Annotated in this window: 61 protein-coding genes; 41 read left to right on the top strand and 20 right to left on the bottom strand. The window is 48.3% G+C overall.

The window, feature by feature from the left end; all coding sequences use genetic code 11:
• From BLD48_RS12140 to egtD, 3 genes are all read left to right on the top strand, one after another.
• On the top strand, positions 1-640 hold a 640-nt coding region (locus BLD48_RS12140; protein WP_071500439.1), incomplete at its 5' end, for an IS30 family transposase.
• 99 nt (positions 641-739) lie between these two features.
• Positions 740-2,014, top strand: coding sequence for an ergothioneine biosynthesis protein EgtB (gene egtB / locus BLD48_RS12145; protein ID WP_071500440.1), 1,275 nt, complete (start codon positions 740-742; stop codon positions 2,012-2,014).
• On the top strand, positions 2,011-2,970 hold the full coding sequence (gene egtD / locus BLD48_RS12150) for an L-histidine N(alpha)-methyltransferase (RefSeq protein WP_083412325.1): 960 nt from the start codon (positions 2,011-2,013) through the stop codon (positions 2,968-2,970). The genes egtB and egtD overlap by 4 nt, the downstream gene beginning before the upstream one ends.
• A gap of 44 nt (positions 2,971-3,014) precedes the next feature.
• Here egtD and BLD48_RS12155 read toward each other — a convergent pair whose 3' ends face one another.
• Together BLD48_RS12155 and BLD48_RS12160 are read right to left on the bottom strand one after the other, a co-directional pair.
• The gene (locus tag BLD48_RS12155) at positions 3,015-3,353 is read right to left on the bottom strand and encodes a hypothetical protein (protein ID WP_071500441.1); all 339 of its coding nucleotides are present in this window, start codon (positions 3,351-3,353) and stop codon (positions 3,015-3,017) included.
• Positions 3,354-3,454: 101 nt separating this feature from the next.
• Entirely contained in the window at positions 3,455-4,564 is a 1,110-nt protein-coding gene (locus BLD48_RS12160) for an NAD(P)/FAD-dependent oxidoreductase (RefSeq protein ID WP_083412326.1), read from the bottom strand.
• A 270-nt stretch (positions 4,565-4,834) separates the two neighbouring features.
• On the opposite strand from BLD48_RS12160, the gene BLD48_RS12165 reads away from it, so the two are divergent.
• From BLD48_RS12165 to BLD48_RS12175, 3 genes are all read left to right on the top strand, one after another.
• A complete protein-coding gene (locus tag BLD48_RS12165; protein ID WP_071500442.1) occupies positions 4,835-5,383 on the top strand; it encodes a hypothetical protein in 549 nt (182 codons plus the stop codon).
• 105 nt (positions 5,384-5,488) lie between these two features.
• A complete protein-coding gene (corA, locus tag BLD48_RS12170; protein ID WP_071500443.1) occupies positions 5,489-6,445 on the top strand; it encodes a magnesium/cobalt transporter CorA in 957 nt (318 codons plus the stop codon).
• A 12-nt stretch (positions 6,446-6,457) separates the two neighbouring features.
• Positions 6,458-7,381 (top strand): LysR family transcriptional regulator, encoded by a 924-nt coding sequence (locus BLD48_RS12175; protein ID WP_071500444.1) that lies wholly within the window; start codon positions 6,458-6,460, stop codon positions 7,379-7,381.
• 76 nt (positions 7,382-7,457) lie between these two features.
• On the opposite strand, the gene BLD48_RS12180 is transcribed toward BLD48_RS12175, so the two are convergent.
• Positions 7,458-11,051, bottom strand: coding sequence for a dynamin family protein (locus BLD48_RS12180; protein WP_071500445.1), 3,594 nt, complete (start codon positions 11,049-11,051; stop codon positions 7,458-7,460).
• A 269-nt stretch (positions 11,052-11,320) separates the two neighbouring features.
• Positions 11,321-12,772 carry an NAD(P)H-binding protein gene (locus tag BLD48_RS12185; RefSeq protein WP_071500446.1) on the bottom strand — a complete coding sequence of 484 codons (1,452 nt, stop codon included), beginning with the start codon at positions 12,770-12,772 and terminating at the stop codon, positions 11,321-11,323.
• 193 nt (positions 12,773-12,965) lie between these two features.
• On the opposite strand from BLD48_RS12185, the gene BLD48_RS12190 reads away from it, so the two are divergent.
• From BLD48_RS12190 to BLD48_RS12205, 4 genes are all read left to right on the top strand, one after another.
• Positions 12,966-13,349: a hypothetical protein gene (locus BLD48_RS12190; protein WP_014970504.1), complete on the top strand. Its 384-nt coding sequence runs from the start codon at positions 12,966-12,968 to the stop codon at positions 13,347-13,349.
• Positions 13,350-13,637: 288 nt separating this feature from the next.
• Entirely contained in the window at positions 13,638-14,996 is a 1,359-nt protein-coding gene (locus tag BLD48_RS12195) for a phenylacetate--CoA ligase family protein (protein WP_071500447.1), read from the top strand.
• Between the two features lie 404 nt (positions 14,997-15,400).
• Positions 15,401-16,132 carry a DUF5694 domain-containing protein gene (locus tag BLD48_RS12200; protein ID WP_071500448.1) on the top strand — a complete coding sequence of 244 codons (732 nt, stop codon included), beginning with the start codon at positions 15,401-15,403 and terminating at the stop codon, positions 16,130-16,132.
• Between the two features lie 12 nt (positions 16,133-16,144).
• On the top strand, positions 16,145-16,759 hold the full coding sequence (locus tag BLD48_RS12205; RefSeq protein ID WP_071500449.1) for a VOC family protein: 615 nt from the start codon (positions 16,145-16,147) through the stop codon (positions 16,757-16,759).
• Here the strand turns inward: BLD48_RS12205 and BLD48_RS12210 are convergent.
• Entirely contained in the window at positions 16,756-17,688 is a 933-nt protein-coding gene (locus BLD48_RS12210) for a zinc-dependent alcohol dehydrogenase (RefSeq protein ID WP_071500450.1), read from the bottom strand. The two genes, BLD48_RS12205 and BLD48_RS12210, sit on opposite strands and share 4 nt — an antisense overlap.
• 169 nt (positions 17,689-17,857) lie before the next feature.
• Between BLD48_RS12210 and BLD48_RS12215 the strand changes: the two genes are divergently transcribed.
• From BLD48_RS12215 to BLD48_RS12225, 3 genes are all read left to right on the top strand, one after another.
• Positions 17,858-18,493, top strand: coding sequence for a hypothetical protein (locus BLD48_RS12215; protein ID WP_236630015.1), 636 nt, complete (start codon positions 17,858-17,860; stop codon positions 18,491-18,493).
• Positions 18,494-18,814: 321 nt separating this feature from the next.
• A complete protein-coding gene (locus BLD48_RS12220; protein ID WP_071500451.1) occupies positions 18,815-19,012 on the top strand; it encodes a hypothetical protein in 198 nt (65 codons plus the stop codon).
• A gap of 115 nt (positions 19,013-19,127) precedes the next feature.
• Positions 19,128-19,526, top strand: a complete 399-nt coding sequence (locus BLD48_RS12225; protein WP_071500452.1) for an RDD family protein — start codon at positions 19,128-19,130, stop codon at positions 19,524-19,526.
• A gap of 91 nt (positions 19,527-19,617) precedes the next feature.
• On the opposite strand, the gene BLD48_RS12230 is transcribed toward BLD48_RS12225, so the two are convergent.
• The 3 genes from BLD48_RS12230 to BLD48_RS12240 all read right to left on the bottom strand — a co-directional run bounded on the left by BLD48_RS12230 (position 19,618) and on the right by BLD48_RS12240 (position 21,197).
• A complete protein-coding gene (locus BLD48_RS12230; RefSeq protein WP_071500453.1) occupies positions 19,618-20,106 on the bottom strand; it encodes an NUDIX hydrolase in 489 nt (162 codons plus the stop codon).
• 94 nt (positions 20,107-20,200) lie between these two features.
• Positions 20,201-20,473, bottom strand: coding sequence for a hypothetical protein (locus BLD48_RS12235; protein ID WP_071500454.1), 273 nt, complete (start codon positions 20,471-20,473; stop codon positions 20,201-20,203).
• Positions 20,448-21,197 carry an SDR family oxidoreductase gene (locus BLD48_RS12240; RefSeq protein WP_071500455.1) on the bottom strand — a complete coding sequence of 250 codons (750 nt, stop codon included), beginning with the start codon at positions 21,195-21,197 and terminating at the stop codon, positions 20,448-20,450. The genes BLD48_RS12235 and BLD48_RS12240 overlap by 26 nt, the downstream gene beginning before the upstream one ends.
• Before the next feature lie 144 nt (positions 21,198-21,341).
• Here BLD48_RS12240 and BLD48_RS12245 point away from each other — a divergent pair, with 144 nt between their 5' ends.
• Positions 21,342-21,878, top strand: a complete 537-nt coding sequence (locus BLD48_RS12245) for a ribonuclease FAU-1 family protein (RefSeq protein WP_236630016.1) — start codon at positions 21,342-21,344, stop codon at positions 21,876-21,878.
• Positions 21,879-22,178: 300 nt separating this feature from the next.
• Complete coding sequence (locus tag BLD48_RS12250; protein ID WP_071500456.1) at positions 22,179-22,841, top strand: HAD hydrolase-like protein; 663 nt, start codon at positions 22,179-22,181, stop codon at positions 22,839-22,841.
• Between the two features lie 75 nt (positions 22,842-22,916).
• Here BLD48_RS12250 and BLD48_RS12255 read toward each other — a convergent pair whose 3' ends face one another.
• Genes BLD48_RS12255 through BLD48_RS12265 form a run of 3 tightly spaced genes read right to left on the bottom strand, consistent with a single transcriptional unit; the run spans position 22,917 to position 24,756 of the window.
• Positions 22,917-23,621: a class I SAM-dependent methyltransferase gene (locus BLD48_RS12255; protein WP_071500457.1), complete on the bottom strand. Its 705-nt coding sequence runs from the start codon at positions 23,619-23,621 to the stop codon at positions 22,917-22,919.
• Positions 23,618-24,388 (bottom strand): creatininase family protein, encoded by a 771-nt coding sequence (locus BLD48_RS12260; protein WP_071500458.1) that lies wholly within the window; start codon positions 24,386-24,388, stop codon positions 23,618-23,620. The genes BLD48_RS12255 and BLD48_RS12260 overlap by 4 nt, the downstream gene beginning before the upstream one ends.
• Before the next feature lie 14 nt (positions 24,389-24,402).
• On the bottom strand, positions 24,403-24,756 hold the full coding sequence (locus BLD48_RS12265) for a YciI family protein (RefSeq protein WP_071500459.1): 354 nt from the start codon (positions 24,754-24,756) through the stop codon (positions 24,403-24,405).
• 185 nt (positions 24,757-24,941) lie between these two features.
• Here BLD48_RS12265 and BLD48_RS12270 point away from each other — a divergent pair, with 185 nt between their 5' ends.
• Both BLD48_RS12270 and BLD48_RS12275 read left to right on the top strand, forming a co-directional pair.
• On the top strand, positions 24,942-25,679 hold the full coding sequence (locus tag BLD48_RS12270) for a tubby C-terminal domain-like protein (RefSeq protein WP_143082941.1): 738 nt from the start codon (positions 24,942-24,944) through the stop codon (positions 25,677-25,679).
• Between the two features lie 81 nt (positions 25,680-25,760).
• Positions 25,761-26,129: a PH domain-containing protein gene (locus tag BLD48_RS12275; protein ID WP_071500461.1), complete on the top strand. Its 369-nt coding sequence runs from the start codon at positions 25,761-25,763 to the stop codon at positions 26,127-26,129.
• Between the two features lie 337 nt (positions 26,130-26,466).
• Here the strand turns inward: BLD48_RS12275 and BLD48_RS12280 are convergent, their stop codons facing one another.
• Positions 26,467-27,087: a serine/threonine protein kinase gene (locus BLD48_RS12280; protein ID WP_071500462.1), complete on the bottom strand. Its 621-nt coding sequence runs from the start codon at positions 27,085-27,087 to the stop codon at positions 26,467-26,469.
• 141 nt (positions 27,088-27,228) lie between these two features.
• Here BLD48_RS12280 and BLD48_RS12285 point away from each other — a divergent pair, with 141 nt between their 5' ends.
• The 5 genes from BLD48_RS12285 to BLD48_RS12305 are packed head-to-tail and all read left to right on the top strand — an operon-like array spanning position 27,229 to position 31,445.
• Positions 27,229-28,707: a carboxypeptidase M32 gene (locus BLD48_RS12285; RefSeq protein WP_071500463.1), complete on the top strand. Its 1,479-nt coding sequence runs from the start codon at positions 27,229-27,231 to the stop codon at positions 28,705-28,707.
• On the top strand, positions 28,704-29,435 hold the full coding sequence (locus BLD48_RS12290; protein ID WP_071500464.1) for a glycerophosphodiester phosphodiesterase: 732 nt from the start codon (positions 28,704-28,706) through the stop codon (positions 29,433-29,435). Before BLD48_RS12285 ends, BLD48_RS12290 begins: the two co-directional genes overlap by 4 nt.
• A 12-nt stretch (positions 29,436-29,447) precedes the next feature.
• Positions 29,448-29,924: a hypothetical protein gene (locus BLD48_RS12295; protein ID WP_071500465.1), complete on the top strand. Its 477-nt coding sequence runs from the start codon at positions 29,448-29,450 to the stop codon at positions 29,922-29,924.
• The gene (locus BLD48_RS12300) at positions 29,914-30,483 is read left to right on the top strand and encodes a guanylate kinase (RefSeq protein WP_071500466.1); all 570 of its coding nucleotides are present in this window, start codon (positions 29,914-29,916) and stop codon (positions 30,481-30,483) included. Before BLD48_RS12295 ends, BLD48_RS12300 begins: the two co-directional genes overlap by 11 nt.
• 56 nt (positions 30,484-30,539) lie before the next feature.
• The gene (locus tag BLD48_RS12305) at positions 30,540-31,445 is read left to right on the top strand and encodes an aminoglycoside phosphotransferase family protein (protein ID WP_071500467.1); all 906 of its coding nucleotides are present in this window, start codon (positions 30,540-30,542) and stop codon (positions 31,443-31,445) included.
• Positions 31,446-31,521: 76 nt separating this feature from the next.
• Here the strand turns inward: BLD48_RS12305 and BLD48_RS16090 are convergent, their stop codons facing one another.
• From BLD48_RS16090 to BLD48_RS12320, 3 genes are all read right to left on the bottom strand, one after another.
• Positions 31,522-32,535: a tetratricopeptide repeat protein gene (locus tag BLD48_RS16090; RefSeq protein WP_083412327.1), complete on the bottom strand. Its 1,014-nt coding sequence runs from the start codon at positions 32,533-32,535 to the stop codon at positions 31,522-31,524.
• A 69-nt stretch (positions 32,536-32,604) separates the two neighbouring features.
• Positions 32,605-33,048 carry a MarR family winged helix-turn-helix transcriptional regulator gene (locus BLD48_RS12315; RefSeq protein ID WP_014970479.1) on the bottom strand — a complete coding sequence of 148 codons (444 nt, stop codon included), beginning with the start codon at positions 33,046-33,048 and terminating at the stop codon, positions 32,605-32,607.
• Between the two features lie 63 nt (positions 33,049-33,111).
• Positions 33,112-34,191, bottom strand: a complete 1,080-nt coding sequence (locus BLD48_RS12320) for a GTP pyrophosphokinase (protein WP_236630017.1) — start codon at positions 34,189-34,191, stop codon at positions 33,112-33,114.
• A 136-nt stretch (positions 34,192-34,327) separates the two neighbouring features.
• On the opposite strand from BLD48_RS12320, the gene BLD48_RS12325 reads away from it, so the two are divergent.
• Positions 34,328-35,467, top strand: coding sequence for a Six-bladed beta-propeller, TolB-like protein (locus tag BLD48_RS12325; RefSeq protein ID WP_071500468.1), 1,140 nt, complete (start codon positions 34,328-34,330; stop codon positions 35,465-35,467).
• Between the two features lie 201 nt (positions 35,468-35,668).
• Here the strand turns inward: BLD48_RS12325 and BLD48_RS12330 are convergent, their stop codons facing one another.
• The gene (locus tag BLD48_RS12330) at positions 35,669-36,094 is read right to left on the bottom strand and encodes an organic hydroperoxide resistance protein (RefSeq protein WP_014970476.1); all 426 of its coding nucleotides are present in this window, start codon (positions 36,092-36,094) and stop codon (positions 35,669-35,671) included.
• A gap of 105 nt (positions 36,095-36,199) precedes the next feature.
• Here BLD48_RS12330 and BLD48_RS12335 point away from each other — a divergent pair, with 105 nt between their 5' ends.
• The gene (locus tag BLD48_RS12335; protein ID WP_071500469.1) at positions 36,200-36,634 is read left to right on the top strand and encodes a MarR family winged helix-turn-helix transcriptional regulator; all 435 of its coding nucleotides are present in this window, start codon (positions 36,200-36,202) and stop codon (positions 36,632-36,634) included.
• Between the two features lie 22 nt (positions 36,635-36,656).
• Here BLD48_RS12335 and BLD48_RS12340 read toward each other — a convergent pair whose 3' ends face one another.
• A complete protein-coding gene (locus BLD48_RS12340; RefSeq protein WP_014970474.1) occupies positions 36,657-37,112 on the bottom strand; it encodes a hypothetical protein in 456 nt (151 codons plus the stop codon).
• Positions 37,113-37,218: 106 nt separating this feature from the next.
• Here BLD48_RS12340 and BLD48_RS12345 point away from each other — a divergent pair, with 106 nt between their 5' ends.
• From BLD48_RS12345 to BLD48_RS12360, 4 genes are all read left to right on the top strand, one after another.
• Positions 37,219-37,749: a PH domain-containing protein gene (locus tag BLD48_RS12345; RefSeq protein WP_236630018.1), complete on the top strand. Its 531-nt coding sequence runs from the start codon at positions 37,219-37,221 to the stop codon at positions 37,747-37,749.
• On the top strand, positions 37,746-39,215 hold the full coding sequence (locus BLD48_RS12350; RefSeq protein ID WP_071500471.1) for a PH domain-containing protein: 1,470 nt from the start codon (positions 37,746-37,748) through the stop codon (positions 39,213-39,215). Before BLD48_RS12345 ends, BLD48_RS12350 begins: the two co-directional genes overlap by 4 nt.
• A gap of 21 nt (positions 39,216-39,236) precedes the next feature.
• Entirely contained in the window at positions 39,237-40,163 is a 927-nt protein-coding gene (locus BLD48_RS12355) for an alpha/beta hydrolase (protein ID WP_071500472.1), read from the top strand.
• Positions 40,164-40,311: 148 nt separating this feature from the next.
• Complete coding sequence (locus tag BLD48_RS12360; RefSeq protein WP_083412328.1) at positions 40,312-41,100, top strand: protein phosphatase 2C domain-containing protein; 789 nt, start codon at positions 40,312-40,314, stop codon at positions 41,098-41,100.
• 47 nt (positions 41,101-41,147) lie between these two features.
• On the opposite strand, the gene BLD48_RS16415 is transcribed toward BLD48_RS12360, so the two are convergent.
• Entirely contained in the window at positions 41,148-41,306 is a 159-nt protein-coding gene (locus BLD48_RS16415) for a hypothetical protein (protein ID WP_201723153.1), read from the bottom strand.
• Positions 41,307-41,453: 147 nt separating this feature from the next.
• Here BLD48_RS16415 and BLD48_RS12365 point away from each other — a divergent pair, with 147 nt between their 5' ends.
• The 11 genes from BLD48_RS12365 to BLD48_RS12415 all read left to right on the top strand — a co-directional run bounded on the left by BLD48_RS12365 (position 41,454) and on the right by BLD48_RS12415 (position 53,872).
• Complete coding sequence (locus BLD48_RS12365; RefSeq protein WP_071500473.1) at positions 41,454-42,047, top strand: hypothetical protein; 594 nt, start codon at positions 41,454-41,456, stop codon at positions 42,045-42,047.
• A gap of 21 nt (positions 42,048-42,068) precedes the next feature.
• Complete coding sequence (locus BLD48_RS12370; protein ID WP_071500474.1) at positions 42,069-43,268, top strand: hypothetical protein; 1,200 nt, start codon at positions 42,069-42,071, stop codon at positions 43,266-43,268.
• 389 nt (positions 43,269-43,657) lie between these two features.
• The gene (locus BLD48_RS12375) at positions 43,658-44,530 is read left to right on the top strand and encodes an SDR family NAD(P)-dependent oxidoreductase (protein WP_071500475.1); all 873 of its coding nucleotides are present in this window, start codon (positions 43,658-43,660) and stop codon (positions 44,528-44,530) included.
• A gap of 229 nt (positions 44,531-44,759) precedes the next feature.
• Positions 44,760-45,257, top strand: a complete 498-nt coding sequence (locus tag BLD48_RS12380) for a GNAT family N-acetyltransferase (protein WP_071500476.1) — start codon at positions 44,760-44,762, stop codon at positions 45,255-45,257.
• 61 nt (positions 45,258-45,318) lie between these two features.
• Positions 45,319-46,368, top strand: a complete 1,050-nt coding sequence (locus BLD48_RS12385; RefSeq protein ID WP_071500477.1) for an oxidoreductase — start codon at positions 45,319-45,321, stop codon at positions 46,366-46,368.
• A 175-nt stretch (positions 46,369-46,543) separates the two neighbouring features.
• On the top strand, positions 46,544-47,623 hold the full coding sequence (locus BLD48_RS12390; protein ID WP_071500478.1) for an SH3 domain-containing protein: 1,080 nt from the start codon (positions 46,544-46,546) through the stop codon (positions 47,621-47,623).
• Between the two features lie 154 nt (positions 47,624-47,777).
• Positions 47,778-49,436 carry a DUF2339 domain-containing protein gene (locus BLD48_RS12395; RefSeq protein WP_071500479.1) on the top strand — a complete coding sequence of 553 codons (1,659 nt, stop codon included), beginning with the start codon at positions 47,778-47,780 and terminating at the stop codon, positions 49,434-49,436.
• 136 nt (positions 49,437-49,572) lie between these two features.
• Entirely contained in the window at positions 49,573-50,409 is an 837-nt protein-coding gene (gene efeO / locus BLD48_RS12400; protein WP_071500480.1) for an iron uptake system protein EfeO, read from the top strand.
• Positions 50,410-50,411: 2 nt separating this feature from the next.
• Entirely contained in the window at positions 50,412-51,653 is a 1,242-nt protein-coding gene (gene efeB / locus BLD48_RS12405; RefSeq protein WP_071500481.1) for an iron uptake transporter deferrochelatase/peroxidase subunit, read from the top strand.
• Entirely contained in the window at positions 51,637-53,316 is a 1,680-nt protein-coding gene (locus BLD48_RS12410; RefSeq protein ID WP_071500482.1) for an FTR1 family iron permease, read from the top strand. Before efeB ends, BLD48_RS12410 begins: the two co-directional genes overlap by 17 nt.
• Positions 53,317-53,410: 94 nt before the next feature.
• Complete coding sequence (locus BLD48_RS12415; RefSeq protein WP_026831440.1) at positions 53,411-53,872, top strand: YflT domain-containing protein; 462 nt, start codon at positions 53,411-53,413, stop codon at positions 53,870-53,872.
• Between the two features lie 38 nt (positions 53,873-53,910).
• On the opposite strand, the gene BLD48_RS12420 is transcribed toward BLD48_RS12415, so the two are convergent.
• Positions 53,911-54,237, bottom strand: coding sequence for a YolD-like family protein (locus BLD48_RS12420; protein ID WP_071500483.1), 327 nt, complete (start codon positions 54,235-54,237; stop codon positions 53,911-53,913).
• Positions 54,238-54,431: 194 nt separating this feature from the next.
• Between BLD48_RS12420 and BLD48_RS12425 the strand changes: the two genes are divergently transcribed.
• Positions 54,432-55,100 (top strand): hypothetical protein, encoded by a 669-nt coding sequence (locus BLD48_RS12425; RefSeq protein ID WP_071500484.1) that lies wholly within the window; start codon positions 54,432-54,434, stop codon positions 55,098-55,100.
• Here BLD48_RS12425 and BLD48_RS12430 read toward each other — a convergent pair.
• On the bottom strand, positions 55,097-55,942 hold the full coding sequence (locus BLD48_RS12430; RefSeq protein ID WP_071500485.1) for an alpha/beta fold hydrolase: 846 nt from the start codon (positions 55,940-55,942) through the stop codon (positions 55,097-55,099). The two genes, BLD48_RS12425 and BLD48_RS12430, sit on opposite strands and share 4 nt — an antisense overlap.
• A gap of 112 nt (positions 55,943-56,054) precedes the next feature.
• Here BLD48_RS12430 and BLD48_RS12435 point away from each other — a divergent pair, with 112 nt between their 5' ends.
• Positions 56,055-57,062 (top strand): helix-turn-helix transcriptional regulator, encoded by a 1,008-nt coding sequence (locus BLD48_RS12435; protein ID WP_071500486.1) that lies wholly within the window; start codon positions 56,055-56,057, stop codon positions 57,060-57,062.
• The last annotated feature ends 142 nt before the right edge of the window (positions 57,063-57,204 follow it).

Genomic DNA, 57,204 nt, shown 5'->3' on the forward strand with positions numbered 1-57,204 from the left:
TTGCCTTTTAAAGACAATCTTCTCCTGGATCTTAACGGGCCGCGCCGAGGCGGATGCTGTACGCCTGCGACAAAACGGAAATCGTCAGAAACCACGTGGGACGCGTGTACGCTTTAACGTCGGACTGCCAATCAGTAAACGTCCGTCTGACGTCAAAGGGCGCCAAACGTTCGGACATTGGGAGCTTGATACTGTTGTCTCGGGTAGAGGGAAATCCAAAGCCTGTGTCGCAACGTTCGTCGAGCGAAAGAGCCGTTTTTATCTCGCTGTACCGATGGAAGATCGGTCCGCTCAATCGATGGAGTCTGCGATTCAAGTATTGCATCTTTACTTCCCGTCGGGAACATTCCAAACTGCGACGACAGATCGTGGAAAAGAGTTTAGCTGTCATGAACGAATTCGTGACACGTTAGGCGTACCGATGTATTTTGCGGATCCGTATTCTTCTTGGCAGCGTGGGAGTAACGAGAACGCCAATGGTCTTCTCCGTGAATTTTTCCCGAAGGGGACAGATTTCGGAAAGGTCAGTCGTTCTGAACTCGCTCAAGCGATCGCCTGGATCAATGGGAGACCGCGAAAATGTCTCAACTGGAAAACTGCATACGAGGTCTTCACGGAAGAAGTGTTGCACTTAATTTGACAAACCGTCCTTTAAAAATGATAACGCTTACTTTGTCTGGAAAGGGGTAAAGTGAATGGTGTATATTTTCAGAAAAATCCAATTAAAGGAGTGCCTCGCATGAGACTGGAAACGACGACGTACTTAGTAGACAAGTTTTCCGCTGTCCGGAAGCAAACACTGTCTTTGATCGAACCGTTAGAGCAAGAGGACTTTGTGATTCAAGCCAGTTCAGATGTCAGCCCACCCAAATGGCATATCGCGCATACGACATGGTTTTTTGAACGCATGATCCTTCAAGAATACGATGCCGAGTATACAGTGTTTCATCCGGCTTACAATTACTTGTTTAATTCTTATTACAATTCGATTGGTCCGTATCAACCCCGTCATCAGCGTGGGGTCTTGTCACGACCGACCGTCAGAGAAGTGCTTACGTACCGGGAACATGTCGATCAAGCCGTACTGTCATTGTTACAACAAAAACGAGACGAGTCCGAACAGCAAGTCATTGAGCAGTTGATTGAAATGGGGCTTCAACATGAACAGCAGCATCAAGAATTGATTCTGATGGACGTCAAATATAATTTTTTTGTCAATCCGCTATTACCTGCGTACCAAAAAATAGAAAAATCTCAACGGGACGATCGTCCTGTTGTTCCACTGGAGTTCAAACGATTTGAAGGCGGGCTTGTTGAAATCGGTCATGATGGGCAAGGGTTTGCCTTTGATAATGAAAATCCGGTTCATAAAACCTGGCTCGAACCGTTTGAACTGGCAACTCGCCCCGTTACCAATCGTGAGTTTCTAGCATTCGTCGAAGCTTTAGGTTATGACCAGTCTGAACACTGGTTGTCTGACGGTTTTCATGTCGTCCAGCAACAAAATTGGAAAGCACCTTTATATTGGATGAAAGAGGAAAAAGGAACGTGGTCGATGTTCACACTGAATGGAGTGAAGCCGTTGGATTTGGATGAACCCGTTTGCCATGTCAGTTTTTACGAGGCAGATGCATATAGCCGTTGGTGTGGGAAACGATTACCGACAGAGGCCGAGTGGGAACATGTTGGGCGTCAAGTCGACCAACAAGGTAACTTGATGGGACGAGGTTCCTATCATCCTAGTCCCATCATCTCAGGTGCACAGGAAATGCAGGGGATGTTTGGGGATGTCTGGGAATGGACGGCGAGTGCGTATGCGCCGTATCCTGGAAATCGTCCACTGGAAGGGGCGTTAGGGGAATACAACGCAAAATTCATGTGTAACCAGATGGTACTTCGGGGCGGAGCATGTGTGACTCCCGATGATCATATCCGGGAGACGTATCGTAATTTCTTTCCGCCAGATAAACGTTGGCAGTTCAGTGGCATTCGATTAGCGGGTGATGTTCAGTGAGCCAGCAGGTCGAGAGTTATGATATGTATACGAACCAACACAACATGCGTAAAGAAGTTTTAGACGGGCTCTCGCAAGTCCATAAAACACTCCAAGCAAAATATTTTTATGATCAAGCGGGGTCAGAGTTGTTCGAGCAAATAACCCACCAACCGGAATACTATTTGACTCGGACGGAACTCGACATCCTGTATCAGCATCAAACCGCGATTGCCGATTGTATCGGACCAGTCCATACATTGATTGAGTATGGGAGCGGGAGTAGTCGAAAGATTAAAAGTCTGCTCAGCTCACTTCACCAACTGGAGGCGTATATGCCCATTGATATTTCGAAAGAATTTTTGATTCAATCGGCACACCAGCTCTCGCAGGACTATCCCGATCTACAAATCAAAGCGGTTTGTGGTGATTATTCCGAACCTTTACGCTTACCGATTGAAGACAAGTTAAAAAAAGTAATTTTTTTTCCCGGCTCGACCATCGGAAACTTTGACCCAGCAGAAGCAGCTGACTTCTTCAGACGTTCGTCTCAATTGTTAGAAAAAGGTGATGGATTTTTGATTGGAATCGATACAAAAAAAGAAGCCGCTGTTTTACATCAAGCCTACAATGACGAGGCCGGTATCACGGCCCGGTTCAACTTGAATATTTTGAGACACATCAATGCGTCGCTTGGCGGGACATTCGATTTGGCTTTGTTTGACCATGTTGCGTTTTATAATGAAGAATTCGGCCGCATCGAGATGCATCTCAAAAGTCGGATCGATCAACTCGTGACGGTCGCCAACCAGACGTTTACGTTTAAACAAGGGGAAACGATCCATACAGAAAGTTCCTATAAATACAGTATCGAAGAATTTCAGTTGTTGGCAAACCAAAATGGATTTACACCGGTCAAGTATTTTACGGATGCGAGGGAGCACTTCAGCGTACATTATCTAGAAAAATCACGATGACAGACAAACGACCATGCCCTGACGGATGGTCGTTTGTCTGTCGCTTAACTTAATCTGCTTCCGTCCGGGATCGGATGCTCCGGACAGGCTAAGACAGGCATGAGTCGATCAAGCGTACCTAATTCCAGAATGCGACCGAAAGAACCGGCGACGATGCCAGGAACATTGAGCGCAACAAGTGCTTGCTTGCCGATGAGCTCTTCGTACTCAAAACGAGTTTCTTTCCAATCTAAGAACAGGGATTGTTGAAAGGCTTCAAAATCAATCGATAAGAAAAGCAAAGCGGGTTCATCATCCGAAACACGAAGCGAACGGATCGTACCGACTCGAATGTCTAGTGCTTGAAACTGTTCTAATGTCAGCAAGGGTTTAATCGGGTACACATCATAATCTCCTTCTAATTCTAATTTGAACAGAACGCTTGTTCTTGTTTTAAAACGGGTATAACTAACTACTTAGGTCTAACAGATGGGCAGTTGATCATTCAATGAGGAAGATAATCGTCGAGATTGATGTCGAGTTCTTCACCTAATGCCAACTTCGCCAGTTCGCGCCCGAGATAGGGACCAATCGTTAATCCAGAAGCACCAAGTCCGTTTGCGACAAGGACATTCGGATGGGACGGTAGTCTTCCGATAATCGGTAAGGACGTACTTGTATAGGGACGGAGCCCGACGCGCATCTCGTTAATGTTCGATTCTTCCAAAGCTGGCGCAACCGGCAAGGCGCGTGTCAACAAGGCATACATTCCCTTTACGGTAGGTTGTAGATTGTAGTCAAGTTGTTTTTCGTGTGTTGAACCTAACGCTAATTTTCCATCTTCAATCGAGACAAGATATAAACCTCGTTGTCCCATGATAACAGGCCAATGTTGAGTGTCGTCGGCTGCAATATCCAGGTGGAGAATTTGTCCTTTTTCAGCACGTATGTCAAGACGTGTCTGTAATGGTTCCAGTAATTCATTGACCCAGACCCCTGCCGTTAAGATGATGTGTTCGGCATAATGAATTTGTTCGTCTATGAGGACACCTTTGACTTGACCGTCAATGACGACTAACGACGCATCGGCTTCCAGCACCGTTGCTTGCTGTTTGATGGCACCACGTTCTAAGGCGGCGCGTAGCGCGCGTCCATCGACGCGGGCTCCTCCAGAGACGAACAAGGCATCCTCGACATATTCGATCAACGGAAACATGTTGCGAACCCGATCAGCGGTCAAACGCTCAATCTGTTCAATCGCAGGTGCCTCCGGAAAACGATTTTCCGCAATGACTTGCATCTTGTCGATTTTTGACGTTTCGTGTAAAGCGATGGCTCCAACTTTTTTGTAGCCGGTTGTAGTCTCACCAAGGGCCTCAAGTTCTGGAATCAAGGTGTCATAATAATGGGCACCGTTATTTGCTAATCGATACCACGCCTTATTTCGACGCTGTGTCATCCAGGGACAGATGATTCCTGCTGCGACGTGTGTGGCACGACCGGCTTCTTTTCGATCAATCAGTAAGACGGATGCGCCTTGCTTCGCTAGATGATACGCGGTTGATGTCCCGAGAATACCTGCACCAACAACAATATGGCTATACATGTTCTTCATCTCATTTCTCTTAATAATCTAGTTTCAGTTTAAAGAAAAAAACACCCGACGACAAATCAAAGTATAGTTCCCCTCGAAAACATTTTAAATATGGGGAATGATGGGAAAACAAAACTTTTTGTCAGAATATTTCGTATACTGAATATAAACCTACATTTCACGCGAAATTTACGATTAGAACTTGCTTAATTAGGAAAGATACCCTTATAGGCATCATGTCCCTACATCATCGACTCGAGCATGTAGTCATCAATGAAGGAGGGGAAGGCAATGAACATTAGTCGCGCCATTGTACGCAAACGCTACACGGATCACACTTTGTTTTATTCCGCCATCCTAACTTGGAAGTTGCTCTTCTTCCTACCCTTACTCATGTATGTCAACAGTGGGTCGGACAGTGTGTTTCGTCTTTATTTCGTGCCTTATTTGACGGTCATCCTGTTATTTCGTGTCATGACATACTTTGCCACGTATAAAGCGTCTTTTATGGAGATGACCGAGATGGGTTTATCCGTTTTCCTGATCATCGCAGATTTCTATTTGATTGCGTTATTTGATATTCCATTACCGTTCGGACTAGTCATCATGTTGTTATCGATTTTACACTTTACAGCCGCGTTTAGTCGTTTTCGTTGGTTCCGTCGTCGCTTGTGGTTGAATCGCCATCTTGAAATCTTAAATTTTCTCACCGATCATGGTGAGACACCGATTAAGATTGCTGTTGTGTCGGAAGATGAGATGCTTGTGACGACAAAAAGTGGCAAAGAGTTTACGTATCGGCACGTCTACTGGAATGGTTTTTATTTCGAACGAGGATAAATGTGAAAGGCTGTAGCGTCTCACGCTATAGTCTTTTTTTTGATGGAAATTAAATTGATTGTTTGCGATACTAAATGAACATTAACGAAAAGAAGGTGAACGTCCATGATTCGCTGTCTTCTTGTGACGACCGATCATCAAATACTAGTCGATGATCATTTGGATCGTCTTCATTCACCAGACATCAAGTGGTATTTCGTCGACTTTAATCAACCGACGGAACAAGAAAAACAACAGTTGGTCTCCGCTTTTGATTTTCATCCACTTGCTCTAGAAGATTGTTTCCAATATTTACAACGCCCGAAATTAGAATATTATGAGGGATACAGTTTTTTCGTTTTACACGCATTAGATAACGAATCGTTAAAAGGAAAAGAGATTAATCTGTTTGCGAATGAAAACTACGTCGTTTCCTATCATGAGGAACCGTCCAGTGAGATTGATTTGGTGTTCAATGCCTTTCAACGGATTCATGGTGACCACGAACACTGGACGATCGAGATTGTCCATAAAATCATGGATAAAATCGTGGATGGCTATTTTCCGATTGTCCATACGCTTGAAGATAAAATCTTTTCACTCGAAGGACGCTACGAACAACGTGGCAATGATAAACGGATCATGGAAGACATCTTTGATATTCGATCCGATTTGTTAGAAGTCGCACGGACCATCCTGCCGATGCGCGACTTGCTCTATCGCGTCGTTGAATCAAGACGTCTTGCCATTCATGTCAATAAAAAAGCATTTTTCCAAGATATTTACGATCATCTGCTTAAGCTCAATGAGATGATTGAATACAATCGGGAGATGACCTCAGAGTTCCGTGATAATTTTATTTCGCTCAACTCGTACCGGATGAACAATATCATGAAGACGTTGACGATCTTTACGACGATTTTCATGCCATTGACGTTTATCGCGGGGGTTTATGGGATGAACTTTGAACATATGCCGGAACTGACGACGAGATACGGCTATTTTTTTACATTAGGAGGAATGGCAATCATTTCGATCGGAATGGTGATCTATTTCAGAAAAAATCATTGGTTTGATGAGTGAGGGAGGAAACAGGTGGATATTCGACAATTACGATTTTTCACGACGATCGTCGATCATGCGTATAACTTAACACGCGCTTCGAAGCACTTGCAGATTTCGCAACCGGCTCTCAGTCAACTGGTCCGGGAATTTGAAGAACTAGAGCAAGTCGAACTGTTTCAGCGACATCACGGGCGACTAACGGGTCTGACGGATGCCGGTCAACAGTTTTATGATGACGCATTACACGTTTTACAAGTGCATAGACAAATGATGGAGCATCTCCACGAGCGTTCCCGTATGCTTCGCGGGAAGGTCCGTCTGGGGATTCCACCGGTCATCTTACCGGTTCTGTTTTCCCAACTCATTCCGAAATTGATGGCGGAACATCCGGGCATCGAGTTGGACGTGATTGAAGAAGGGGCGTTTGAACTAAAACGTCGTTTATTACTCGGAGAACTGGACTTGGCGATTTTAATCGAGCCGGGCGAGTCCTATGGGATGGAGCGATTTCGTTTGATTGAAGATGAGGTCGTCGTTGCGGTCCGTCCGAGTCATCCCTTGAGTCAGCGCCAAAACGTATCCTATCAAGATTTGGCAGCTGAACCGTTAGTTATCCTCAACGATAGTTTTATGTTGCATCATCAAATTTTGTCACAGTTCCGAAACGTTCAGGTCGAACCACAGATCTTTTTTACATCAGGAGCGTGGGATTTATTGATCGGGATGGTGCAAGAACTTGATGTCGTCTCGATCCTTCCTGAACCAATCTTACGATTCCACCACGCGGAAGACATTCGGATTCTACCCTTTGATCCGCCGATGTTATGGGATGTCTCGTTAAATCATGTAGCGGGTGTCGAACAACGGCCGCTCGTTCGTCATGTGCACGCATACGTCTTACATTATTTCAAATCATATTGGCCGCATCCGACAGATCGAGATACAGATCGCTAAATAACCCGAACGCATGTCATCCTGCTTGAGAGGCTGACTGGTTCGGGTTATTTGTATGAGGATGATCTCGTTTTTGTTAAGAACGGGTTGCTTGCACAAGTTGATTGATGCGAGAGCGGGCCTGTTGGAATTGTTCGAGCGGACTCGTCGTCGTCAAGCTGTGCCGTTCCATGTCGACTTGTTTTTGCAACGTGTCACGTAAGGCCTCATACATCACATCAAGTAGATCGAGAACATGATGATGGGCGAGTTCACGTAGGCGTTGTTCCTCGGACTCCAAGTACGCTGTCGCATCCGGTTTCGTCAACTGAATCAAGGCCTCTTTGAGTTGTTCCTTTTCATTCCGTTCAAAAAAGACTTTGGTATTGCGGAAGTATTGTTTGACAGACTGATACGGCGTCGCGTCTTGGAATGGGCCTGTGAAAGGAATCGTCGGCATCGAAAGCGGTTCGAAAGGCGCTAATTGGAACGAAGGATTCAACTTCGTCGCATACGTTTCCTCTTCCTGGAACCGCTGCTCGATGGCGGATTTGATCCAACCGTCAATTCGGAAATGCGTCACCCGTAACTCTTGTTCAAAATCATATTTTAAGAAACCGAGTAATTCGAGTAAGGCTTCTTGTAGGGCATGCTGTTTCGTTGCATTCGCAAAGCGGATCGGGTGATAGGCTTCCTTGAAGAAATCAGGGAAACGGTAATAGATTCGCTGGTTGACATGATGTAACAGTTCATGGATTTCAGCAAACAAGGCATGACGAAGCAAATCTGCGCGGCGGTCTAAGAAATGGGTCTCGATCGTATTTGCCAGGACATCAAGTTCGTCAAGTCGTGTTTCTTTTCGGGCGATGTTGAACTCCGTTTGCTCAATCAATTGCTGCAACCGATGAACGGTTTTTTCGGTCTCGTCGGACAATGCTTGTACGGCAAGTCCTTTGAGATCCTGTTCTAAAAATTGATGGAATGCGGATTCAAATGAAGTGAGCCCTGATTGATGATCGTGCCCCATCTGTTTTTCTGCCAACGCCTGTAGACTCGAGACACCAAACAATCGGGGAGCTCGAATACCAAACCGTTGTAATTCGGTCCCGACATAATGTAAGACATCCTGTTTTTCGGACTCGTTTTGTGCCAAATCAATGGCATTGACGATAAAGAACATCTTATCGAGCTCGAACGCATCCTTGACGCGTCCGAGTTGGATGAGAAATTCCCGATCGGCTCTTGCAAAGGCGTGATTAAAATACGTCACGAATAAAATCGCATCTGCATCCTTGATGTATTCAAAGGCAACATCCGTATGACGAGCATTGATCGAGTCGGCACCCGGTGTGTCGACTAATGTAATCCCGAGGCGCGTCAACGGACTATCAAAATACAAATCGATGACATCGACAAAACAACTGAGATGTTCTTTTGCGACATAATCGGTGAATGCCTTCTGATCGACGGTTTGTGTCGTACCGATGAACGGATGGACTGACGGATAACCGGTTAAGAAGGCGCGTAAAATGGAAACGTCACGTAGACGCTGTGCCGGTTGCGCCTGAATCCAAGTGACGGCCTCGGATAAGGACGTGATCGATGTATCGAAGACGCGGAGCGCGTCGTTTAATTCCTCGACTAAGTTCTGTTCGGACTTAAACGTGATGATCGCCGTTCCGTGTGGATGATGCGAACTGACAGGATTGATCCGGTTGATCGATGCGGTCGTCGGGTTAGGGGAGACCGGTAACACCGCTTGTCCGAGCAAGGCATTACAAAAAGACGATTTCCCGGCACTGAATGCGCCGAATAATGCAATCGTAAAGGTACTCGAGGAGACACGTGTGAGTTTGTCTTTCAGATAGGTGACAGTCTCCTCAAAACCTGTCACACCCGATAGAATCGTTTGAATCTGTTCGATCTCTTCCAGTGAATAGGTCCGTTCTTGTTTCACTTTGTCCGACGCCGGTGCTTCAGCTGTGACGGCCACTTCCTGTTCCATATCGATCGGTGTGAACGGTACTAACGTTTGTTCTGCCTCGATTAATGCGTGTCGCCACGTCACCAGTTGGTGGTGGGCGGCATCTAATTGTGTACTTGTCGGAGTGTCCGCTTGTTCCAGATACGTCTTGAGCATTTGACGGCTTTCGCGTGCAACAGTCAGCAGTTCACATTTCTGACGCAACGTGTCTTGTTTGTTCCGTAAATCCTGTAAGACGGTTCCGTCCATTTGTTCGAGTTCCATTCGAATGGCATCGCGCCACTGGTTGGTTTCTTTGACATACCACGCACTCGTATTGCTGACGACACGATTCGTAAACTGTAAAACGGACTCACCCGTAATGGTGATGCCTTCTTGCAGGGCGTCTTCGATGACCCGTAATGGTGGGTCGAGCAGATAATGATCGATTGACATGGCGTGCTGATCAGATAGACAGCCGGCTTCAGACAAGGATTGTTTCATCAGTTTCCGGAGGTGTAAGGAGATTTCCGATGTCGCGACGGACTGATAGGCCCGTAATAGTTCGTCAGCGAGCTGCTGTTGAGTCGCCTGCGTTTTCTTTGTACTTCTGAAAAATCCGACCTTGAACGACGTTTGCCGTGATTCTAAAAAACGTGTCATCTTCTCACGAAGCTCAAAAGGCATCAATGTGGCATTGCGCAACAGGCTTTCGCGATGTTGCGAAAAGCGGCTGACCCATTGTTCCGGAGACATCAGACGGATTTGCTGTTCGACTTGTAGCAGGTCAGAATATAAGGCCTCCTGATTTCGTTGATCTGCCGGTGTCAGGTGTTCCTGTACGGCTTGTTCCGCTTCTTCAATGCGCGTCTCGAGATAAGCGACATGTTCAACATGTAACGCTTCTAACGTCGTAGCGGCGGATTGTAACAGTTTTGGTTGAACGTCCCGGATACTCTGTTCGACCAATTGTTTGACGGTCGCAAATTCGTTCTCCGGATGTGCTATGTCTCGCAGACTAGTGAAGAAAATCCCTTTTGGTTCGACACCATGTGCCGCAAACGATTGAAAAACGGAACGTTTGAAGTCTTCGAAGGACAGTTCAGTTGATTGATGTTTATCAATTTGATTGACAATCAGATACAATTCGGGAACCGAAGCAAGTAACTCACGTGTGACCGTAAAGTTCAGCTCGGACTGGACATGATTATAATCCATGACATAAAAAATCAGATCTGCTAAGTGCAAGGCGGATTCTGTCGAGATGCGGTGAGCATCATCCACAGAGTCGACGCCGGGTGTGTCCATTAAAAGGAGCCCGTTTGGCAAGGTAGAGCCTGCATGCGTGATGTCAATCCGCTCGACGGTTCCATCACGACCTAATGTCTCGAGGTGTGGTAAATCAGCAGATGCCAGTTTAACAGAAGGGCGGTCATGAAAATGAACGATTGCCGCGTCTTGCTTACCCTGTTGTAGCGTCACGATGTTCGCACTTGTCGGAATCGGACTGGTCGGTAAAATCGATTCCCCCGTCAAGGCGTTGATCATACTCGATTTTCCAGCCGAAAAATGACCGGCAAAGGCAATCGTAAATTCACGTTTTAGCAATTTTGTTGAAAATTTATCTAATTTATCGAGTCGGAGTTGATCCGATGTAGGCTGAATAAGTGTTGTGAGAAGCGCGGTCGCTTCGATATGATTGGTTAACCGTTCTTCAAATGAGCGCATGCCAATGAAACCCCTTTCTAACAATCCTGTTTCAGTGTAGCACGCTTATTTTAGTCCCGTCATCTGTTCATCGGCAAGTTCTCATCTTGGATTAGCATAGACGCATCCAGACTGACGAAATTTCAAAAATGGTTTATGATGAAAAAAGGAAAACGATATGAAAAAGCCGTTGATGGAAGCGGTCTGTATTACATACGATTCAAAAAACGGCTTGACTTCTCAGAGACGAGAAATCAAACCGTTGCAGTCAAATGGAGATTTGTGGCCGGTCAGCCAGTTGTTTCCGGAACAATCATCTCGGACTCATCCGGACGCTTTTCCGTTGTTTGCATAAGGCGGAGCAAATGCAATTTAAACAGATACATGACAAGTAAATGGATATTGGCTTGGGTCGATTTATAAATCATCCACGGCAACGCAGGAACATATTCATGGATGGCAATCAGACATTCTTGTGAACCCGGTATTTGTCGAAACTCGATCCGTCCTTTACTGTCCTCTTGCACTTGCGCAAATAGTCCGCCGGTGATCCGGTACGTGGCTTGTTGCGCATCTTGGAACGGTTCTTTTGTTAATTCCAGTAACGGTGAATCAATAAAAGGAACATGAATCTGAACGAGCGTCTCATCGGCTACATGTGAAGTCAGGAAAGGTTTGGCGAATGCAGACAACCAGGCGACGTAATCATCGGCTGCCCAGTTTGCATCTCTACCTTCTGGAAGACGAACGCGTTGAACGGATCTTACATCGAGTGACGTCGGCTTCTTCGAAGCATGACCCGACCCTTTTTTCTGCTGTTTTTCTTCCTGTTCTTCTTTGATCGCCATTCGAACCGATTCCTCAAAGGTGATTTTTCCGTCACTGATACCATCAACCATCTTATCCGGATCAGCGACCATCTCATGAATCATACTCTCGACGAGCGGATATACGGTTTCCTTCGGTTCACCTGACACTAACGTGACCCAGAGACGGGACAGATTAACCGTCATCAACGGCAAATCAAATGTGGGTTGTTTTTTACCCATGACTTCCGCAGTTTTTAAAATCATTTCTTTATATGTCATCGATTCCGGTCCACCGACATCGATGGCCCGATTTTTCAGATCTTCCCGTCCGACGCTTGCTCCTAGAGCATGAATGACATCAGGTAAGGCGATTGGATGAGTCTGATTCCGAGTCCATTCCGGAAGCAGCATCACAGGAAGGCGTTTGACGAGTTTCGATAAAATCGGGAAAGAAGACCCTTTTGGACCGACAATCAAGGCAGCCCGGATCGTCGTCACGGGCGTCCCGTAAGCACCAAGGACCCGTTCTACTTCTAAACGGCTTTTCAAGTGACGGGATAAATCTTCTGTTTCATCGGGAATGATGCCGCTTAAGTAAACGATTTGTTGAATATCATTTTCTTTTGCCGCTCGGGCATAGTTATCGGCTAAAATTAAATCCATGTCTTCAAATGAGCCTTGTGTCAATTTAGCGGACGGCATCATCGAATGGACCAAATAAATCGCGATATCGGCGCCCTTTAAGCCGTCAATCGTATCGTTGAGCGAAAATAAGTCACACGAACGCCACTCGACATGTGTCTCATCTTCCTTGTCATCACCGTTTCGCGATAAAGCAATCACATCATATTTTTTCTTTAACTCGTTTAAGAGATTGTGTCCGATATATCCCGTTGCACCAGCGAGCGCAAGTCGTTTACGTGTTTGAGTCATCTGTTTTCCCCCTTGATTAGCACTACTTGATGAATTTACCCGAATCATTCCGTTCATAATCCCTTCCAATGTGTTTTAAAGAAATAACAGGCTTCATGAGTGCAAAACAGGGAAAAGGAAAAAGGGAGCGAATCAAGAAGGCAGCAGCAGGGAAATCTGCACATTTACTTTTAGTTTAGGGAGAGGGACGAAGATGAATGGAGTCTGTTTCTTAGATGAACAACATCATAAACGGTATCAAATGTTTTTAAGACGGTTGAGTACACGCAATCGGGTGAAACATCCGTTTCAAGCCATCTTGTTTTTAGCGACCGGCAATCTACAACTGTTGCAATTATTCAGTGACTATTTTTTTCCGGAGTCAGGTGAGTTTTTTTACCAAGAATTGTTGGCTGAACCGATTGATAATCAAGTAATTGAAGTGGAACGTCAACTACTCGTCCAGCTGTATAATGGACGGACGACTTTGACGATCATCGAAGTCATCGACCAATTGGATGCAAGAGAATTGAAATTGGCACTCGGAGCAATTCAGATCCGATCATTTGGGGCAGATGAAGTAACTATTCATCACTGAAAAATCAAGTGACCCATGCCAAAAGAGAGTGAATCCCCGATTCACTCTCTTTTTTGTGGGAAATCATCTGTTCGACGTATCGATCGACAAAGTTAAAAATAAAAAAAGAATCATAAAAAGATGTTTGTGACATAAGTTTATTATCATAAAACGGTATCCGAATAAAAGCTAAGCTTGTTTATTAAGATTTGATTGAATGGGACGGGCGCTGGAAATAAGATGTAAGTAACAGGAAATGTGTGACTAACGGGACCCGGATCGCCACTGAAACGTGAGAGGAGTGGACGTATGCAACTCAAGCAATCGATTTATTTTCATTCGCCGATTTTCATTCAAAACATCCTAACAACGATTTACGGTCGGGTATTGTTTCAAGAACGGTACGGACCGGTTTATCAAAAACGATTTCAAGAATTAAAAGAAAAAGAGCGGTTCCGTGTCCATGCTCAAAATGAACAATTGACGCGATTGAATCAATTTTTAGCATTTTGTCAGGCCTACAGTCCTTATTATCAAGAACTTTTTAAAAACCATCAGATTTCCTTACCTTTACAGCAACTCGAGGAATTAAAAATGATTCCGATTTTGAGTAAGGAACTTTTGCGGACACGCAATGCAGACATCCATGCCAAAATTCGGGCTCCGATTCTCGGGAAAACAGGCGGGACGACGGGGAAGTCGATTCAAGTCCACTACACAAAAGAAGACATGCAGATCCGGATGGCCCATCTCGACTATTTCAAATGGACGCATGGGGTTGAACGCGGTATGCGTCGTGCGAGTTTTACGGGACAGATGCTCGCGGCGGCGACTCAAAAATCACCGGTATATTGGCGGATGAACAAAACAATCAATCAGATGTTGTTTACGATAAAAAATATCAACCCGCAGACGGCCGCTCTGTACATCGAACAATTAAACCGGTTTAATCCGGAGTCGATTGATGGTCTACCCTCCGGCATGATTGAAGTCGCTCGTCATGCCAAAAAATACGGAATTCTCTGTACTTGCAGACCAAAAGCCATTTTTCCGACGGCTGAGATGATGACATCGGAAGAACGGCGCTTGATCGAAGAAGTGTTTCACGCACCGATTTTTGATCAGTATGCCTCTTCTGAAGGGGCTCCCATCGTCGCCGAATGCCGCTATGGGAAAAAGCATTTGCATTATGAAATGGGGATCATCGAGGTGGAAGAAGATGGTCAGATTCTCGTGACCAGTTTTGATACGCACGGGACCCCCCTTGTCCGGTATCGGGTCGGAGACCGAATGACGTTAAGTGAAGAGACGTGTCAATGTGGACATGCCGGGCCGATTATTGCGTCCATTGATGGACGGGGACGTAGCTTTATCCAGCTCAAAGATGGACATCGTATTTTTGAAGGCGAGCTCGCTGGTATCGTCCGTGCTTTTCCGAATTGTATTGAGCGTGTCCAGTATATTCAAGCGGATGAAGAAGAAATCGTCATGCTGTACGTACCGGACGAACGATTTTTTAGAGAAGAACATGAAAAAGAACTTTATTTTGTCTTGGAACGTTTGTTTGGCGGGCAAATGGAAGTTTTGTTACGAGCCGTTCCGGAAATTCCGAAAGAGATCAGCGGCAAGACATTGTTGATCAAACAATTGTTGCCGGAGACACCGTAATGAAAATAAACATGGGAAAAAGGTGGATTATCCCTTATTTCAAAGGGATTTTCTGTTTTTTTAGTAAGCTGTAAAAAAGAGCTGACACTCCCACCACTAAAGTAGTGGTAGTGTCAGGTTTTTGTACATTCCGGATTGGACACGGTTTTCGTCGGAACACGAGCAGCAACTTTATCGTTTTTTGAAAACCTTATTGGGTACGGAGATGCAGGTGTCGCTTCGGGCAGTTCAAGAAATTCCGCGTGAAGTCAGCGGCAAAACGTTACTCGTCAAACAAATGATGGCCTAAAAGGCGGATCTTTTCGAAGATCTGTCTTTTTTTGTCGGTTCCTTGATTCAGCTCAATGGAAATAGATGACAATCTCTTGTAAAATGGGAATCATTAGTGGAATAGGAGAGGAGACATGAAACTAGGCCCTAGCATTTTGATTCTCGGGACGATGCACTTAGATCGTCCGGACAACGGTGATCTGTTGCATCCGGCGCAGATTGCAGTGTCGGATGCAGACCGTCAACAGCAAATCCAGACACTGATCGACGTGCTGTTGACGTTTCGACCGACGAAAGTAGCGCTCGAGACGACGTCTGACCGACAAGCACAACTCGATCAAGACTATGCCGCCTATCAAGAAGGTGCTTTTGAACTGACGGCCGATGAGCGGCATCAAATCGGGTTCCAGTTGGCCTGTCAAGCGAAGTTGCCACAGGTAGACGGCGTCGATTGGAATCAATCGATTGAGGGAGTGCCAAACCTTAGTCAACTGGAACTGGAAGAACCGGTTGGATTTCATCAGATCATCTCGCGGGAAACCGTTCGGATGAAACAACTGGATCAAGACATCATGGGGCTCGATTTTTTGACCTTCTTTCAGAAAATCAATCAACCAGACACGACACGGGGTATGCATCAGACCTATTTGGAACTCGCGCGTCTCGGGGAGACGGGCATGCAGTGGGTTGCCCGGTATTGGTATGTCCGGAATCTGACGATCTTTAAGAACATCCTCGCACTCGTCGAATCATCGGACGAACGGATTATCGTGATTTACGGATTGGCCCATGTGCATCTACTGCAACAATTATTAACAGACAGCGGTCTGGTCGAAGTGACGACACTCGACGACCTGACACGATAAGGAGAGAAGTCAATGTTATTTCATTACCATCTGTGGACGCCGTTGGTCGAAGAGACGGAACGGTTTTATCAAAAGCTTGGTTTTCGCGTGACGCAACGAATTGGAAAACAGGACGGAACGTTCACGTCGTTTGACCCGCCACTTGACTGGGACGATTTCCGTCATGAAAAGATTCTGTTTCGGATCATTGAGATGAAACGGGGAGCAATCAACATTACGTTTGGGTACGGAAAAAAAGTCGCCTTCGACCACATCGGCTTTTGGATGACAAAAGCCGAGCGGCTGGCGACACTTCAACGGGCGGAAACGTTGGGGTGGACGGTCCAGGCGAACGAACGCCGGACGTTTATTCAGACGCCTTACGGCTTTCGGATTGAATTGCAGACGCATCTGGATGCGATCGAATCACGATCGGGGGATCAACTTCTGCAGCTCGAGATTGCGACACCAAAATCAGGTCTTGCAGCGATGTTACACCAGTTACTCGAGCGACCGGTTCCGGAAATCACGACGTCAGCAGCCGAGCAAACACGTTTGGTTGACGTGACGTTTTCCGGTGAGCATGCAAGACACGAGCAGGATCCAAACGGTCTGGAAGTGCGGACGGTGAGTCGGGTGCAGCGTTAATCAACGAGTGGATAGGTGACGAAGACTTTTAACGGATGCGCGTCTGTCAGCAAGCGCTCGAAACATGCGACTAGATCACGGGAAGCGACCGTTTGTTCATACAGTTGCTCGAGCTGTGGAACGTGCGGTGCCGTCTCAAAAAACCACGCAGCATGAGCGCGGTAATCCCACCCGTCACTCGAGCCGACAATCCGCAATTCTTTTTCATAAAAAGCCGGCGTCAACGATAACGTCTCGTGATTCCCGTCCGACAAGATACAGAGCTGACCGTGAGGAACCAATGCCTCCTGTAACAGAGCAAAAGCGTCCTGACGGGCCGAGCATTCGAATGCATGCGTAAACGTGTCGGAAGACGGATCGTCGGGCTGAAACAAAGCCGTCGCGCCAAGTCGCAAAGCGAGGGCTGCCCGGACGGGATCCGGTTCAGAAACAATAATGCGTTCGACCTGATAGTAGTAGCGGAGATAAAAAACAGTTAATAACCCCATGACCCCCATCCCGGTCACAAGTACAGAATCCGTCGGCAGAGGCGCGAGTTTCCGCACGCCCTTCGCGGCGTCACACGACAAGATGTTCAGTAAGGCGAGTTTAGCGGAAATCCCGTCCGGAACAGGAATGGCTTTTGACGCCTCGACAAGCGCGACGTCCTCATGACCATAAAAAGCAAGCAACCGGTCGCCGACCTGAAACTGGGTCACGTCTGTCCCGACGGCGAGGACTTGGGCGTAGCTTTCGTAACCGGTCTCTTTCGGATAGATCGGAAACGGGTCCGTTAGATCGTTGCCACGGATTTGCGGCAGTTCGGCGCCGATGCTGATAGCTCCGGCGATGGTTCGGACAAGCAATTCGTTTGCTTGCGGGGGAGGCAGTGTATGTGTAGTCCAGGCGACGGAACAAGCTGATGTCACCTGTAAGCGGTGCTGATTCATTAATAACCCTCTTTTCTAAAAAAGTGATTAATCTTCCTGTAGTATAAGGTGAAAAAATCCTTTTTAGAATAAAAATATGACAATTTTGTAAGGTGTGAACTTTTGGGAAGTAACCTGTTTACCAATCAGGATATGCTATTCTAGACAAAAGACTGAACAAGAAGAGGACGTGGCAGACATCGAACGCATCGAAATGTCGATTCATCGTGGATTAGTGGAATTAAAAAATTTAGATAAACGGATTCAAAAAGCACAGACCAAACCGTTCATCGGTGTTCATACCGGCAGTCAGGCTCCGGCAGGTTATCCGTCGGTCGTGACGTTTGCCGAAGAAGCCAAAGCCAATCTCCATTCGATTCGGGACTTGATGGAACGACGGAACCGGATCAAGTCGGCCATCACGGCGTCGAACGCTGTAACGGTCGTCCGGATTGCCGGGCGCGAGATGACCGTCGCCGAAGCCATCGACCGACGGGATGCCGGTCTGGTCTATGACCGTCAATTGTTGCAGACATTACAGACGCAGCTCCGGCAGGTCGAGCAGACGATCGAAGAAGAACGTCAAGATATCACGCGTCGGGCTGACAGCCATATCGAGGCGACGTATGGTTCACGCGAGAAGGGCAATGCCGAGGAAATCGAAAAGTCACGGCGTTTGTTCCTTGAACGCTTGGAACCAAACTTGATTGATCCGTCGCAGTTACGTCAAGTGATCGCCGAGCTCGACGAGACGATTGACACGTTTGAGGCGGAAGTCGATTTCACGCTCTCAGAAAGTAATACGGTCACGAAAATCTTCGCCTGATGAAAAAATTCCTTGTTTGTCCGATGATCCTGCGACCAAACACGCTTGTTTTGTGCGATAACAAAACGTCGGTGCGATGCACCTCACATCGGTTCTGAATGGAACCTCAAGTGAAAGTTCAACGCTGACAGCTCAACGGATAACGAACAATGGTCAACGATCAAATGATCAAAGCTTCAAGTTGAATGAGCAAAGACGGATAAAATCCACGGTACAACGGAATGAGAGAGGATTTGTTTGTTGCCTCTAGGAACACCGCGTGGCTGGGCAGACAAGGAATATACATAAGTAAGAGAAGTAAAACAGGAAAGGATGAGACGGATGTTGCCGATTTATTTGTCTATTTTGGAAATGTCGAATCTGATTCTTGCAGTTTTCATCGTGGGCGTCATCTTGACCTTCAAATACGGACGCCTGTTTGTGAGTAAAGAAATCCCGGCTGCAAGTAAACGAATCGCCGCTGTCTTGTATAGTGCGTGTCTATTCGGTTTGAGCGGCATCGTCCTATTTTTTTCTTGATGACGAGACCTTTTTTGACAGGAACCTACCATGTCAAAGAAGGTTTTTTTGATTCAAAGGCGAAAGGGTAAAGATTGAACAGTGAAGTGATTGTTAAACCAAGGAGGAACTGAGGATGGACGGATTATTAAAACGCCGGATCGGAGCAGGAATCGTTGATTTAATCGTACAAGGAATGGTTGCCGGTGTGCTCGAGGAAACCGTGTTGAAACGCGTCAAAAATAAGGCGGTTCATTCACTGATTACGGAACCGACCGTCAATTTCCTGATCGAAACGACACAACTCGCGACAGGAAGCCGGCAAACCATCGGACAACGACTGTTTCAGATTCAAGTCATCAGCGACAACGGACAACCGCTCGCTGTCAAACAGATTGCGAAACGGATTGCTTACCGGGAAACGATTGCCCCGATCAAAAAATGGAAAAACCGCAAAATTTATCTGCAGGACGGATCGGTGTTACCGGAGGATGAATTTACCGGTACACGTGTTGTGCGGAAAGTGAAATCTTGATCTTAATGAAACCGATAATGGTGAAAAATCAAAAAGACTTACATTTGGTCCATGACCGATTGTAAGTCTTTTTAAATTGATCTTTTTGTGGTCATTTCAGGGACAGAGGCGAAAAGGAACTATCCAAGTTCCATAACCGATCTCCCAGTTGCTTAAGCAACTCGTTGGCCCGGCGCTCAATCGTCTCGGGAAGTGTCGTCTGGCTGAAGTAGCTCAGATTCAGACTTTCCCCGTCGAGCATCGCAAGCGTCCCCGTGACGTCTTTTGCGTGGTAAAGATGAATGACGCTGTATGTTTCATCCCCGTTCGGATACTGGAAGTAAAAGCGGGGACCGGAAAAGACGCCGATCAGTTCCAGTTGAGTCGTTTGTAAACCTGTTTCTTCTTGTAGTTCACGGATGGCGACTTCTTCGAGTGTTTCGCCAAGTTCCATCGATCCGCCCGGTAGTCCCCAGTCGTGTGTATCGGACCGGTGTTGGAATAAGACTTCCCGTTGATCGTTCGTCACGAGGACCGTTGCACCGACGCTGATGATCGGACGACTACCGATGGTCTTGCGTAATTCTGAGATATACCCCATGTAGAGACCTCCTTCAAGTTCTGTAAGATCGGCTTTGATGTAACCAGTGTTTGTACAGGACGGAACAGCATCCTTGTTTGTGATCACGTCTCAATCATTCGGCTGGATTGAGGTGGATCGCATATGTTGACATTACATCGGTAAATTGCTGAACACTCATGTCAGGCTGCAATTGCAATGAAGGAAGAGAAACATCCTGAAGAAAGGCTTGATGGACACCTACGATTTTTGTCGGGTCGCTGTGAAGGACGGACAGATTCGTCGGAATCGCTTCACTCAACAGAATCTGTTCGAACGAAATTCCTTGCGCGGATAACCATTCGGAAACGTATGCTGCTCCATTACCGGATGAATCCACCCTCTGCATGAATGATCTGTCCTGTGATCCAGGCGGCGTCTTCACTGACGAGAAAGGCAATGGTCCGCGCAGCATCACTCGGTGTACCGATCCGTCCAAACGGAAACTGCGGTTTGAGCTGAGTCCGGACGTCATCCGTCATCCACGTCGAATCGGTTGGTCCGGGATTGAGCGCGTTGACGGTAATCCCAAGCGGCGCGACAGCGAGCGAAAACGAAGTCGTAAACGCTGAAATCGCCCCTTTCGTCGCTGCATAAGCGAGTTCATCCGGCATCGGACCGAGATCCTGTCCGGACGTCATGTTGACGATACGACCATTCTGTAAACCGTCTTGTTCGAACTGACGGGCAAACAGGACCGATAACAGCAGCGTGCTCCGGATGTTGACGGCGTAGTGGGCATCAAGTGCTGTAATGTCCAAGGAAGCCAGATCGGTCTGCGTCGAGTGAGCGGCATTGTTGATCAGGACGGACGGCGTACCGACCGTTGAGAGCGTATGGGTGAAAACACGTTCTGCCGCATCGGGTGCCGCCAGATCGATTTCAAGCGCCTCGCTTTGGGTACCGTTCGCCGCCAGCTCTGTTTGAAACGTCTTGATCCAGGAAGGATCGGCTTTCCAGTATGTAAAACAAATCATCATCCCTTGAGTCGCGAGCTTCCGGCAAATCGCCGTGCCGATATCATCGGGATGGCTCGCACCGGTGATGAGTGCAATCCGGGGTGAGTTTGACATAACAACGCCTCCAATATAAGTCCATGTGTGTTCATTGTACCGTGATGAAAAGAATGACGTCCAGAGAAAAGAGGGATTTTTTTACAAAATACAACAGAATCCATCCGTTTCCAAATGTTATGATGAAAAAAGAGGTGGTTCAACGTGTTGAAACGTAAATACGCGGCGCGCTCGTCATGGAAGCGGATGATCGAACGAAACTACCGGGAGTTGTATCTTGAGACGGAATCGTTCACTGGGTATGTAACACGGCCTCATATGATTCAGGTGACGCATCCGTTGCATGTTCGGTATTCAGAACAGACGATTCAGCTTGTTGGCGACGGCTATTCCTGGCTTCAACAGTTTCCGAGCGGGAAAAAGCATGTCGTCACGACGATGTTTGATGGACACGGAAAGATTATTCAAACGTATGTCGATATTTGTCTTCGTCACGGACGGGATGCGAACGGGATTTTTTGGGATGATTTGTTTTTGGATCTTGTTCTGTTGCCGTCGGGAGAGTGCCTGATCCTCGATGCGGATGAGCTGGAAACAGCTTTGGCAACAGGGGAAATCAACCAGGCTCAGTATGATGGAGCATGGCGGGAGATCGACCGGTTGCGCGAACAAATGCGGACATCGGTTTTTGTGCTCGGCACGCTTGCTTATGCACACCATGCCTTACTGAGTGATTCGTGATTAGAACAAGCAAATCCCGTTGAGTGTAAAAACAATCAACGGGATGATGGAAGGGTACCACTAGACGATTTTGTTGTGGTTATTATAGAGGACGAATAGAACGACACTGATGACAGCTAAGGCTACAACAATAAGCACCATCATGATGTTTCATCTCCTTGTTCCTTCTGAAACATGACACATCCCTTTAATGATCTTTACCCTGTATTCAGAAGAACGAGTGAGTGGTACGAAGATTTTTTTATCTTCTTATGACAGGTGACGAGAAGTCGTACGTTAACAATCAAGGAGGAAGCAAACATGAAGCAGACTTACATATTTGATATGGACGGAACGTTATTTCAGAAGAATCGTATTCTTGGTTATGCCTTGGACGACGCGTTCACTTTCTTACGCGAGCAGGGACGCTGGACCGGAGAGACCCCACTTGCGAAATATCAATCAATCATGGGAGTACCGTTGCCGGAAGTCTGGCGGACACTGTTGCCGAAGCACACGGACGACGAACGGACACTTGTTGATCAAATCTTTCAAGGCGCGTTGATCACCCATATCGAACAAGGGCATGGTGCGTTGTATCCGGGTGCCGAAGCGACACTCCGAGCCTTAAAAGCAGCGGACCATCCTTTGTACGTCGCAAGCAACGGCTGGAACATCTATTTGACTGCGATCGTTACATATTATGAACTGGATCGGTGGTTAGACGGTGTCTACAGCATCGAAGACGTGGAGTCGTTGAAGAAAAGTGATTTGGTTCGACACATCTTGTCAAACCACCAGCTGACGCAAGCGACGGTCGTCGGAGACCGGTTTTCTGACTTTATGGCGGCACGGGTCAATCAATTACCGGTCATCGGCTGCCGTTTTGATTTTTCGAATGAAACGGAACTGGCAGAAGCTGATTATATCGTCTCCGATTTACCGGACATCCTAAAGTTGAGTCTTGCTCCGCTCTCGAAATGAGATGTTCTACTTTCAACACGACACAACCGGTGCCTCCTTTGAACGTTAAGGGGACACCGGTTGTGTTGGATCGTGTCATCTCTTTTGGAAAAGTGCTGTCCACAGTCCGGAGAGCCCGAAGACCGGATCGGTCGGGGCAGCTTCCTGCATCAACCGGATTTCAAGGACGTCAAACGTATCGAAAATCGAGCGGAGTTTGTCTTCCGTGAACCCAAGACCACTCTGCAGACTGCGTTGACGGTAAACGTCCCAGTCCGTCATGTCGGACCCGCCGTACTGTCCGCCCTCGACGAAGCAGGTTAAGGCAAAGCAACCGCCCGGTCGTAACGCATCCGTGACGACGCGGATGTAATCGTTTCGTCGGTGCGGGGCGATATGATGGAAACAACCGGAATCGTAGACGAAGTCGTAAGCACCGTCTTCAATCGAGAGCTCAAACAAGTTTCCTTGCCGGAACCGGATATCAAGTTGTCGCTCGTTTGCCCGTTCATTTGCCCAATCAATCGATGTTTGGGCAAGATCAATCGCGTCGACCTGACTTCCACGTTCAGCCAGATACAAGGCATTGCGACCGGGGCCGCTTCCAAGTTCGAGGGCACGGTCGATCGGAATCTGTTGCTGTTCAACGTAGCGGACAAGATTCTCATCCGGTTTATCGACGAAAAAGGGAATCCGTTTCGTCCGATCTTCATAAAAGTTATCCCAAAACACAGTCGGTTCCCGCAGTAGCGCGTCGAGCATCTGTAAGATATCATCATGTGTGCGAATCGTTTCGTTCATGAGTGTTCCTCTTTTCTCATCGGCAGGTTTCTCAGACGGACGGCAGTTGTCAGTATCTCTTCCAGATGTTCCGCCCGCTTGTCGATGAAGGTCGTCCAAAACGTTTCACCCATCGTCGCCAGTTCATCCGGCGAATAGACACCGGGTTCAAAATGACCCCAACAGCCGTCTGTTGTCAGTTGATCCCAAAAGACATAATCAGCGACAGGGTAATGCGACAGTGGGACGTCCCCGCCCATTGGTTGCAGGTCAACGAGTTCCGGAAAAAGCCACATTGCCGTCGCGACGGACAACAGACCACCGTGGCGTTCGTTTAATCCGTCCAGTCCGGCAGCATGCAAGGCTTCCTCGAAGGCCTGGTAGCGGTGGGTCGTGATGACGACCAATTCCGGGTATTTAAAATTGATTTGCTTAACGAATGCCGATTCCCAGTAAGCACCACCGTGTCCGTTGCAGAGGACGAATTGATTAAACCCTTGACGGAACAGATTGACGATGATTTCTTCGAGCATCATCGATAATACCGTCGGACTGACGGTGACGGTTCCCGCTTGATTGGCGTGTTCTTCGGACGTGTTAAACGGCAGTGTCGGTAAGACGTAAGCATTTAACCGTTCGCCGAAGACGATCGCATATCGCTCGGCGATCAGCGTATCGAGGTGCATCGGCAAATACGGTCCGAACTGTTCCGTCGCCCCGACCGAGAGAATGGCAATGTTCGTCCGGCTGTCTTTGATGACTTGTGTACTGTTTTTGTAGCTGAGCATGAATCGATTCTCCTTTATTCAAATACTTGACGTAATTCGATTTGTCCTTCGCCATGACCTTGCGGATCCGGCATACGTCTGGCCCAGACGATCGCTTCCTCTTTTGACGCCACGTCAATCAACAGGAAACCGGCGATCTGCTCCGCCGGTGGTTCAAACGGTCCGGATGTGACGTCTGCTTCCCCATGGGATTGTTGATAAGTAAAACGCAGCGCTTCCCGCGTCGGGTGAAGTCCTTTTGCCATGACCCGGACACCTGCCGTAACCAACTCCTGATTAAAGGCGGCCATCGCTTCTTGGAGCGATAGATCCGGAAGTAAATCGGCTTCCGACCGGTGAGACGCTTTGACGAGCAATAGAAATAACATGAACAAACCTCCAAATGAAAGTAGAAAATGGTGATGACCGTATCACTCCTACATAGTATTCGACAAATAGTCAAAAATCCCTACTGTATCAACTAAAAAATGGATATAAAAAACTCCATTGATGGAATATATAAGGGGAATGGTTGCCAATTTAATCGTGTTTAATTAGCATGGAAATGGAAGTTATGAAATCAGAAATGGTCATGAAAGGGAACTGGGACATGATATATTGCATCGGGTTATTTCTGTTGGGGGTCGTCGGGTTAACGGCGCGCGGGTTATATTTTGGGATCTTCGACATCACAGAGTGGGCGAGTCTATCGTTGTTTCTGCCCGCCGCCTACGGAGTGGGGTGGATCGAACGGATCCAACAAAAGCGGGACGGAACCTTTTGCGGCTTGGACGCCGGATACGCTTCACGCCTCGGTGAACGATTATCGACAGGGGTGAAACAGATTTATCAAGCGGACGTTGCGTTCGGTACGTACCGGCGGACGTTCCATAAACCGTGGCACCGCTGGTTCATTGCTTTTCCGAAAGTGGAAGGTTTTTTTCTGAATTTGGTGTTCGACGTGTCAAACCAACAACTTCAGCTAGTCGAGAAACCGAATCAACGGTTGTGGAGCAATCAGACGGAATGGTGGATCGAGGAGGAGGGGGAGACTGTCGGTGAAATCAAAACGGATAATACGTTCCGTCATGCGGCCGCGTTCAGCGAAGTGTTGCAGATGACTTACCGAGCGGAACAGTATCAGATCCAGTCATCCAAATTATCGCGGCGCATAGAGGTGTTGCAGCAAGGCGCAACAATCGCAACGAGTAAAAGGAAACGGAATCTCCTGACGTTTGATGTGCCCAATCACGACGCGCACGTCGTGCTCCTCGCCGGAATGGTTTTGTTTCGCTTCCATTACCGGGAATGATGAGCCTCCCGGAAGATGACAGGATATGGTATCCTGAGACAAACAGCAAGCCAATCAAAAGCAGAAAGCAGGCGATTTTTGATGAGTAATCCACTGAGTCAACTCGCATGGACCTTCGTCTCCGAGTGTGACATCCCGCAGGACGTGCAAGGATTATTGATTCAAGGCGAACAGGCGTTGTCCGCCTACAAGACGATCCGTGACGTTGCTATCTTCACGACCCACCGGTTGATCATCCGTGACGCGCAAGGGTTGACGGGGAAAAAGGTCGAAGTCTACTCGATTCCCTATAAGTCGATCAACATGTATTCGACGGAAAACGCCGGCGGGATGTTCGACATCAACTCGGAAGTCCAACTGTTCACCCGTGCCGGGACAATCAAGATCAATCTCAACAAAAAAGTCGACGTCCGAAAAATTGACCTGCTGATTGCCAACGCGATTTTGTAAAAGGAGTTGAGAAAAAATGAGACGATTAATGAAACGTTTATCGAAGAAAAAAAGACTGTTTCTGCTCGTGACACTCATCGCCACGATCTGTCGACCAAAACGAGTCCGTTGATTTTATTTCAATTCCCGTAATTAATTTATTTAAAAAATATCCAACTAAACCTTGCCAATCATTCCAGAACGATTCATCCTCTACCACTCATAACAGGTACAAATCAACTATCTGCTTGTCCGAACAATCAAAAACGGATCCCTTAAGGATCCGTTTTTGATTGTAGTTAAACGATTGAAGGAATAAAGAAATGACCGACAGCCCACGACTGTCGGTCATTGTTGTTTACCCCGTCTTGCGCATCGATTCGAACAAACGTCCTTTATAAACGTCGGCGATTGTGTTCAAAAACGATTCAGAAAAACGTTTCGGGAAATACGCCTTCGCATAAAAATAGTGGTAAGCGCGCTTTAAATCATCCCATTGCGTACACGGATCGGTCTGACGGAATCGAGCGACATCGATGATCCGTGTCCCGGTTGGCGTCAACAGGATGTTCCGAAGATGGATGTCCGATGGATTCAAACCGACGGAACGTGCTTCAGCTAAAGCCCGATCGACCGTTTGGATGACATCGTCCGTGATGAGTGTCCCGCTGATCAGACACTCGAACAACGTTTGTCCTTCGATGTATTCGATGACGAGGTAGTCAGTCCCGTATTCATACTGTTTCGCATACGTCGCAAAGGGACTTAATTGTTCATAAATCGACCCCTCGATTGCCGCGAGATGGCGGTGCGATGGGAAAAACCTCTTGATTACACGATCCGTTCCGCGGATCCGGAACACAAACGCACTTCGACCTGTTCCGATCCAGTCCAGTTCATCTGGATGAGAGGTGACGGTATATCCCTCCTCGATCTCTTTCAGGTGAATGGCAAAAGCCAATTCGGAATCTGTTCTCACAAATGCCACTTCCTTTCTCTTCTTTAATTATACGCTGTTTTCCGGCAGAAGGTTTCAGAAAACTGTTCGTGTGTGAAAGTTTTGAACATTTTGTGATATGCTGAAAATGTACAGCCACTACCGAGCCAAGGGGGAATTTTAATGAATACATTACAACAATGGCGTGACCATTTTGAATCGCTTCGTGCCTACGAGGAAGCGGTTGCGTTACTCTACTGGGACATGCGGACCTACATGCCGGAACAGTCAGCCGAAAATCGTTCGAAATCGATCGGTTTTTTGTCGACGGAAAGTTTCCGTCGACGGACGGGAACGGTCTATCAATCGTTGTTAGAAGCGATGGGTAAAGAGACATTAACGGGTCTGGAAGCGGTTTCGTACGAAAAAGCGAAACAAGCGTATGACCGGGACTCAAAGATTCCGGAAGCGGAGTATCAGACGTTCATTACGCTGATTTCAGAAGCCGAAAGTGTCTGGGAAAAGGCGAAAGACGCCGACGATTGGGAATTGTTTGCACCGTACTTAGAAAAAATCGTAGCGATGGAACGGAAATTCGTCGAGTACTGGGGATATGCACAACATCCGTACGATGCTTTGTTACACGATTATGAGCCGGGCATGACGGTCGCGGAGCTCGATCCGTTATTCGCAGAATTACGCCAAGCGATCATCACACTGTTGAAACAGCTGGACGGGAAAACATTCCCGACACTCGACTGGTCAGCAAGCCGAGACACACAGATTCAGTTGAACCATGAATGGTTAAACGATATCGGGTACGATTTCACGGCCGGACGACTCGATGAGACGGTCCATCCGTTCCAGACGACGATCAACCGGAAGGATGCGCGGGTCACGACGAAGTATGATGAAGCCGACTACCGCAATTCTGTGTTCGGAACGATGCATGAAGCGGGACACGCGACGTATGAGCAAGGCATCGCACCGGAACTCGATACGCTTGGACTTGGAGAAGGGGCCTCGATGGGCATCCACGAGTCACAATCGTTGTTTTTTGAGAACTTCATCGGTCGTAATCAAGGGTTCCTCGCGGCCCGTTATGCCGGATTGCAACAGGCGATTACATCGTTGAAAGACGTACCGTTCGAGACATTTTATGCCGCTGTCAATGAAGTCAAACCATCACTCATCCGGATCGAAGCGGATGAGCTGACCTATGCGCTTCATATCATCATCCGGTATGAACTCGAAAAACGATTGATTACAGGTGAGCTGGAAGTCAAGAATTTACCGGCAGAATGGAACCGGCTTTATAAGGAATATCTGGGAGTCGACGTCCCGTCAAACGCGAAAGGGGTCTTACAGGACGTCCACTGGTCCGGCGGTTCGTTCGGATACTTCCCGAGTTATGCGCTTGGTCTCGTCTATAGTGCCCAGTTAAACGAAGCCTTACGTCGTGATGTCGCCAACGTCGATCAATTGATTGCCGAAGGAACGCTTGCACCAATCAAGGAATGGCTCAGTCTAAACATTCATCAATATGGAAAAGCGAAAACACCAGCAGAGCTGATACAAGCGGCAACCGGTCAAGCGATTTCGGTCCAACCGTTGATCCACTATTTGACGGCGAAATATACGCGGGTCGTCGAGGCATTATGATGCGTTGGTTCGCCCATCGCGGAGCGAGCGATCAGTTTCCGGAAAACACGTTAGAAGCAATCGAAGCGGCGATTCCCGATGTTGACGGAATCGAGTTTGATGTCCATTTTTCACGTGATGGCGTTGGTGTCATCATTCATGACGAGACCGTCAATCGGACGACGGACGGAACGGGACGGGTCGTTGATCTGACGGTAGCCGAACTGAAACAGTTAAACGCCGGTGCCCGTTTCAGAGGCAGCGACGGACCGATGAAAACAACGATTCCGACGCTCGATGAAGTGTTGGCGTTGCTCGCTCCGACGACAGTGAAACTGAATATTGAACTGAAGACGGATACGATCCGCTATCCGGGAATCGAAGCCTACACGTTAGCGCGTTGTCACGCACATGGGATTGAGAAAAATCGATTGATTTTCAGTTCCTTTAACCATTATTCCATCGATACGGTCCGAAAACTCGATCCGGGTGTCGAGACGGCCATCCTTTATCCGTATCCGCTTTATCATCCGGAACAACAAGCGAAACAACTGGGAGCAAAAGCGATTCATCCGGATTACCGACGGGTGACGAAGGACGATGTCAGACTGGCCCATGCGGCGGGAATCGAGGTCCGTGTCTACACACCAAAAACGGTCGAAGACGTGCGGCGGATGGTCATGCTGGGTGTTGACGCCGTCATCGTCAATGATCCAAAAGGTTTCAAAGCAAGCTTGTCCATCCACTAAGGAGGAAGCGTCATGCGCAAGGAGCAGTTGTTTATCATTTTAGCGTCAGTAGCAGCGCTCGTCATCGGTCTGCAGATTGGTTTTGCCAGTCTACCTGCCCCGAAACCAAAACGGGTCGAGGAATCGGTGACGAAACCGGATGATTTTCAGGGAGGACTTCGCGACGCGAAAACCGAATTAAAGATGGTACAACGTTTTGCTTTAACGAGTACGATCGAACACGATCGTTTGTGTCGGACGTGGATCTACACGAGCCAAACACCGAGCCGGATTGCCGTCGACTGGTATTATGTTGCAAGTTATCCGGAAAAACAGGTCCAGATGACACGGAACGACGTCTCACGGATTTTGACGTATGACCGGTATTTAGTAGTCATTCGTCCGATTTACGGTGTCATTGAAGACAGTGAGCTGGAACAGTTTTCTTTACGTTTTTCAAGCTATTTCATGACGATGCAACAACAAAAGGAGGATGGCGATGTCAGGTAAAATCATTCTATTGATTGGTGGATCAGGCAGCGGAAAGTCTTCCTTGATTAAACGGTTACGCCATGAATATGAACGTGTCCGCTTTATTCCATCTGTGACGACTCGACCGAAACGGCCGACGGAACACGATGGTGAGAGTTATCATTTTGTTGATGTCAAAACCTTTCAACAATTGATCCAAGAAAACGGCTTTATCGAATATGCTCATGTCCACCGTGCCTGGTACGGGACTCCGCGGCAAGCATACGAGGAGATTCTCGCAACAGACGGAATCGTCATCAAAGATATTGATCCGAAAGGCGCAGCGGCGTTCAAAACGTTGTTCGCGGATCAGGTGATTACGATTTTCGTGTCCGTTCCGCCGGATTTGATGAAGGAACGGCTGTTGATGCGGGGCGATACGCCAGAATTCGAAGCGCGACTCGTCGATTATGCCGATGCGTGGAAAGACCGGGATCATTATGACTATATGATTGAAAACATCGACTTTGAACAAGCGTATGCGGATTTACTCGGAATCATTTCCGCCTATATCCCGGGACAACCGTCCGAATCGTAACAGCAGGGAATTCGTTCCTTGCTGTTTTTTCATCCATTCTCAAACAGGAGGTTCTGATGGATCCAATCGAACAGCTTTTACGGGAGCAACCTGAATTTCATGGCATCATGGTATGGGAACGAATCAAAAACGGGTATTCCCGTCATCCGAAATATGTCCTTCGGCAAAACGGGCGAACATCGATTGTCCATGTCGCGCCACGGGAAACGTTTGTACGAAAACGGGCAGAGTTTACGTTGCTCCAACGGATGAAGCAGGAAGGTTTTCCTGTTCCGGAACCATTTGCCGTCAAACAGCTGCCGTCGATCTGTTACGTTTGGTATGGTTTCCTGCCTGGACAAACGGTGAAGAAGACCTTGCCCCTTCGGCAGGAAACGGCATATGGCATGGGGCAGGAAGCAGGGCGGCTTTTGAGGCGTCTTCATCAGTATGAAGCACCGGCAGACGTCAGTCCGTGGTATGGACGGTGTCTGGACAAACACGAACGGTATGTCCGACTGTATGAGCAGGGACCGATTCGACTAAAGGCGGACAAGGCGATCCTTTCCTTGATCAAAGAGCGCCGGCATCTGCTGAACGAGCGGCCAACTCACTTTCAGCATGATGATTTTCATCTCGACAATCTGATTACGGACGGGTGCAGCTTGACGGGGGTGATTGATTTTTCGAATTACGACTTTGGGGACCCGTGGCACGACTTCGTCAAACTTGGGCTGTTTCAAGTCGCGGACAGCCGTCCATTTGCTGTTGGTCAAATCGACGGTTATTTTGACGGTGACGTGCCGGACGCCTTTTGGGAAGTGTATGCCGTGTATCTTGCGATGGCGTTATTTTCATCGCTTGTCTGGACCCAACGTCACGCCCCGGAGGAAATCGGACCGATGACAGCCCGTCTTGAATCGATCCTCGCGGAACATCATCATTTCGAACGAGACAGGCCCGACTGGTACACTTCGTTTTAGGAGCGCCAGACAAAAAATAAGACGGTCATTTCCCACACGATGCCCTGTGGGAAACGACCGTCTTATTTGTGTACCATCAACTGTCCCACGTTTCCTCCAGGTGTTCGGCGTAAAATCGTAATGCCCGTCGATAGGTCCGAATGTCTGCATCATGTGTCGTCCCGACAAGCGTCTTGACGAGGAGGCTGATCGACTCGGACGAACGGTCAAGATTGTACAGCGTCAAGGCTAAAAACGTTTGTAACGCCGGATGGTCCGGGAAGTGGGTCAGTCCTTCCGTCAAGGTCATATACGCCTCTTCATAACGGCCGAGTGCCCGGTAAGTACTACCAAGACCGACGTATGCCTGTTGCAAGTCGGGGGCCGATAAGCCGGCATCAATCGCCTGGACGTAGTAGGGGACGGCAGCCGCTTCTTCGCCGAGGCTATCGTGACACCAAGCCATCTGATAATTCACGAACGGATCGTCAGGTGTCTGATCGAGATACGAAGCAACCAGTTTTTTGGCATCGGCGTAGTGGTTAGTCTGCCGCAACTGCCGGACCTGTTCCCAATCATGGGGACGGGTTTGTGTCGTGGTCCGCTCCTGTCGCAGACTGACGAAGATCCGCTGGTCGATCCACGTCCCGTGTTGCGCTAAAAACTGGTGGCGGATCCCTTCCTCCTGCATGCCGAGACGCTCGGCGAGTGCGAGTGACGTCTGACGGCTCGGGTCGATCTGCAGCTCGATCCGGTGGAAATGGAGGTGATCGAACGCAAGTGTATGTACCGCAGTCAAGGCTTCCGCCCCGTATTCGTCGAGCGACGGTGCAGGGAACGTATAATCGATCCGTGCCCACTGGAAATCGTTCCGTGCAAGTGTCGATAGGATGATCTTTCCGAGTGGCAGACCATCTTCCGTCCGAAAAACGCCGAAGTGGTATTCGAGATCGTCTGCTGCCAACCGTTGTTGTGTTTCGACTACCGTCTTAAAATCGGATGCGGTAGAGCCGACCGGAACAAGAGAAGCGGCCAGACAGTCCGGGTAATCCGATGAATCAAGCGGACGAATCGTCAACCGATCCGTTTGTATTTCGAGGGAAAACGTCATCTTCAAGTCACTCCTTCATCTGAAGTCAGAGCAAAAACCCTCCAACCGGATCGGCTGAAGGGACAGGCATTAATTTTGTTGTTCGAGTTTCGTCAGTAACGTCCGGAACGTATCGAGCTCGGCATCCGAAAAATCAGCGAAGACGTCCGACAGGTATTCCATCTTCATCGCTTCCAGTTTGCCGTACAATTCGATGCCGTCTTCGGTTGCGCGCAGTTCGACGACACGACGGTCGAGCTCACTCCGCTCACGCGAGATCAATCCTTTTTTCGTCAATTCATCCGCCAGTGCCGTAATCATACTGGCTGAAAACTGGAACTCGTTGGATAAGGCCGAAGCAATTTGTGGACTGCTTGTGCAAAGCGACTTCAAGATAAAGAATTCGTTTCGTGTCAAGTACGTCGTAAACATGCTCCGGACATCTTTTTTGATGGCGCGGTAGTTCATCCGCAACCCTTTTTCTGTATCGACGATCAACTGATCGCGATTTGCTACTTCTAATGTAGTTGCCATAGTTTCACTCTTTCTGTACCGTAGTTTCTTCACCCGAGATTTAGTATAGTGAAAAATTTTAGTTTAATCAATATTTTTCTCTTGAATCATCTCTTCCGTCAACGGTTGGACTTGTTTGATGATCTCCCCGACATTTCGCAACTCGGGATAAAACCGCCGGAAGAAATAATCAATCCGGTGGGGGTCGTTGCCGGCGATCGTCACGGCCATACAAATGTAGGCGATGCCGATTCCTTGGCGTGGCAGGAACGGATTTGGCATGACCTGGGCACACTTCAAGGCGAGCGGGCTGTGGACGGACACGGCCTCGATCAGTTCGCCGTAATTGCGAATGTCGACGTAGTGGAACATCCGGATCAATTCGTTGATCAGTTGTTGATCGGAGTCGAGCATCATTTGCGAGGTGACCAGCTGTTTATCTAACGCATTGATGACGGAGGAGTGATCAATGAAATAGTTTAAGTTGTCCGATGTGATCCGGACTTGATGGGGGTCGGATAAAATCTGTTGGACCGTCTCATCCTCAAATTGTTTTAATTGTTTTTTGATGTTGACGAACTCCTGATCGGCGATTTCAAGCAGACCGGCGACGCGGCTGAAACTGCGCCGGACTTCGGCCGGGACACTGTTCGGATTTTTATAACCTAAGTCATGTTCGATCTCCGCCCAGGCATGCTGTAAAATCGACCGGATCTGGATTTCCGCCGTATGTTCCTTGAAGCGGCCGTATTCGCTGAGCGCTAACCGCTGTTCGCTTAAGGCGGCGACGAAGTGGACGGACAGGTAACCGAATTCGGTCGTATCGAGTAACGTCGATTTGTCGACCGACTGATCGCGGTCGATCGAAAACTCATTTTCAATGATTCGGGCCGCTTCCCGGACATCATCATGAAAATAGGTGACGATCCGGATGCCGGTCAGATCGTGGACGTCGCGGAGAGATTGGTATTTATTCGGTTGTCGCAGAACTTTTTGGTACAGGCTCTCCGATTCCTTTGTCCGGGCGACGATCGAATGGTATTTGATGCCGGCTGCGTCAAGCAGTTCCGATAATAATACTTTTAATTTATCGGCAAAGGCATCATAGTCTTCCTTTTCATTCACGTATTCGAGCATCATCGTATTTAAGTCTTGAGATTGCACGGATTTCACCTTCCTCGTCATATCTGCTTCTAGCTGTATTGTAGCATTCGTTTTCACAGGACGCACGGGATGACCCTGTTTCAAGGACTGCGCTTCGTGGGAAAGAAACAATAGAACATCTGGGAGGGGTGCTAGAATGGAAATCTTGGACGCACGGGCGTTACCCGCCGATCATTCTGATATTTTACATGTCACACCGTCAACGGTCTATTTCCGGCGACGACTCGACGGCGATCAGTTTCACATCAGCCGGTTTGACTTGGAAGACCAGGAACAAGTGGATTTGACGACAGAACCGTTACAGGATCATGGACCGACCCGACCGTTCGTCAAACAAGGAAAAGTCTATTGTCTCAACGAGCAGGACCGAAATGAAGGAGGCGAGACGTCGTTGGTCGCGCTTGATCTGCATTCCGGAAAAAGTGAACAGCTTGCTTCGTGGCAACTGGGTGGAGACTTGACGCTTTACTGGGTGCTGAACGCCCGGTATATGGTGTTGTTACACGTCGATCAGACGACGACGGCCTTTTTATACGACGTTGAAACACGTCAACAACATGTGATCAAGGATGAACGGTTGTACGGGATAACGGAGAATTACCGCGAACTCTATTTTTTCCTCGTCACGCTGGAGGCGACGGATTATATCGTCTGTAATGCAAGACTCGATGAATTTTCATTTTACGATGCGCTCGAGAGCGGTGTCATCTCACCAGAAGATCCGATCGATCATTCCGAAAGTCTGCTGATTGCCTCGCTTGCGACGATCGTCGCGGAAATCGAACAAGGGACCGAGCGACTGTCCTTTCAGACGTTGTTACGGTTGGAGGGGGAAGGGGATACGGTGCAATATCTGGGTGAACAGACCGGAAACCTTGTCTTTAGCGCCTATACGGAACGGTTAAACGAAGAGGTGTTTTATGAGATCAAAGATGAATCCGCCATCACGGAACACGAACGGATCCGCTGGAGTGACTATGAGCCGCTTGATTTTACGTATGACGACGTCGAGTCGACGATCTTCATCGTCAACGAACGTTCCGATCAGCACCATGAAGTGATGAATCTCCGGACCGGTGCCCGTTACTTGGACCGGGACCCGTTCGAACGTGTCTTGCGTGACCGGTTTTATCTGCATGAATCGATTGGGGAAGACGCGGAGCCGATGGTGACGGTCTTTGACGGGGAACAAAACGTCCGCCATCGGTTCGAAGACGCGTATTATATGATCGTGTCCGGCGAACTCGTCATCTTGTCGGTCAACCAACTCAAATAAAAAAACGAACAGATCACCCGATCACACTGTGAATCAAGCAGTGTGATTCTTAAATCCAGACTTTATTTATTTCATATACTGAATGCATTTTATAAAAATAAATAAAAAACCTACGAAGTATCCCTCATCTTTTTTGAAACACAAGAAAAACCTCTTCCTTTTTGGCCCAATCGACCAAGAAAGAAGAGGAGAATGGTATGCTTATTCTGCGTCGTCAGTTGTTCGTGTGAAGATATCGACTTGAATATTTCCAGCTGTTGCGCGTGAGTACGGGCAAACCGTATGCGCGATTTTTCCGAGTTCCGCAGCTTGTTCTTCCGAGACACCACGGACGAGGACATCAAGTTCGACGGAAAGTGTGAACCCGTCAGCCGCTTCGTTTAACGTGACATGAGCAGTTACTTCACTTCCGTCATGTTTGATGCCTTGTTTACGTGCAACAAGATTTAACGCGGAATCAAAACAAGCTGAGTATCCAGCAGCAAACAATTGCTCCGGGTTTGTCGCTTCCTTTTTTGATCCGGGTACAGGCATGGCGAGAGCAACATCCAGGATACCGTCTTCTGATACGACGCGACCATCGCGTCCTCCTACAGCTGTTGCAGATGATGTGAACATAGGTTTCATAATCATAACGTCCTTTCGCATTTCATTATTTTTTTAAGTAGCTTACAATTAGATTGTATACAATTTAATAAAAAATACAACTATTTTGCTTGAAGGAGGCTTTTTATGTCGAATCCCTTATTACTTGAGGAACAACTCTGTTTTCCGTTTTATGCGATTTCCCGTGAAATCACGAAACGGTACCGTCCGTTATTGGAACCACTTGGATTAACGTATCCGCAATATCTGGTCATGCTGGTGTTATGGGAAAAAGACCGACAATCGTTAAAGGCGGTTGGTGAACGTTTACACCTCGACTCCGGTACATTAACGCCATTGCTGAAAAAGCTGGAAGCATCGGGTGTGATCGAGCGTATCAAAAATCCGGCGGATGAACGACATATCCAAATCACATTGACGGAAAAAGGAAACAGCTTACGCCACGAAGCGGAACAGATTCCGCTCGCCTTAAAAGAGTTACTGGGTGTGTCGGAAGAGGATTTTGAATTGGTCAAACAAACGTTAAACCGGCTGGCGATAAAAATGAACGGAACTGATTAACAGTCCCGTTCATGTTCCTTCCTTATTTCCGGCGGAAGCCTTCTTCTTCCAAATAATTGGCTGCTTCTTTATACGAATTAAAAGCTCCGTCGAGCAAGTCGCCGGCATAGACTAACCATGTGTCCAAGTCTTCATTTAACAACGTCAATTCGAACTGATTGTCGTTGATCCACGTTTCTTCCAACGTTTCGACCGTCTCGACCGTTTCAAGGGCTTTGATCGCATCTTGAAGCAAGAGGATGAGAGCGGGCTCCGAGAATTCCCGGATGTTGACGAAACCTTTCCGGTCTTTTTCGTAGCCGGGTAATCCTGCGGCGTAGACAAAACCGTTTCCGTTCGGGTGGAGATGATAGACGACGATTTTTTTCTCGAACTGGCTTTCAGGGAAATGGAAGTTGACACGGTTCAGTGACACTTCTTTCCGGACGAGTTGTGGGAAAGTCTCGATAATCGTTAATTTTTCTTCAAATGTTAGCATGGTTCCTCCTTGAAATACATTTCTACTCTTTTATATATGCGATGATTCGCAGGGAAATGTCAACGTCTGATTGATCGCGCTGAAACTTCAACGGGTCTCCTCCCGTATGGAAAAACGAAAGGCAGGAGATTTTATGCAATCGAATCACCCGACCGAAAACTGGCAACACTTGCCACGCGCTTCGGTAACCGCTGAACGTCAATCCGTCGGTATCCAGTATACCATTTATACGCTACTCGTCGGAGTCGCGACATTCGTCCAAATCAAGTGGCTGGATCTATCTCCCTGGTGGATGTGGATCGTGGTCGCTATCTTACTGATGTTATTTTTACTACAGTTTGTTTATATCCCTGACATCCGCCAACGGTATTTTAAATACCGGGTGGATGACGAATTTTTAGTCGTCGAGTTTGGGATCCTTGTGCTCCGTCACGTCGTCACGCCGCTCGTCAAAGTCCAAATCATCGATACGTCGTCCGGTCCGCTACTGCGTCGTCTGGATTTGATGAATATGAACGTTCATACAGCATCCGGACAAATCGAATTACCGGGACTTGATGTCACCCAAGCGACGATACTGCGGCGAAAAATCGAAAGTTTTGCGAAACTGGAAGAACAAGAGGAGGAGTCGTTATGACACGGCGCGTCCATCCACTGTTCATCTTGATGACCACGTTGACCCATCTCCGGTCACTCGTCATCCCGATTGCCGTCATCTTGTTCAACGATTTAAAAAACGACGGCTTTGGTTTTTATACGATGATCGGTGTTGCCGTTGTCAGTCTCATCATCTTAATCTTCGGCATCGTCTCTTGGTACTTTTATACGTTTACGATTGATGAACAATCGATCCGGGTCAATAAAGGCGTATTCCGTAAAAGTGAGCGGACGACCCAACGCCAACGCATCGAGTCGATTGGTATCAATCAGAACGTGCTGGAACGGTTGCTGGGTCTTGCGACCTTGACCGTCGAGACTGCGTCTGACAGTGGCAAACCGGAAGTCGAGTTAAAGGGAGTCCGGCTCGACTTCGCGAAACAGTTAAAGTCGACGATCGGGACAGGGGCGACGCAACCTGCTTTAGAACAAGAGGTGGGTGAAACCTACACGGTCAGTCTGATGGATCTTTTGTTTGCAGGTGCCTTGTCTGGACGACTGGGTCTTGCACTTGTTGGTTTCGGGGCTGTCTATCAATTCGTCAATCGCTTCATCGAACAATACATCAGTCAAGTCTTCAATGAATTGTTGCATCTCTCCTTGTTACTGTTACTTGTCATCGGAGGTGCTGTCCTCTTCCTCATCTATGTTGGCTCGATACTTGTTTTCATCCTTCGGTACGGCTCGTTCCGGGCGACGTTGAACAAACGACGGATGACGATCGGTTACGGATTGGTGAACCGGACTGAAGTCGTGTTTCATCAAGACAAGGTTCAGGCACTCGTCATCGAGGAAAATTGGATCAAACGTCGGTTCAAGCGAGCCCACCTGTCCCTGCACATCATCTCGGCAAATGGGGAAGAAGAAAAACTATTGTTACACCCCTTCATCCGTGTCGCGGATATCGACCGCTTTTTGCACCGGTTTTTACCGCGTTTCGAACAACTCATACCAGAAAAACGTGCCGTCGACCGTGGATTTTTTTATATCGTCCGTTGGCCGCTTTTAGGGTACGCCAGTTTGTTGACCGTCTTGAACGGGGCACTCATTTACTGGTTACCGGAGTCGATCCGCTATTTGGGTCTAATTTTATTTTTGTTCCTGCCGCTGTATTACATCCTTGCCCGGTCCGGGTACAAAAATACACGGTATGGGTATCAGAACGATTTATTTGTCTTACGGAAGGAACTCGTTAATCGGGAAACGATTTATGCGCCACGTCTAAAAATCGAAGCCTTTTCGAGTCAAGTGTCACGGTTTCTGGAAGAGAAGGATATTTTGAAGTTCCAGATCACGCTTCGTGGATCAGGTGTGTTCCAGGCGGGGTATTTCACTCAGGCCGAATTCGTCGAAGTCTTAGGTTGGTACCAACAGACGTTTCTTAAACCGATTCCGCCGGCAGCAGGGACAGATCCATCAGATGGCGAATATGTCGAAGAAACCTAGGAACGGAAGGAAGTGGATGTTGTGCGCAGATGGTTAGTCGTCATCTTGATGATCGTACTTGGTGTCGTTGGTCTGATTCTGTATGACGGATACCGGATGCAACACACCTTGATCGGGCAGTCGGAGACCACCCGGCTGATACCAGAACCGAAAATAGAGAAGACAACATCCGATGAACGCTGGTTTTCGCGTCAGGACGTCGAGCAAAAGAACTGGACGACGGATGGTCTGACGCGAGTCGGACAGTACCTGCCCGCCGTGAAGGCTTCGGAAAAAACGGTCATCGTCGTCCCGGACGACACACGATTTGGATCAACGCTTGCCTATCCGCTGATCCGTTTTTATCACGAACAGTTGGGATATAACGTCTTCGTCCCGGTACGACGTGGGCATGTGCCCAGTGCGGGAACATTGAACTACGGATGGATCGATCGATTGGATTTGATCGACTGGACGAATTGGTTGATCCAAGAAACGGACACACGTCACGTCCTCTATCACGGAGTGGGTGTCGGAGGTGCGACGGTTCTGCTGGCCGCAGGTGAAACGACCGTCCCGAAACAAGTGAAGGTCGTCATTGCGGAAGGGGCCTATGCGCGTCTCGATGATTGGTTCCATTCGTTAGCGAAAGTAAATCTGTCCTATCCGGCGGGCCTCTCCCTTGCGGCTGCCAGTATCTTGAATAAGATGCAACAAGATTTCTTTTACGGCGACGTTTCTGTCACCCGTCAGACGAGCCAAATCCGGATACCGGCTCTGTTCATTCATGGCACTGACGATACGATTGTCCCTTCACGAATGGTGTATGAACTGTATCAAGCGAAGCCGGGCATCAAACAATTGTATCCGGTCCGGGGAGCAGGACATGGAGAAACCTACTCGACCAATCCGGAAAATTATGAAAAACGGCTCCGGTTGTTTGTCCAACCGTTTTTAGAAGCACCTTAACGAACGTGTCACGCCTCGCTGCTTTGATCGCGGTCAGGTGTGGCACGTTTTCGCATTGACCTTGTTTTGGATAGGATAAATATACCAATTCCACTTGCGTATGCTACGCTAGTTGTATCTTTTACAAATAAAGGGGCAGGTGATAACTATGTACGATTTGAGATGGATCGGGTCGGAAAATACGTTCGTCGACGACATCTCGATCGAATCCATTGGTCCGATCACCGTCGGACGGTTTGGCGGGTGCAGTCGTTCCGGGCAGACCAAAAATGAAGATGGGTGCCTGATCTGGATCGGACAGGACTGGGAGTGGACGATGGTACTCGATGCACACGATACGGCAGAAAGTGCTTCGTTAGTAGTCGATCAGTTTACAAAACATCGGATCGTAATCGAACAGATTCTGGGTGAGGAACCGGCGACCATGTTTGCTTCATTAGAACGTCTAGTCCTCGACTTACTACAAGAAGAGAGCTTTCGGACCGCTTGTCGCAACGTGCAAGGGGAGACGGCATGTCTGTTTCTCGTCCGAAAAGGAAAATATATCTGGTGGTTATCGGTCGGCGATGTCGTCGCCTATCTGTTTCACCCGGATTTAAGGAAACATCGTCAGTTCAAACTGAATGAACGACAATTCTTCGAATGGATCGGTCGGGTCAACACGTTTGACTTGCCTGTCCCGTGTTATACACGGGGGATCCGGGAATTACGACGAGGGGTCAACCGGATTCTGTTGACGACGGATGGATTGATCGAATGCCCGGGCACACCGTTTCAAGACTCGGCAAAAGTCGAAGCGGTATTTGAGAGACCTGAGACGGCAGTCGAGCGACTGCTGACGACGATCGAGCGACAGGGTGTCCGAGATAGTACGACGCTGTTGACATGGGAAGTCGTCATCGATGAGACCGTTACAGAACCAGGCAACGCTAAATAAAAGCATGACCCGTCTTTTCCGTCCGCGCTGGAAAGGGGGTCATGCTTTTATTGTGAGTCGAGAAGTTCGTCGGTAGCATGTAGATGGGGCGGTTCCAGTTGAAGCGGATCAGGATCCGCTTCTTTTTCTGAATGCGTCAACGGGAGAGCGATCCCGACGCTGGTCAATAAGGCAATCAACGTGGCATTGGTCAACGTGTGGTGCATCTGACTTCACTCCTTTTTTTTAAAAGAAACCAACCTTTTTCACTATTCTGAATATTTATTTGTGATTCGTCAAGTAATCGTCATCTTCCGAGTATTACTTTTTCCCGTTAAACCGGTATACTTAAACATGAAAAAGGGGGATCTCGCTTGAAACTTACTAAAGCCAACACACGTATCTTAGAATCACTGTTACCTCGACTGAATCTGAATGTCGAAGAACCGGAACGGACCGACATCGAACGCCGTCTTCAGGCAGACTTGTACGAAGCCCAACGGTCCCAAAAGCCGTTTGAAACCGTCCATGGCCAATCGCCGGAAGAACGTCTGGATCAGATGATTGCAGAAATCCCGGAACTTAAACGGGTAGAAACACAAAAACGATGGACCCGGAACTATGTTTCAACGATTCTGATGTTCATCTTCATTGAAGGGATTGATGGTGTCTTTCAATTCGCGCTTGCGGATTACATCCTCTTTTCGATCATCGCCTTGTTTTTGATCGATGCGATGTCCATCCTGATCACCTCACCCAAAATCCGGCTCGTCAAAAAACGGGTCTGGCTCCAATTTTTGGTCAGCTTCCTGTTATTTGCGACCTATAAGGCGGTCCTGATTACATTTGTGCCGAATCCTGATGTGTTGATTCAAGTCAGCGGTCCCGCATCTTATCTGATCGGAGTGGGTGGTTTAGTCGGATTGTATCTGTACTGGTCTAAAAATCCACTTCGTAAACGCGCTTAAGCACTACAAGGAGGGAATCAGATGGAGTTCACGCACTGGAAACGACGGTTGCAAGATCATTTTGAACAGATGGGGTTTGATTTACGGATCGAGCGACTCGCCATGCAAGATATCCTGAAGCTGGAGGCGACACATGGCGCCTTCTTATTTTTCCCGATCACCGTCCATTTATATGAACGAATGGGGTGGCAGATGATCGCAGTCGAATCGCATCATCCGCCAGAAGTCGACGATCTGTTTGCAGAAGCACAAGTCCAGTCCTTATTTCAGATGACGATGATGACGTTCGAAGAAGAGGAACGTGAGCTCATCTTAGGATTTTACAGCAACACCGGGCGGTACTTAACGGATCCGGCATCACCGACAGGACAGCTTGTACGTGTCATCGAAGAAGAGTGGAATGAAGGGGACGCCTTACGGATCAAAACGTTCGAGCCGTTTCCCGGTCTGTTCGTCGCTCCGTCCTTTGCCCATCAGACCTATGCGTTTGCGGCAGATGGTGACAAGTGGCAGGTCTTAGTCGGTCGGACAGGCCGTCCGGCAAGTGATTACCGGTTTGACGGTACGGTGTTAACCCCGCACCGCGTGCCGGAAGGGGAACTGTTCACCCGAATTCCGATTGTCGTTCCCCTCGAACGATTTGAGGAAATGAGAACACAACTGCAGCTGGAACAAACAGAAATTTTGACGTTTTTGGAACAGGCGATGAAAACGATTCGCGAGTTCGATCCATCGTTTGGCTTCGCTTGGCGGGGGACGGTAACGTTTTTCCATGGCGTGCCCGTCAATCCGTTTGCCCAACGCCTTTGGCTCGAAAATGGACAAAAACGATTCCGGATCATGCAACAAGGTTCGAGCCGAATCCTGGCCATTGGTGCGACGTCAGCAGAAGCGATCCATTCACTTGATCAGGCCGTCGGAGTCGGTGAACCGGAGGGGACACCTGTCAGTTCCGTCGGTCAGTTCATCTTAGGGATTTGGAAACAATTCGAATCGGATGAAGCGACGTATATGACGGATGTTGACTGCGAGGGGATTTCTCGGCAACAAGTCGAAAATCGAATCCGGCACAGTCTTGCCCGGCGTGAACCAATTGAGTGGCTTACCCAAACGCAAAACAGCAATGATGTCTGTCAGTTTGCCGGGTTAACATTTACGTTTCCGCACCGACCACCCGGAATCGTCCATATCAAACGGGCAGAAGATGTCTCGTCAAGCTAAACTGTAAAACGGATACCGTAACGGGTGTCCGTTTTCTTGTGGTTTATACCCCAAGCGAAGCCATCAGCTGTCGGATTGTTTAGGTGTCAAAATCAATAACGGATCGCCGCCGATCAGCCGGGTCTGACCACGCGGCGTCAGGATGGTATCGTCTCTGATGACGGCGACGACCACGAATCCTGTGGCATCTCAATCTCTTGAAGTGTTTTTCCGTCCCTTCGTTCACATGCACTCACTTCCTTTTTGGAAAGTTGTCTTTTTCTTAGTATCCGTCATTCTTTTGAAGCACTTCAGGAAAAAGAATTTGCCGGAATATGTGTATAAATCCGTAAAAAAAGGAAAACAGATAGCACATGGTTTGATTGATCCGAAAAGAGGAGGCACTTTACATGAATATTTGTGTGGTCACAGGAGCAAACTCCGGTATGGGGATGGTGACGATTCAAGCACTACTGGAACGAGGGGACCGCGTCATCGCGACGGTCCGTTCGGAGAAAAAGGCGACTTTGCTTGTTCAATTATTACGGGAACACGCTGTCTCCCACACGAATCTTGAAGTCGAAATCGTTCAACTGGACCAACTCGATTCCGTCCGGCAGTTCGCAGATTTATTGTATGATCGGATCGGCCGGATCGACCGGTTGATCTTAAACGCAGGAATCATGGTCCCACCGTATCACGTGACACAGGACGGGTTCGAATCGCAGTTCCAAGTCAATTATCTCAGTCACTTTTATTTGATTGAACGGCTGTTGCCTTTGATTGAACAAGGACATGATCCCCGCGTCATCTCGATTTCCTCGCTTGCAGGAGAAGGGGGCTTGATCCGGACGGACATCGAACTGGAAGCGATCGCACATGTCAAAAAGGAACAATACAACCCGATGCGGTCTTACCGGGAATCCAAACTGTTACAGATGGTCCACATGCGTGAGCTGGCCGAGCAGTACGGAAATCGTGCAACATTCGTCAGTGTCCATCCAGGTATCGTCAATACGGACTTGTTCTACCGGGGGAAATATGGAAAAATATTGAAAACGGTCTTAAAACCCATTGCGCAGGTCGGTTACTGGACGGGGAAACTGTACACGCCGGAATATGGTGCAAAGACTGCACTGTATCTTGCGACGACGGATGATTCGTTAGAAAACGGGGGGTATTACGCCGACTCGGCACCACGGCTCAGTAACCCGGTCGTGGAAGACGAGACCTATCGCAAACAGACCCGTGACCTGTCTAAACAGTGGGTCGGTTTGACGTAAACCAAAAAAATCTACCGACTCGTGGGAAGTCGGTAGATGCATAGTGTGCAGACTGGGGGTCTGATCACCCTTTGACTATACGATATGCAGCTATATAATTTTAAAATATGAAAAAAATCACAAACTGTTGCGTTTTTGTGATTTTTTGGGTCGTTTTGTGCAAATCGGTTTTCTTCTTGTGTCACGTTCGTTAGGATGAAAGAGAATTTTCAATCACAGGAGGAAAACAATGATTCGACAAGCTACCGTAGAAGACGTCCAACAAATCGCAACGTTACTGAAGGAAAAGGCTGAATTGCTGAAGGAACGGGGAAGTCGGCAATGGTCTGCGTATCTTGAAGCGGATTTGTCGGCACTCGTGCAGCGCGATTTAGCCGCCGGAAGACTGTTTGTATTTGAGCAAAACACGGAATTGATGGGTTCCGTTGCTCTATTGCCCTCACACGAATGGGATCAAAGGTTATGGGATGATCCGGAAGGGTTATACATCCACCGGCTCGTCGTCCGTGATGCTGCCAAAGGACGTGGCGTCGGAAAACAACTGTTGCGACACGTCCTTGCCGTGGCGACAGCAGAAGAGGAGCGACTGCGTCTGGATTGTCTGGCGTCAAACGAATTTTTGAATGCGTATTATGCTTCGTTTGGATTTACCGCCAAAGGAATCCGTGACGGTTTTTCGACATATGAGCATGAGCAGCTTGCTGTCTCGGATGAAAGGGTTATTTAGATAAGACAAGTGATAGATGCTTTGGTATGGTTAGAGAAAGAATTATTCGAGGAGTGATCAGATGCGACTTCAGATTGGTTTTATCGGTTTCGGAAAAAGTACGACCCGTTATCATCTGCCTTATGTCATGATCGAGGACAACTTTGACGTGACTTGGATCTATAATAGAACACCAAAACCAGACTTAGAAACAACCTATGCCAAGAAAATTCCTGGCGTTCAGTTTACGACAGATCTTGATCGAATGCTAAAAGACCAAGATTTGCAAGTCGTCGTCATCAATACACCCCCGGCGACGCATTTCACCTATGCCCTACGAGCGTTACAGCACGGAAAACATGTCCTTGTCGAAAAACCGTTTACGGTGACGGAACAGGAAACGATTCAATTGTTTGAAGTGGCGCATCAACAGGGTGTGAAATTGTTGGCGTACCAAAATCGCCGTTTTGATAGCGATTTTCAGGTCATCGAACAAGTCATCCGTTCAGGGAAGCTTGGTCGACTCGTCGAGGTCGTTTCCCATTTTGACCTCTATCGACCCGAAGCCGTTCCGGCGATTGCGCAAAAAGAAAATGGAGCACTGTATGGTCTTGGGGTGCATACGATTGATCAGATCGTCGCATTGTTCGGGAAACCGGATCGTGTCGGCTATGACATTCGAACGGTTCGCTTGTCGGGGAACCCAGACGATGCCTTTGCGCTTGATTTTTATTATCCCGACTTGAAAGTCAGTGTCCGGACGAGTCACGTCGCTTTAGCCGGTGCACCACGTTGGATGGTCCACGGGACGAATGGAACGTTCATCAAGCAGCATATTGATCGGCAAGAACTTGATCTCAAAGCCAATTATTTCCCTGGAGAAGAAGGATTTGGAGAAGACTCGGAAGATGATTACGGCCGTTTGTTGTACCATGATCGGCATGGTCACTTGCAGGATGTCCGCATTCCAAGTCCAGTCGGGGATTACGGCAAACTGTACCGTGCCTTTTACGACAGCATCGTAAACGAGGCCCCATTGCCGGTTTCGGAAGAAGAAACAAAACTGGTCGCTCATTTGATGGAACAAGGATTTTCGCACCCGTCTCCGTTTATTCTGGAGATTAGAAAATGATTTTTTTTCGATATCAATATAATTACATCTCAGCAATCTGTCTATACAGAGCTGAGATTTTTTGTTATAAAGGAAAAGATATCACAATTTTTCAGAATTTTCTTATGAAATATTGATTATTATTTCAAAAAGATGGGAAAAAATGTGTATACTAATAAAAACAAGGGGGTTCATCATGAAAAAAATCATTACGTCCTTCATCATCGCGGGTGTGCTGATCGGCTTATTCAGTCCATCACTCATCGCAGAAGCCGCCACGAAGTTGACGGTGACGACGGATGTCTTGCGTGTTCGTGAAAAACCATCGACGACAAGCAAGATTCTTGGAAACATCACGAAAGGTGCCGTCTACACGTCAAACGGAACATCTGGCAGTTGGTACAAAATCAGCTATAAATCAACAACCGGATACATACACAAAGATTATGTCCGGACATCGACGACGTCGAAATATACGTCGACGGGAACACGGTATACGACCGTCGGGACGCTGAACGTCAGAACCGGTCCAAGCACGACATCAAAAACGGTTACACAACTGAATAAAGGCGTCAAAGTGGCTTCGTACGGAACAAGCGGCAGCTGGACACGTATTTTATACAATGGCAGCTACCGCTATGTATCGACACAGTATTTGACGAAAACCGCTCCGAGCAGTTCGACGAAACAATTAAACGTGCCGTATTACAACCAGTACACATTGGGATATCCGTCTGGTTGCGAGTTCGTTTCCTTGAAAATGGCACTCGAATACAAGAAACAAGCAGTCTCTGCCTCTTCTTTATATAATCAAATGCCAAAAAGCATGAAAAACGCGACTTACAAAAACGGAAAGTATTACTGGGCAGATCCGGAAAAAATGTTCACGGGAAATCCTGCCGGAACACTGGATTACTACAAAAACTGGGGAATCTACCCAAAAGGGATCTTACCTTTAGCGAAAAAATATCGCAGTGGTGCAGCTGACATCTCAAAACAAGGCGTCAGCAAGATTGAAAGTGAAATCCGCAGCGGGAACCCCGTCATCGTTTGGGCGACGGTTGATTTCAAAAACCCATACGGCTACTTCTCATGGATCAAGCCAGACGGTAAAACATTTACCGGTTACCGGAACTACCATGTCATGTTAGTGACGGGTGTCTCGAGCAGTGCGTTTACTGTGTCGGATCCATACCGTGGCAAATACACGGTCAGCCGTTCACAATTTACATCGGTCTACAACACGACAGGACAATATGCGTTATCCGTCCGTTGATCCATCAACAGGCGCGACCACCGGCGAAGCGGTATGCTTCGCCGGTTTTTTCATTGGACATCGACGTTACAGATTTTTCGAAAATGGGAATCGGTTAAAAATGGTGTAAAATAATGACAAGGTTTCAATTCCTCTTGAAAGGACCGGTGAGAAGATGGATGAAACACGTTTGGAACAGCTCGAACAAGAAGTTGAACGATTAAAGGCACGTCTCGATCAGTTGGAACAACGATCAGCGGCCGTCCCTGAACCCGCTTCATCCGTCACCCGTCCGAAAGTCCGACCCGCGTTCGTTAAAAAAGGACGGTCGACGGCCGTTCAGCCAAAGCGGACACGAGACGAGTGGGAGCAACTGTTGGCGACGGTCTGGTTACCACGGATTGGTGCGATTTTTGCCGCAATCGGAGCAATATTTCTCTTTTCCTATGCGTCACTCGCTGGATGGATCAGTCCCGCAGTCCGGGTCGGAAGCGGTCTCGTGGTCGGCTTACTTGTCATGGCATTAGGTGAGTTTCAGTACGAGAAGAAACGGCGGGAACTTGGAATCGGACTTGTCACGACCGGAACGATCGTGTCGTTGTCGGCCTTGTTCGCCGGGATGGCACTGTATGCCTTTTATCCACCACTCCTTGCCTTTTTCCTCGAACTGATTGTCCTTGCCATCGCCTATGGACTGATGCTGTGGATGCGTTCGAGCGCTTTATTGATCCTTGTATCGATTACGGGATTTTTATTACCTTTTCTGCAATTATCCGACGAACCGAATGTATTTTTATTTTTAGTTTATGAAGTGGTGTTGTTTACGGCCTTATTTATAGCGGTCGTGCGATTAGAAGCGGTTAAAGCCTATCCCTTTTCGGCGGGAATGTTGTTCCTTGCGCTGTTGTTTAGTTGCATCACCGTCAGCGTAGAAGTACGCCCGGTGCTGGACGAAATCAGTTTAGTTTGTGCCGCACTCATCGCCTACCTCGGAACGGCCTATGTCGGACGTCGTCTTACCCTTTCCAAAAATTATCCAAGTTGGCTTGCTGGCCTATTCGTCCTGATCAGTCTGTATGTTGTCGAATGGCCGTTCGGCTATGGTTTGTCGCTTATCTTTGCGGCTGTCGCCTATGTGGTCGCCAACCGGACGAAGGATGCCTGGCAAAACGGAGTGGGGCATCTCGCCCTATTGTTTACGATTCATCAGCTGCCTGTGACAGCAGACAGCCTGTCCGATCAATTCCGTTCCATCTTGTATGCCCTTGTCGTGATTGGACTCTGGTTCGTCAAACGTCAGCAAGTGCCATATCAACGATGGATCGGAATCGCCGTCTATCTTCTCTTCCTTCTCAAGACACTGGCCGATTACGAAGTCGACCCATGGAATGGCCAATCGTATGCCGTGATGGTCTCCGGTCTTGTTTTGGCGACGGCTGGATTGGTTTATCTCCTCGTCCGGACGCATCGGGAGCCGGAATGGACAAAGTATTGGAAAATCGTGTTGACATGTGCAGCCGCAGGGGTCTTCATCACCTACACGTTACTCGTGATGGAATTGCCGTTTTATGCGAACCTCGATCAGACCGACCGGAGTACGACCTTGTCCGTCGCCTACATCCTGCTTGCGTTTGTCCTGGTTGCGATCGGCCGCGTCCGGACATCTGCTGCCTGGCGTTTGTCCGGACTGTTGTTGTTATCCGTCAGTGCGCTCAAACTGCTTTTATTCGATTTATCGTTTTTGTCCTTGATTCAAAAAGCTTTTGTCTTCATCGGTTTTGGAATCGTCGCCTTCATCATTTCGCGAACCTACTTCAAGAAACGTCCATCTTGATTGAAATCAAAATCTTCGCCTGTGACCATGTCTGGTTTGCTGGCGAAGATTTTTTTATTTAAAAAATATTGATAACGATTATCATTATCGACTATACTGTGTAATGAACTTACTTAATTATCAGGGGGAACTACTTGTGACACATAAAAAAACACTCGCCATTGGCCTATTATCCTTAACAGCGTTACTCGCTGCTTGTAACGAACAACCGACGAAGACGGCATCATCCGCGACAAAGACGAAGGCAGAACCGTTTGAGCAAGTCGTCGCCGATTACCGGACGTATGCGATCGCTGAACTCGATCAGTTCACGGAAAAAACAAAAGCTTTTACGACAGCGGTCAAAGACGGGGATGTCGAACAGGCAAAAGCACTGTATGCACCGGCACGGATGCATTATGAACGGGCGGAACCGATCGCAGAAGTATTCGGAGATCTTGATCCGAAAATCGATGCACGAGAAGGAGACGTCAAGGCATCGGAGTGGGGCGGGTACCACCGGATCGAGCAAGGTCTGTTCGAAAAAGGGACAACAAAAGGATACGAAGCCTATGCCGACCAATTGATGAAAGATGTCCATCTCCTGCGAGCAAAAGTCGAGACGGTCGAGGTGACACCGGAACTGCTCGTCACGGGGGCAACCGACTTGCTGAACGAAGTGTCGACGTCAAAGGTCACGGGGGAAGAAGACCGGTATTCGCATACCGACTTGTATGACTTCGCAGCGAACGTCCAAGGGGCAGAAAAGATTTATCAACTGCTCAACCCGTCCTTAACGAAACAAGATGAAGCTCTTTCAAAGGAAATTGCTGCCCGTTTCAAGGATGTCAATGCCTTACTGGAAGCAAAAAAGAAGGGTGACGGGTATGTCCTTTATACCGAATTATCCAAAGCAGATGTCAAACAATTGAGTCAAGCCATCAACGAGCTAGCAGAACCACTCTCGAAGATGGGCATCGTATTGGAGGGATAAGGATGACGCGGACTGGTTTAGAGGAAGGTGTTACCCGGCGTGACGTTCTGAAAGTCGCGGGGTTAACAGGGATTGGCGCGGCGCTCTATGCAAGCGGGATCGAACGGTTTTTACCACGCGCCTTGACGGCACAGGCGACGGATCAGGTCCCCTTCTACGGGAAGTATCAGGCAGGGATCCTGACGCCTGTTCAGAATCATGTCCAGGTGGTGGCCTTTGATATCCAAACGACACGGCGTGATGAACTGATCGATCTGTTGCAGCGTTGGACACGGGCCTGTGCCCGGCTGACGGCTGGATTGTCGCTTGGCGAGTCAGACAGCCTATACGTCCCGCCGGAAGACACAGGAGAAGCGGACGGTCTTTCAGCGAGCCATCTGACCTTTACGTTTGGATGCGGAATCAGTTTGTTTGCAGACAACCGGTTCGGAATCGCTCATAAACGGCCGGACGCTTTACGTGAATTGCCCGTGTTTGATTTGGATCAACTCAATGAGCGGTGGTCCGGCGGTGATTTGGTCGTGCAGATTTGTGCCGATGACCAACAAGTCGTCTTTCATGCGTTACGGAACTTGACCCGGATCGGTCGGGGTGTCGTCAAGATTCGCTGGACCCAAGCCGGATTCCAACGTTCAAAAGCAGCGGATGCGACAGGTGGTACCCCACGGAATCTGTTTGGATTTAAGGACGGGACAGGTAATCCGGATCTGTCTCAAGCAACGGTTCGAGACAAACACTTGTTTTACCAATGGCGGGATGGATCACCTTGGCTGACAAACGGCAGTTTTCTTGTCGTCCGCCGGGTTCAGATGCATCTCGAAGTCTGGGATCGGACGATTTTAAAGGAACAGGAACGGACTTTCGGACGGGAACGGTCGTCTGGTGCACCGCTCGGCTCAAAAAAAGAGTTTGACTCCGTCACACCGAAACAACGTACGGCACACGGAGAAGCTCAACTACCCAGTGATTCGCATACGGCGGTCGCTCACGGGACAGGCCAAGAACACCTGTTGCGGCGTTCCTATTCCTATCAGGCGGGCATCAATGAGACGACCGGCGCGCTGGATGCCGGTTTGTTATTTCTTTCGTTCCAACGTTCACCGGAACAGTTCATCACGATTCAGAAACGGCTTGCGACGTCGGATCGGCTGAACGAATATATCACGCATCGTGGCAGTGCCTTGTTTGCCTGTTTCGGTGGGATTCAAAAAGGAGGGTATATCGGTGATGCGTTATTTGCTTAACTTTCTGATCGTGTTGCTCTGTTTATCGAGTACGATGCCGCTTGTCCATGCGGATACGAAAACGGATGACTTGTATGTGTCAATCGGTCAGGCACTGGCTGCGGTCAATGCAAAAGACCGTTCCGCTCTCGATACGTCGATCGCGACGCTTGCGAAACAAGTCGAACAACTGGCTCCCTCTGCCGAAAAAACGACGATCGAGCAACAACTGGCTCCTTTACGACGGGAACGGTCCTTCACGGCCACGGGACAAGCGTTGACAAAGGTGTCGACGGCAGTCCGGACCTTGGAAGAAACCGGACAACCGAAAGCCGATCCGGCAGCCGAGCAACGCTTGCGTGATTTGTTCAACTGGACGGAACGTTTACGGGAAGCGACGACGGAAGCGGAACGGAATCAGCTTCAGTCGGAACTGCTTGCTGCCTGGACGGACCGTGAAGTCGTCGTCCGCGAAAAGAGTATCGGGCATTACGGACAAGTCGAGATGGGACTTTCCGCTATCCGGATTGCTTTAGCGCGCGGGACCGTTGAACAAACGGAACTGAATGCGGCCCTTGAGCAGTTCGATACGAGCATCCGCTCCTTTTTAAAAGGGGATCCGGTGAAAGCAACGAAAAAAACCGGACTGACGGAATTAACAGCACTGTTAGAACAAGCGGATCAAGAGCTTGGCGCACAGGACATCCCGGCTGCGAAACAGATGTTAACGACGTTCATCGAACGCTGGCCAAGTGGGGAAGGGGAAGTCCGGACCCGGAGTAGTGCACTCTATGCGACGATCGAAACGGACATCCCGGTGATCGTGTCACGCCTGAGTGAGGAGACGAGTGTCCCAGCTCAAAAACAACTGCGTCAGATCATCGCTTCTTTACAGGTGTTGGAACAGAAAACGACCTATTCCTTTGTCGACGCGATGTTCGTCATGCTGCGGGAAGGGTTGGAAGCGTTACTGATCATCAGTGCCCTCGTCGCCTTTACGAGAAAAGCAAAGCTGAACGGAGAACGCTTAATTTGGAGCGGTGCCGTGTTTGGTTTACTGGCAAGCGGGGCACTCGCGATCATCATCCAACACTTCTTTTCGACGGCACTTGCCGGCATCGGTCGCGAGCAAATTGAAGGCTGGACCGGACTGGTCGCTGTCTTGATGATGCTGATCGTCGGTTCATGGTTACATTCGAAGACGGTCGTCACCTCTCGTCAAAGCCAGTTGGCGACGAGCCTCGCAGGTCGGTCGTTGTTCGCCGTCAGTTTTTTGACGATTTTCCGCGAAGGGGCCGAGACTCTTCTGTTTTATGTCGGAATGGCACCGGCGATGACAGCCGTTTCCCTGGCGAGTGGCATCCTCTTAGCCATCGGATTGATTGCTCTGGTTTCTGTCGCCGTAATTTATCTCGGTGTCCGTCTCCCGATTAATCGACTGTTCCTGGTAGCAACCTGCCTGATTTATATCATGGCCTTTAAAATCCTGGGGGCAAGCGTACATGCCTTACAATTGACGGGAATCGTCCCGATGCATGTCGTCACGTTCTTGCCATCAGTTCCGTGGATCGGTTTTTATCCGACCTATGAGACGATGATTCCGCAGATCGGATTGTGTCTCATCATCGGTTTGACCGTCTTTTGGAAACGCCAGGCATCAACCCGGTTACCGAAGGCGGTCTGAAGCGTTTTTCAGATTCATGTTTTATTCATTATGTTTCGGGAATAACTTTATATCGAGAGTAGACAGTCGGCTCGCATGAAGGAGAGGAAACAACATGATTGAAACACGAATCGTACGTAACATGACGGCCGTTGATGCAGAAGTGACGAGCTTGAAATCAAGCGGTTATTCGAATAAACAAATTTACATTTTTGCAAAAGACGAAGAGTTAGCGGAACGGATTGCGAATGACACCCAGACGCTTGCCTACCGCGTGACGAAAAAATCATTTTTCGAGACCTTGATGTCGACCGTCCGGAGTAACCGGAAAGACCGGATCGCCCAGTTATCGGAACTCGGGATGACAAAAGATGTCGCGGAAGATCTGGAAGAGGAAGTCCGTCATGGTCGCATCGTCATCGTCGGTTCGAAGTCGGACTTGCTCAACCCGGCATTCGCTGCCTCTTACGTGACGGATGAAGCAACGGATTACGGGGCAGGTGTTCCGAAGCTTGAAGAAGAAGAAACGACGACGACGCTTCCGGCGGATCAAAACGTGAAATTGAATAAAAAATGATTAGAAAACTGGAGGATGCATGATGCGTCCTCCGGTTTTTACTTGTTTATTCGGATGTCGAACAATTCCTCAAAACGAATTTTTTGAGGTAAGCCCGTTGATGTCTGTACTTCCACCATCTCACGTTGATGCAACAAGGCAGAAATGGTTCCGGTCAAGACGGCGGACTTCCCATGGCGTACATACTCGATCGTCATGTATTGTCCACTACGGATTGCTTCTTCTAATGTTTTCCACAAGGTGATTTTTTGAAAGGGGAGGGATGGAGCCGACTCTCTTTTGTACAGATGTTCCAACTGCGAAATATGATCTCGCGTCGTTCGTTGCCGCCATTTTCGGACTGTTCTTTTCTTCGACTGTAACACGGTCGCGCCACCTCCGATGGAATCGTCGTCTACTAAAGCGTTGCTCCAAAAATATTCCCTGTTTGATTTGGGAATAAACACCTTTCTTGTGAAAGAAAATGCAGTGGGACGAACAGGATGATCCGAGTGGTTTTGAATGTGTCATTTGCGGAAAAAGACTAGAAGTACGCCAGGAACAGAGGAGGAAATGTCTGATGGAACGAAGTACATTAATCGCACTTGAAAAACATATATATGCCATTCACGTCGAGTTGGATGGTCTTGCCCGCATAATCACGAAACAACTGTTGCATCTGAGTCAAGTCGCAGGGTCGGTCGAACACTTTCGTCGCATGAGCTTTGACCTCTATAAAAAACGCGAAACCTTGGACCGGATTTCTCCCCAAACGTTGTATGAGACGGCACTCGACTATGAAGATTTTCTGGACGAAGAATTTGACGATGTCCCCGCATCGTGGGCACTGTCACAAGATGAATCGGAAGCCCTGGATCAATTATGGTGGTTCGAATTTTTCCGGATTCAAGCCGAGATGGAAGACTGGTTAAGTTTATACCTGATTCGCCGGATTCGCGAGGACATTCGGTATGTCCCCCCGGTCATTGAAAAAAATGCCTATGCCCTCTCAGATGATGCCCGACAAGTCTTTTGGCGTCTGTTGCAACGCTCTGTCGCGAAACCCTCTTCCAAAATCAAGGCGAACCAGCTGTCTTGCCGGATGGGAATCGCCGAGATTGCGCGTTACGCACGTTTTAACTTGGAGCGGACACGCCTAGCCATCGAGGAACTGACGGCGCGCGGCATCATCTCGATCGAAGAAGAGGATGAAAAGTTGAAGCTTCGTGTCCGCTTACAAGTGATTTAATGATTTAAGGAAATGAACCGTTCGATCATCCGTTCATCCCGACGAGCAGATGGTCCGATCCAAATCAAATGCCCCGGACTTTTGGACTCTATAAATTGGGCATGGGCAATCGCACGACGTGCATAAAGAGCGTGTTCAAACGGAACGGCCCGATCGGATTTCGAATGGACGATCAAGACAGGGCACGTGACGGCCTGCAAGGTTTGACGATTGATGTGTTGGGTCAAATCAAACAGGACACCACGACCGGGACCGTTTTGAAGTCCGACTTGATACAACAGTTCTTGATCGGTCCCGTTCAATCGGCTTCTTATATCGTCACGTTGGAGCAGGCTGGTCATCTCGACCATCCGGACGGACGCCTCCTCAGGGAATTTGACCAACTTGTCCTTCACGTAGTTCCACAATAACCACTGGACGAGTTGCAGGGGACGCTGGAGTGCCGGCTGAATGAGCCAAGTCTGGTATGGAAGTGAGATTTGATGTGTCATCGCACAGGCCAGGACGAGGGAGCGGACGGCGGTGTTGTTACTCGCCAGCACGATTGCTGTCGGTCCTCCAGCCGAGATGCCGTAAACGGTGTAACGGGTGATCTGACGTGACGCCATCCAGCCCCGATAAAACGTAGCCAGTTCTGTGGGAGACGCCGCTAATTGGAGCGGCGTTTTTCCATATCCGGGTCGGGACGGAACGATGACGCGATAACCCGCCTCAATCAATCGTTCGACGTGATAGACTTCCCGGTAATCGGACTGTGTTCCATGAATCAGCAGGATGACGGGACCCGTCCCGCTATCGCGGTAATCAAATTGTTGGTCGTTCCAATCGGCAATCTGTCGCATCCAAATTCTCCTATCTCTTAAATATTTCCAAATTATTGTTAATATTGTTTTCTAGTTGAGGTATAATCCAATTATAATCAAACATCTTAGAGATAGGAAATGAGGATGCCCCGTGCCAAATGAAAAATTATCCAATCGTGACCGGTTATTGGCGGTTCGAGACATTTTTGAACAACACTCGGACGAAGAAAAGACACTGACCTTAGAAGAATTGAGTACGGAATTATCGAAGCGGGGACTAATCGAGAAATTATCCCGGAAATCTTTGAAAGAAGATATCGCCGCTCTCGCGAAGTCTGGATTCGACATCGTTGCAGAAGAGACTAAAAATGGATTGGCGATTCCGTACCACCTTGTCAGTCGTCCGTTTGAGTACCATCATCTCCGCCTGCTCGTCGACGCGATCGCCAGTGCCAAGTTCATTTCCGAAAGTGAGACGGAGACGCTCGTCCGGAACATCCACTCCTTGACGAGTAGACGTCTGGCAGAAACGTTGAAACCCGTCATCCATACGGTCAAGAAACCAAAAGGTGTGATTCCGTTTTCGATTGATACGATTCAAAAAGCCGTCATCGAACAGGATATCATCCGTTTTCAGTATCAGGGGAAGTTCAACGAACGGACACGGAAGTTTGAGCTGCGTAAAGACGGCGATTATTATTTCGTGACCCCGGCCCATCTGATTGTCGACAATGGGAACTACTATTTGATTGGCCGCGATGAACGGGTCGATCAGATTCGGACGTACCGGGTCGACCGGATCGTCAACTGCAGTGTGTTTGAACCTGCCCAGACACCGGTCGAGGTGGAACCGACTTACTTAAGCAGCATGTTCAATATGTATGGAGGCGAACAGGAACAATTGACGCTGAAGTTCCATGAACGTGTCATGCCGACCGTGGTGGATCGTTTCGGGACAGACATTCGTTGTCGTCGCCTCGAAGACGACTGGTTCGAAGTAAAGGTCAGTGCGCTGTTCTCGCAAGGATTCATGATGTGGTTGATTCAGTTCGCAGAACAAGCGGAAATCCTTGAACCAGTTGCCTGTCGGGAAGCGTTCAAGAACAAAGTCTTGGAACTGGCGAAAGTCTACCAGGCACCTGCCGCCGTCAATGGATGAAAGCACGAAAACGTTTGATACGATGAAAAGAGGTCCTGCTCGAGCGGGGAAAGATCTCTTTTTGTCGTTTTTTGTCGTATATTCATATTTGAATATTTTTAGCGTGTTTTTCCGACTACCATTAAGGATATCTTATTCTTCT

This window comes from Exiguobacterium sp. KRL4 (genome assembly GCF_001870785.1).
Lineage (GTDB): Bacteria > Bacillota > Bacilli > Exiguobacteriales > Exiguobacteriaceae > Exiguobacterium_A.

Bases quoted from the DNA above. Each gene is read 5' to 3' on its own strand.
- BLD48_RS12240 (WP_071500455.1), bottom strand. From the start codon at position 21,197: ATGTCAAACTCACCCCGGATTGCACTCATCACCGGTGCGAGCCATCCC.
- BLD48_RS12290 (WP_071500464.1), top strand. From the start codon at position 28,704: ATGATGCGTTGGTTCGCCCATCGCGGAGCGAGCGATCAGTTTCCGGAA.
- BLD48_RS12160 (WP_083412326.1), bottom strand. From the start codon at position 4,564: ATGAAGAACATGTATAGCCATATTGTTGTTGGTGCAGGTATTCTCGGG.
- BLD48_RS12370 (WP_071500474.1), top strand. From the start codon at position 42,069: ATGGAGTTCACGCACTGGAAACGACGGTTGCAAGATCATTTTGAACAG.
- BLD48_RS12230 (WP_071500453.1), bottom strand. From the start codon at position 20,106: ATGGGGTATATCTCAGAATTACGCAAGACCATCGGTAGTCGTCCGATC.
- BLD48_RS12200 (WP_071500448.1), top strand. From the start codon at position 15,401: ATGAAACTAGGCCCTAGCATTTTGATTCTCGGGACGATGCACTTAGAT.
- BLD48_RS12190 (WP_014970504.1), top strand. From the start codon at position 12,966: ATGAATGGAGTCTGTTTCTTAGATGAACAACATCATAAACGGTATCAA.
- BLD48_RS12380 (WP_071500476.1), top strand. From the start codon at position 44,760: ATGATTCGACAAGCTACCGTAGAAGACGTCCAACAAATCGCAACGTTA.
- BLD48_RS12270 (WP_143082941.1), top strand. From the start codon at position 24,942: ATGAAATCAGAAATGGTCATGAAAGGGAACTGGGACATGATATATTGC.
- BLD48_RS12220 (WP_071500451.1), top strand. From the start codon at position 18,815: ATGTTGCCGATTTATTTGTCTATTTTGGAAATGTCGAATCTGATTCTT.
- BLD48_RS12375 (WP_071500475.1), top strand. From the start codon at position 43,658: ATGAATATTTGTGTGGTCACAGGAGCAAACTCCGGTATGGGGATGGTG.
- BLD48_RS12265 (WP_071500459.1), bottom strand. From the start codon at position 24,756: ATGTTATTTCTATTGCTCGTCAAAGCGTCTCACCGGTCGGAAGCCGAT.
- BLD48_RS12165 (WP_071500442.1), top strand. From the start codon at position 4,835: ATGAACATTAGTCGCGCCATTGTACGCAAACGCTACACGGATCACACT.
- BLD48_RS12305 (WP_071500467.1), top strand. From the start codon at position 30,540: ATGGATCCAATCGAACAGCTTTTACGGGAGCAACCTGAATTTCATGGC.
- BLD48_RS12185 (WP_071500446.1), bottom strand. From the start codon at position 12,772: ATGACTCAAACACGTAAACGACTTGCGCTCGCTGGTGCAACGGGATAT.
- BLD48_RS12315 (WP_014970479.1), bottom strand. From the start codon at position 33,048: ATGGCAACTACATTAGAAGTAGCAAATCGCGATCAGTTGATCGTCGAT.
- BLD48_RS12330 (WP_014970476.1), bottom strand. From the start codon at position 36,094: ATGAAACCTATGTTCACATCATCTGCAACAGCTGTAGGAGGACGCGAT.
- BLD48_RS12340 (WP_014970474.1), bottom strand. From the start codon at position 37,112: ATGCTAACATTTGAAGAAAAATTAACGATTATCGAGACTTTCCCACAA.
- BLD48_RS12300 (WP_071500466.1), top strand. From the start codon at position 29,914: ATGTCAGGTAAAATCATTCTATTGATTGGTGGATCAGGCAGCGGAAAG.
- BLD48_RS12415 (WP_026831440.1), top strand. From the start codon at position 53,411: ATGATTGAAACACGAATCGTACGTAACATGACGGCCGTTGATGCAGAA.
- BLD48_RS12390 (WP_071500478.1), top strand. From the start codon at position 46,544: ATGAAAAAAATCATTACGTCCTTCATCATCGCGGGTGTGCTGATCGGC.
- BLD48_RS12180 (WP_071500445.1), bottom strand. From the start codon at position 11,051: ATGCGCTCATTTGAAGAACGGTTAACCAATCATATCGAAGCGACCGCG.
- egtB (WP_071500440.1), top strand. From the start codon at position 740: ATGAGACTGGAAACGACGACGTACTTAGTAGACAAGTTTTCCGCTGTC.
- BLD48_RS12260 (WP_071500458.1), bottom strand. From the start codon at position 24,388: ATGCTCAGCTACAAAAACAGTACACAAGTCATCAAAGACAGCCGGACG.
- BLD48_RS12430 (WP_071500485.1), bottom strand. From the start codon at position 55,942: ATGCGACAGATTGCCGATTGGAACGACCAACAATTTGATTACCGCGAT.
- BLD48_RS12285 (WP_071500463.1), top strand. From the start codon at position 27,229: ATGAATACATTACAACAATGGCGTGACCATTTTGAATCGCTTCGTGCC.
- BLD48_RS16415 (WP_201723153.1), bottom strand. From the start codon at position 41,306: ATGCACCACACGTTGACCAATGCCACGTTGATTGCCTTATTGACCAGC.
- BLD48_RS12225 (WP_071500452.1), top strand. From the start codon at position 19,128: ATGGACGGATTATTAAAACGCCGGATCGGAGCAGGAATCGTTGATTTA.
- BLD48_RS12205 (WP_071500449.1), top strand. From the start codon at position 16,145: ATGTTATTTCATTACCATCTGTGGACGCCGTTGGTCGAAGAGACGGAA.
- BLD48_RS12360 (WP_083412328.1), top strand. From the start codon at position 40,312: ATGTACGATTTGAGATGGATCGGGTCGGAAAATACGTTCGTCGACGAC.
- BLD48_RS12335 (WP_071500469.1), top strand. From the start codon at position 36,200: ATGTCGAATCCCTTATTACTTGAGGAACAACTCTGTTTTCCGTTTTAT.
- BLD48_RS12235 (WP_071500454.1), bottom strand. From the start codon at position 20,473: ATGCAGAGGGTGGATTCATCCGGTAATGGAGCAGCATACGTTTCCGAA.
- BLD48_RS12250 (WP_071500456.1), top strand. From the start codon at position 22,179: ATGAAGCAGACTTACATATTTGATATGGACGGAACGTTATTTCAGAAG.
- BLD48_RS12195 (WP_071500447.1), top strand. From the start codon at position 13,638: ATGCAACTCAAGCAATCGATTTATTTTCATTCGCCGATTTTCATTCAA.
- BLD48_RS16090 (WP_083412327.1), bottom strand. From the start codon at position 32,535: ATGACGTTTTCCCTCGAAATACAAACGGATCGGTTGACGATTCGTCCG.
- BLD48_RS12210 (WP_071500450.1), bottom strand. From the start codon at position 17,688: ATGAATCAGCACCGCTTACAGGTGACATCAGCTTGTTCCGTCGCCTGG.
- BLD48_RS12345 (WP_236630018.1), top strand. From the start codon at position 37,219: ATGGAAAAACGAAAGGCAGGAGATTTTATGCAATCGAATCACCCGACC.
- efeB (WP_071500481.1), top strand. From the start codon at position 50,412: ATGACGCGGACTGGTTTAGAGGAAGGTGTTACCCGGCGTGACGTTCTG.
- BLD48_RS12295 (WP_071500465.1), top strand. From the start codon at position 29,448: ATGCGCAAGGAGCAGTTGTTTATCATTTTAGCGTCAGTAGCAGCGCTC.
- BLD48_RS12325 (WP_071500468.1), top strand. From the start codon at position 34,328: ATGGAAATCTTGGACGCACGGGCGTTACCCGCCGATCATTCTGATATT.
- corA (WP_071500443.1), top strand. From the start codon at position 5,489: ATGATTCGCTGTCTTCTTGTGACGACCGATCATCAAATACTAGTCGAT.
- BLD48_RS12350 (WP_071500471.1), top strand. From the start codon at position 37,746: ATGACACGGCGCGTCCATCCACTGTTCATCTTGATGACCACGTTGACC.
- BLD48_RS12425 (WP_071500484.1), top strand. From the start codon at position 54,432: ATGGAACGAAGTACATTAATCGCACTTGAAAAACATATATATGCCATT.
- BLD48_RS12410 (WP_071500482.1), top strand. From the start codon at position 51,637: ATGCGTTATTTGCTTAACTTTCTGATCGTGTTGCTCTGTTTATCGAGT.
- BLD48_RS12275 (WP_071500461.1), top strand. From the start codon at position 25,761: ATGAGTAATCCACTGAGTCAACTCGCATGGACCTTCGTCTCCGAGTGT.
- BLD48_RS12385 (WP_071500477.1), top strand. From the start codon at position 45,319: ATGCGACTTCAGATTGGTTTTATCGGTTTCGGAAAAAGTACGACCCGT.
- BLD48_RS12255 (WP_071500457.1), bottom strand. From the start codon at position 23,621: ATGAACGAAACGATTCGCACACATGATGATATCTTACAGATGCTCGAC.
- BLD48_RS12395 (WP_071500479.1), top strand. From the start codon at position 47,778: ATGGATGAAACACGTTTGGAACAGCTCGAACAAGAAGTTGAACGATTA.